This window comes from Aquisalimonas asiatica, from assembly GCF_900110585.1.
Taxonomy (GTDB): domain Bacteria; phylum Pseudomonadota; class Gammaproteobacteria; order Nitrococcales; family Aquisalimonadaceae; genus Aquisalimonas; species Aquisalimonas asiatica.
Map to the genome: position 1 here is coordinate 1 of NZ_FOEG01000013.1, position 57,671 is coordinate 57,671.

51 protein-coding genes and 1 other RNA gene (1 of these 52 running past the window's edge) are annotated in these 57,671 nt (G+C 67.4%); 29 read left to right on the plus strand and 23 right to left on the minus strand.

Annotated features, from left to right (window positions below; genetic code table 11):
* Positions 1-304: 304 nt before the first annotated feature.
* From BMZ02_RS17255 to gcvT, 5 genes are all read right to left on the minus strand, one after another.
* Positions 305-1,237 carry a carbohydrate kinase family protein gene (locus BMZ02_RS17255; protein ID WP_091646141.1) on the minus strand — a complete coding sequence of 311 codons (933 nt, stop codon included), beginning with the start codon at positions 1,235-1,237 and terminating at the stop codon, positions 305-307.
* Between the two features lie 130 nt (positions 1,238-1,367).
* On the minus strand, positions 1,368-2,834 hold the full coding sequence (gene gcvPB / locus BMZ02_RS17260; protein WP_091646142.1) for an aminomethyl-transferring glycine dehydrogenase subunit GcvPB: 1,467 nt from the start codon (positions 2,832-2,834) through the stop codon (positions 1,368-1,370).
* A gap of 18 nt (positions 2,835-2,852) precedes the next feature.
* A complete protein-coding gene (gene gcvPA / locus BMZ02_RS17265) occupies positions 2,853-4,220 on the minus strand; it encodes an aminomethyl-transferring glycine dehydrogenase subunit GcvPA (RefSeq protein WP_091646144.1) in 1,368 nt (455 codons plus the stop codon).
* A 33-nt stretch (positions 4,221-4,253) separates the two neighbouring features.
* Positions 4,254-4,652 (minus strand): glycine cleavage system protein GcvH, encoded by a 399-nt coding sequence (gcvH, locus tag BMZ02_RS17270; protein ID WP_091646146.1) that lies wholly within the window; start codon positions 4,650-4,652, stop codon positions 4,254-4,256.
* Between the two features lie 44 nt (positions 4,653-4,696).
* Positions 4,697-5,785, minus strand: coding sequence for a glycine cleavage system aminomethyltransferase GcvT (gene gcvT / locus BMZ02_RS17275; RefSeq protein WP_091646148.1), 1,089 nt, complete (start codon positions 5,783-5,785; stop codon positions 4,697-4,699).
* Positions 5,786-6,294: 509 nt separating this feature from the next.
* Here gcvT and BMZ02_RS17280 point away from each other — a divergent pair.
* Positions 6,295-7,971, plus strand: coding sequence for an ABC transporter permease (locus tag BMZ02_RS17280; protein WP_091646150.1), 1,677 nt, complete (start codon positions 6,295-6,297; stop codon positions 7,969-7,971).
* Between the two features lie 41 nt (positions 7,972-8,012).
* On the opposite strand, the gene BMZ02_RS17285 is transcribed toward BMZ02_RS17280, so the two are convergent.
* Positions 8,013-9,191, minus strand: coding sequence for an ABC transporter ATP-binding protein (locus BMZ02_RS17285; RefSeq protein WP_091646152.1), 1,179 nt, complete (start codon positions 9,189-9,191; stop codon positions 8,013-8,015).
* Positions 9,192-9,349: 158 nt separating this feature from the next.
* On the opposite strand from BMZ02_RS17285, the gene BMZ02_RS17290 reads away from it, so the two are divergent.
* The 7 genes from BMZ02_RS17290 (at position 9,350) to BMZ02_RS17320 (ending at position 18,185) form a co-directional block, all read left to right on the plus strand.
* A complete protein-coding gene (locus tag BMZ02_RS17290) occupies positions 9,350-10,381 on the plus strand; it encodes a Fe(3+) ABC transporter substrate-binding protein (protein WP_091646154.1) in 1,032 nt (343 codons plus the stop codon).
* Positions 10,382-10,510: 129 nt separating this feature from the next.
* Positions 10,511-11,983 carry a sodium/proline symporter PutP gene (gene putP, locus BMZ02_RS17295; protein WP_091646156.1) on the plus strand — a complete coding sequence of 491 codons (1,473 nt, stop codon included), beginning with the start codon at positions 10,511-10,513 and terminating at the stop codon, positions 11,981-11,983.
* Between the two features lie 92 nt (positions 11,984-12,075).
* The gene (putA, locus tag BMZ02_RS17300) at positions 12,076-15,231 is read left to right on the plus strand and encodes a bifunctional proline dehydrogenase/L-glutamate gamma-semialdehyde dehydrogenase PutA (protein WP_091646288.1); all 3,156 of its coding nucleotides are present in this window, start codon (positions 12,076-12,078) and stop codon (positions 15,229-15,231) included.
* Positions 15,232-15,599: 368 nt separating this feature from the next.
* A complete protein-coding gene (locus BMZ02_RS17305) occupies positions 15,600-16,640 on the plus strand; it encodes a hypothetical protein (protein WP_091646158.1) in 1,041 nt (346 codons plus the stop codon).
* A 63-nt stretch (positions 16,641-16,703) separates the two neighbouring features.
* Positions 16,704-17,045, plus strand: a complete 342-nt coding sequence (locus tag BMZ02_RS17310; protein ID WP_091646160.1) for a hypothetical protein — start codon at positions 16,704-16,706, stop codon at positions 17,043-17,045.
* Entirely contained in the window at positions 17,042-17,722 is a 681-nt protein-coding gene (locus tag BMZ02_RS17315) for a C39 family peptidase (protein WP_091646162.1), read from the plus strand. Before BMZ02_RS17310 ends, BMZ02_RS17315 begins: the two co-directional genes overlap by 4 nt.
* 1 nt (position 17,723) lies before the next feature.
* Complete coding sequence (locus tag BMZ02_RS17320) at positions 17,724-18,185, plus strand: hypothetical protein (RefSeq protein WP_091646164.1); 462 nt, start codon at positions 17,724-17,726, stop codon at positions 18,183-18,185.
* Positions 18,186-18,421: 236 nt separating this feature from the next.
* Here BMZ02_RS17320 and BMZ02_RS17325 read toward each other — a convergent pair whose 3' ends face one another.
* From BMZ02_RS17325 to BMZ02_RS17365, 9 genes are all read right to left on the minus strand, one after another.
* Positions 18,422-19,450: a hypothetical protein gene (locus BMZ02_RS17325; protein ID WP_139209260.1), complete on the minus strand. Its 1,029-nt coding sequence runs from the start codon at positions 19,448-19,450 to the stop codon at positions 18,422-18,424.
* Positions 19,451-19,515: 65 nt separating this feature from the next.
* Complete coding sequence (locus BMZ02_RS17330; RefSeq protein ID WP_091646168.1) at positions 19,516-20,841, minus strand: sigma-54 dependent transcriptional regulator; 1,326 nt, start codon at positions 20,839-20,841, stop codon at positions 19,516-19,518.
* A gap of 107 nt (positions 20,842-20,948) precedes the next feature.
* Entirely contained in the window at positions 20,949-21,665 is a 717-nt protein-coding gene (locus BMZ02_RS17335) for an ABC transporter ATP-binding protein (protein ID WP_245754069.1), read from the minus strand.
* Positions 21,658-22,401, minus strand: coding sequence for an ABC transporter ATP-binding protein (locus BMZ02_RS17340; RefSeq protein WP_091646172.1), 744 nt, complete (start codon positions 22,399-22,401; stop codon positions 21,658-21,660). Before BMZ02_RS17340 ends, BMZ02_RS17335 begins: the two co-directional genes overlap by 8 nt.
* 21 nt (positions 22,402-22,422) lie before the next feature.
* Positions 22,423-23,673, minus strand: a complete 1,251-nt coding sequence (locus tag BMZ02_RS17345) for an ABC transporter substrate-binding protein (RefSeq protein WP_091646174.1) — start codon at positions 23,671-23,673, stop codon at positions 22,423-22,425.
* Positions 23,674-23,701: 28 nt separating this feature from the next.
* Positions 23,702-24,652: a branched-chain amino acid ABC transporter permease gene (locus BMZ02_RS17350; protein WP_091646175.1), complete on the minus strand. Its 951-nt coding sequence runs from the start codon at positions 24,650-24,652 to the stop codon at positions 23,702-23,704.
* The gene (locus BMZ02_RS17355; protein ID WP_091646176.1) at positions 24,649-25,512 is read right to left on the minus strand and encodes a branched-chain amino acid ABC transporter permease; all 864 of its coding nucleotides are present in this window, start codon (positions 25,510-25,512) and stop codon (positions 24,649-24,651) included. Before BMZ02_RS17355 ends, BMZ02_RS17350 begins: the two co-directional genes overlap by 4 nt.
* Positions 25,513-25,529: 17 nt before the next feature.
* Positions 25,530-26,363 carry a phosphoenolpyruvate hydrolase family protein gene (locus BMZ02_RS17360; protein WP_216110923.1) on the minus strand — a complete coding sequence of 278 codons (834 nt, stop codon included), beginning with the start codon at positions 26,361-26,363 and terminating at the stop codon, positions 25,530-25,532.
* Between the two features lie 11 nt (positions 26,364-26,374).
* Positions 26,375-27,577 (minus strand): Tm-1-like ATP-binding domain-containing protein, encoded by a 1,203-nt coding sequence (locus tag BMZ02_RS17365; protein WP_091646179.1) that lies wholly within the window; start codon positions 27,575-27,577, stop codon positions 26,375-26,377.
* Positions 27,578-27,811: 234 nt separating this feature from the next.
* Between BMZ02_RS17365 and BMZ02_RS17370 the strand changes: the two genes are divergently transcribed.
* Positions 27,812-28,486, plus strand: coding sequence for a phosphoenolpyruvate hydrolase family protein (locus tag BMZ02_RS17370; protein WP_091646181.1), 675 nt, complete (start codon positions 27,812-27,814; stop codon positions 28,484-28,486).
* Here BMZ02_RS17370 and BMZ02_RS17375 read toward each other — a convergent pair.
* From BMZ02_RS17375 to BMZ02_RS17395, 5 genes are read right to left on the minus strand one after another with little or no spacing between them, the layout of a single operon-like run.
* Positions 28,471-30,282, minus strand: a complete 1,812-nt coding sequence (locus BMZ02_RS17375) for a phosphoenolpyruvate hydrolase family protein (protein ID WP_091646183.1) — start codon at positions 30,280-30,282, stop codon at positions 28,471-28,473. The genes BMZ02_RS17370 and BMZ02_RS17375 overlap by 16 nt on opposite strands.
* 46 nt (positions 30,283-30,328) lie before the next feature.
* Positions 30,329-31,537, minus strand: a complete 1,209-nt coding sequence (locus BMZ02_RS17380) for a UbiH/UbiF/VisC/COQ6 family ubiquinone biosynthesis hydroxylase (RefSeq protein WP_091646185.1) — start codon at positions 31,535-31,537, stop codon at positions 30,329-30,331.
* Positions 31,530-32,759, minus strand: coding sequence for a 2-octaprenyl-6-methoxyphenyl hydroxylase (ubiH, locus tag BMZ02_RS17385; RefSeq protein ID WP_091646290.1), 1,230 nt, complete (start codon positions 32,757-32,759; stop codon positions 31,530-31,532). Before ubiH ends, BMZ02_RS17380 begins: the two co-directional genes overlap by 8 nt.
* Before the next feature lie 5 nt (positions 32,760-32,764).
* A complete protein-coding gene (pepP, locus tag BMZ02_RS17390) occupies positions 32,765-34,072 on the minus strand; it encodes a Xaa-Pro aminopeptidase (RefSeq protein WP_091646186.1) in 1,308 nt (435 codons plus the stop codon).
* A 39-nt stretch (positions 34,073-34,111) separates the two neighbouring features.
* Positions 34,112-34,702: a UPF0149 family protein gene (locus BMZ02_RS17395; protein WP_091646187.1), complete on the minus strand. Its 591-nt coding sequence runs from the start codon at positions 34,700-34,702 to the stop codon at positions 34,112-34,114.
* 75 nt (positions 34,703-34,777) lie between these two features.
* On the opposite strand from BMZ02_RS17395, the gene BMZ02_RS17400 reads away from it, so the two are divergent.
* The 10 genes from BMZ02_RS17400 (at position 34,778) to BMZ02_RS17445 (ending at position 43,385) form a co-directional block, all read left to right on the plus strand.
* Positions 34,778-35,005 (plus strand): TIGR02449 family protein, encoded by a 228-nt coding sequence (locus BMZ02_RS17400; protein ID WP_091646189.1) that lies wholly within the window; start codon positions 34,778-34,780, stop codon positions 35,003-35,005.
* Position 35,006: 1 nt separating this feature from the next.
* Positions 35,007-35,306 carry a cell division protein ZapA gene (locus BMZ02_RS17405; protein ID WP_091646191.1) on the plus strand — a complete coding sequence of 100 codons (300 nt, stop codon included), beginning with the start codon at positions 35,007-35,009 and terminating at the stop codon, positions 35,304-35,306.
* Between the two features lie 85 nt (positions 35,307-35,391).
* Positions 35,392-35,579: non-coding RNA, 6S RNA (ssrS, locus tag BMZ02_RS17410), on the plus strand.
* Positions 35,580-35,640: 61 nt separating this feature from the next.
* Positions 35,641-36,108, plus strand: coding sequence for an EVE domain-containing protein (locus BMZ02_RS17415; RefSeq protein ID WP_091646193.1), 468 nt, complete (start codon positions 35,641-35,643; stop codon positions 36,106-36,108).
* Between the two features lie 147 nt (positions 36,109-36,255).
* Positions 36,256-37,212 carry a glucosaminidase domain-containing protein gene (locus BMZ02_RS17420; protein ID WP_171909975.1) on the plus strand — a complete coding sequence of 319 codons (957 nt, stop codon included), beginning with the start codon at positions 36,256-36,258 and terminating at the stop codon, positions 37,210-37,212.
* Between the two features lie 263 nt (positions 37,213-37,475).
* Positions 37,476-38,966 (plus strand): peptidoglycan DD-metalloendopeptidase family protein, encoded by a 1,491-nt coding sequence (locus BMZ02_RS17425; RefSeq protein WP_171909976.1) that lies wholly within the window; start codon positions 37,476-37,478, stop codon positions 38,964-38,966.
* Positions 38,963-39,904 (plus strand): DMT family transporter, encoded by a 942-nt coding sequence (locus tag BMZ02_RS17430; RefSeq protein ID WP_091646198.1) that lies wholly within the window; start codon positions 38,963-38,965, stop codon positions 39,902-39,904. Before BMZ02_RS17425 ends, BMZ02_RS17430 begins: the two co-directional genes overlap by 4 nt.
* A gap of 48 nt (positions 39,905-39,952) precedes the next feature.
* A complete protein-coding gene (locus BMZ02_RS17435) occupies positions 39,953-40,513 on the plus strand; it encodes a Slp family lipoprotein (RefSeq protein WP_091646200.1) in 561 nt (186 codons plus the stop codon).
* Positions 40,514-40,536: 23 nt separating this feature from the next.
* A complete protein-coding gene (locus BMZ02_RS17440; protein WP_245754070.1) occupies positions 40,537-41,040 on the plus strand; it encodes a Slp family lipoprotein in 504 nt (167 codons plus the stop codon).
* 50 nt (positions 41,041-41,090) lie between these two features.
* Positions 41,091-43,385: a Tex family protein gene (locus tag BMZ02_RS17445; protein ID WP_091646204.1), complete on the plus strand. Its 2,295-nt coding sequence runs from the start codon at positions 41,091-41,093 to the stop codon at positions 43,383-43,385.
* A 142-nt stretch (positions 43,386-43,527) separates the two neighbouring features.
* On the opposite strand, the gene ilvA is transcribed toward BMZ02_RS17445, so the two are convergent.
* The gene (ilvA, locus tag BMZ02_RS17450) at positions 43,528-45,273 is read right to left on the minus strand and encodes a threonine ammonia-lyase, biosynthetic (protein ID WP_342707952.1); all 1,746 of its coding nucleotides are present in this window, start codon (positions 45,271-45,273) and stop codon (positions 43,528-43,530) included.
* Between the two features lie 50 nt (positions 45,274-45,323).
* Between ilvA and rpiA the strand changes: the two genes are divergently transcribed.
* The 8 genes from rpiA to BMZ02_RS17490 all read left to right on the plus strand — a co-directional run bounded on the left by rpiA (position 45,324) and on the right by BMZ02_RS17490 (position 51,243).
* Positions 45,324-45,986, plus strand: coding sequence for a ribose-5-phosphate isomerase RpiA (gene rpiA / locus BMZ02_RS17455; protein WP_091646207.1), 663 nt, complete (start codon positions 45,324-45,326; stop codon positions 45,984-45,986).
* A gap of 210 nt (positions 45,987-46,196) precedes the next feature.
* A complete protein-coding gene (gene vapB / locus BMZ02_RS17460) occupies positions 46,197-46,427 on the plus strand; it encodes a type II toxin-antitoxin system VapB family antitoxin (protein ID WP_091646209.1) in 231 nt (76 codons plus the stop codon).
* A 29-nt stretch (positions 46,428-46,456) separates the two neighbouring features.
* Entirely contained in the window at positions 46,457-46,852 is a 396-nt protein-coding gene (gene vapC / locus BMZ02_RS17465) for a type II toxin-antitoxin system tRNA(fMet)-specific endonuclease VapC (RefSeq protein ID WP_425425096.1), read from the plus strand.
* 21 nt (positions 46,853-46,873) lie between these two features.
* Positions 46,874-47,074 (plus strand): DUF2905 domain-containing protein, encoded by a 201-nt coding sequence (locus tag BMZ02_RS17470; RefSeq protein WP_091646212.1) that lies wholly within the window; start codon positions 46,874-46,876, stop codon positions 47,072-47,074.
* Between the two features lie 580 nt (positions 47,075-47,654).
* Positions 47,655-48,923 carry a porin gene (locus tag BMZ02_RS17475; protein ID WP_091646213.1) on the plus strand — a complete coding sequence of 423 codons (1,269 nt, stop codon included), beginning with the start codon at positions 47,655-47,657 and terminating at the stop codon, positions 48,921-48,923.
* A 70-nt stretch (positions 48,924-48,993) separates the two neighbouring features.
* Entirely contained in the window at positions 48,994-49,611 is a 618-nt protein-coding gene (locus tag BMZ02_RS17480) for an outer membrane protein (protein WP_091646215.1), read from the plus strand.
* A gap of 95 nt (positions 49,612-49,706) precedes the next feature.
* Positions 49,707-50,660 (plus strand): hypothetical protein, encoded by a 954-nt coding sequence (locus BMZ02_RS17485; RefSeq protein ID WP_091646216.1) that lies wholly within the window; start codon positions 49,707-49,709, stop codon positions 50,658-50,660.
* A 112-nt stretch (positions 50,661-50,772) separates the two neighbouring features.
* Positions 50,773-51,243: an REP-associated tyrosine transposase gene (locus tag BMZ02_RS17490; protein WP_091646218.1), complete on the plus strand. Its 471-nt coding sequence runs from the start codon at positions 50,773-50,775 to the stop codon at positions 51,241-51,243.
* Positions 51,244-51,352: 109 nt separating this feature from the next.
* Here the strand turns inward: BMZ02_RS17490 and BMZ02_RS17495 are convergent, their stop codons facing one another.
* Positions 51,353-54,634, minus strand: coding sequence for an acetyl-CoA carboxylase family protein (locus tag BMZ02_RS17495; RefSeq protein ID WP_091646220.1), 3,282 nt, complete (start codon positions 54,632-54,634; stop codon positions 51,353-51,355).
* A 108-nt stretch (positions 54,635-54,742) separates the two neighbouring features.
* On the opposite strand from BMZ02_RS17495, the gene BMZ02_RS17500 reads away from it, so the two are divergent.
* On the plus strand, positions 54,743-55,390 hold the full coding sequence (locus BMZ02_RS17500) for a TetR/AcrR family transcriptional regulator (protein WP_171909977.1): 648 nt from the start codon (positions 54,743-54,745) through the stop codon (positions 55,388-55,390).
* 81 nt (positions 55,391-55,471) lie between these two features.
* On the plus strand, positions 55,472-56,482 hold the full coding sequence (locus BMZ02_RS17505; protein WP_091646222.1) for an oligopeptide/dipeptide ABC transporter ATP-binding protein: 1,011 nt from the start codon (positions 55,472-55,474) through the stop codon (positions 56,480-56,482).
* Positions 56,483-56,682: 200 nt separating this feature from the next.
* On the opposite strand, the gene rho is transcribed toward BMZ02_RS17505, so the two are convergent.
* Positions 56,683-57,671, minus strand: partial view of a transcription termination factor Rho gene (gene rho / locus BMZ02_RS17510; RefSeq protein ID WP_091646224.1) — the 3' portion only. It continues 268 nt past the right edge of the window; 989 of the gene's 1,257 nt are visible here — the last part of the coding sequence; its start codon lies beyond the right edge, outside the window; the stop codon is at positions 56,683-56,685.

Here is a 57,671-nt window from a genome sequence, read left to right on the forward strand (position 1 = left end):
CCGACGTTCCGACGTTCCGACGTTCCGACGTTCCGACGTTCCGACGTTCCGACGTTCCGACGTTCCGACGTTCCGACGTTCCGACGTTCCGGCGTTCCGGCGTTCCGGCATCCGGCATCCGGCATCCGGCATCCGGCATCCGGCATCCGGCATCCGGCATCCGGCATCCGGCATCCGGCTTCCGGGCTTCCGGGCTTCCGGGCTTCCGTAGGGTGGACCTTCAGGTCCACCGTATTCACCACTGCCTGAACCATCCACAAAAAAGCCGGCCCGGGGCCGGCTTTTTCGTGCGGGCGCGGACGCCTCAGAAGCTCGTGCCGAAGGCCTGCTTGTACCAGCCCTTGAACTGCTCCAGCGTGAAATGATGGTTCTGGGTGCCGGAGCGGGCCACCTTGATGCTGCCCATGAGCGACGCGATCTGGCCGGTGGTCTTCCAGTCCAGGTCGTTGATCAGGCCGTACAGGATGCCGGCACGGTAGGCGTCGCCACAGCCGGTGGGGTCGAGCACGTCCTCGGGCTTCACGGCATCCACGTGGATGGTCTCGCCGTTGGTGTAGATGTCCGACCCCTCGCCACCGCGGGTGACGATCAGGGCGTCCAGCTTCTTCGCCAGGTCATCCATGCTCAGGCCGGTGCGGTCCTGCACCATGCGGGACTCGTAGTCGTTCACCGCCATGTAGGTGGCCTTGTTGACGAAGTCCAGCAGCTCCTCGCCGTTGAACATGGGCAGGCCCTGGCCCGGATCGAAGATGAACGGGATGCCGGCATCGGCGAACTGCCGCGCGTGGGCGATCATGCCGTCGCGGCCGTTCGGCGCCACGATGCCGATCTTCGCGCCCTCGTTGGTGGGCACGCTCACCTCGTGGGCCATGTTCATGGCACCCGGGTGGAACGCGGTGATCTGGTTGTCGTCCAGGTCGGTGGTGATATAAGCCTGGGCGCAGTACTGGTCGTCGTAGCGGCGCACGTAGTCCTGCGGCACGCCCCAGTCCTTCATCCATTCACTGTACTTGTCGAAGTCCTTGCCCACGGTCGCCAGAGGCAGGCCACGCTCGCCCAGCAGCATCAGGTTGTAGGCGATGTTGCCGGCGCAGCCGCCGAACTCGCGGCGCAGCTCGTCCACCAGGAAGGCGACGTTGAGGATGTGTACCTGCTCGGGCAGCACGTGATTCTTGAAACGGTCCCGGAAGACCATGATGGTGTCGAACGCAACGGAACCGCTGATCAGTGCGGACATGTGTTGCTCTCCCCTTTTGCTAAAGAAATCGGTCGGCCGGACGTGCCGGACGGCTGGCACGCCACACCCGCTCCCTCCGCGGGCCGGAGGGCACCGAGCGCAGAGATGAGGGCGTGGCGGCGGGCCAGCGTCAGCTGGCCTCGCCCTGCCATTTCAGGTCCAGTTCCTTGGCCGCCTTGACTTCGTCCAGGCGCCGCACCGGCATGTTGTAGGGTGCGCCCTTGACGAAATCCTTGTCCTGACGGGCCTCTTCGCGAATGGTGACCATGGCCTGCACGAAACCGTCGAGGTCATCCACGGTCTCCGTCTCCGTGGGCTCGATCAGCAGGCACTCGGGAACCAGCAGCGGGAAATAGGCCGTCGGCGCGTGGTACCCCAGGTCCAGCAGGCGCTTGGCAAAGTCACCGGCGGTCACACCCAGCTCCTTGGCTTCGCCCTTGAGGCTGATGATGAACTCGTGACTGGCCCGCCGCTCCGGCAGCCAGACCTGGAACCCCTCGGCCTTGAGGCGTGTCATCAGGTAGTTGGCATTGAGCGTGGCGAACTCGGCCACCCGCGTCATGCCGTCGCGGCCCAGCATGCGGGCGTAGACGTAGGCACGCAGGAGCACGCCGGCGTTGCCACCGAACGCCGACAGGCGCCCGATGGTCTGCGGGATGTCCTTCTCGGTACGCCAGTAGTACTGGCCGTTGTCCCTGCCGACCTGGGGAATGGGCGTGTGCGGCAGCAGCCGCTCGCCCACGCCGATGGCCCCGGCACCCGGCCCGCCGCCGCCGTGAGGCGTCGAGAAGGTCTTGTGCAGGTTGATGTGGATGACATCAAAGCCCATGTCACCGGGGCGCACCTTGCCGAGAATGGCGTTGAGGTTGGCGCCGTCGTAGTAGAGCAGCCCGCCCGCCTCGTGGACCAGGGTGGCGATCTCCTGGATGCGCCGCTCGAACACGCCCACGGTGGACGGGTTGGTGAGCATGATGCCGGCGGTCTGGGGCCCGACGGCCTCCTTCAGCGCCGCCATGTCCACGTCACCGTCGGCGGCGGTGGGAATCTCCCGCACCTTGTAGCCGCACATGACGGCCGTCGCCGGGTTGGTGCCGTGGGCGGCGTCCGGGACGATGATCTCGGTACGGCCATCGTCGCCACGGGCGTCGTGGTAGGCCCGGATCATGGCCACCCCGGCGAACTCACCCTGGGCACCGGCCATGGGGGCCAGGGAGACGGTCTTCATGCCGGTGACTTCCGCCAGCATCTCCTGGAGATCGTACAGACACGCCAGAAACCCCTGGCCGGTGCTGTCCGGCGCATGAGGGTGGCGATCCAGGAAACCGGGCAGCATGGCCAGGCTGTTACACGCCCGCGGGTTGTACTTCATGGTGCACGAGCCTAGCGGGTAGAAGTTGGTGTCGATGGAGAAGTTCTTCTGCGACAGGCGGGTGTAGTGGCGCACCACCTGCAGCTCGGAGACTTCGGGCATCACGGCGCGCTGCTTGCGCCGGAACTCGGCCGGAATATCGGCCAGATCGGCGTGCTCCGCCGGCGCCTGGGCGCGGGCATAGCGCCCGCTGCGACCCAGGTCGAAAATCAGCGATTCCTGACTCACGGTAGAACCTCCGGTTGCTCAGGCGGCCTTGGCCAGCGCGTGGCTCAGGGCGTCCACGAAGCGATCGATGTCGGCGTCGGTCACCGTCTCGGTAGCGCAAACGAGCAGGGCATTGCCAAGCCGCTTGTCGTGACGGCCCAGCGGATAACCCGCCAGAACGCCCTGACTTGCGAGCTGCTGGAATACCGGCTCGGCCGGCCGGTCCAGCTCGATCACGCGCTCATGGAAGTAGGGGCCGTCAAACCGCAGACTGACGCCCTTGATGTCCGCCAGCCGCTCGGTGAGCTTGCGGGTATTGGCGTGGCACTGCCCGGCCACCCGCTCCAGCCCCTCGGCACCCAGCAGCGACAGGTAGATCGTCGCTGCGGTCACCATCAAACCCTGGTTGGTGCAGATGTTCGAGGTGGCCTTGTTGCGCCGGATGTGCTGCTCCCGCGCCTGCAGGGTCAGCGTGTAGCCGGTGCGGCCTTCCAGGTCCACGGTGCGGCCGACAATGCGCCCCGGCATCTGCCGCACATGCGCCTTGCGGCAGCACATGAAGCCGAAGTACGGGCCGCCGGACGACAGCGGGATCCCCAGGGGCTGCCCCTCGCCGCAGGCGATGTCGGCACCGTTCTCGCCCCACTCGCCGGGCGGTGTCAGTACGGCCATGGCGGTGGGGTTGACCACGGCAATCACCAGGGCGCCGTTGCGCTGGGCCCAGTCGGTGAGCGCCTGCGCCTCTTCCAGACGGCCGAACCAGTTGGGCTGCTGAATGACCAGCGCGGCGATGTCCTCGCCGTCCCACTGCTTCAGCGTCTCCACGTCCACCGCACCGGTGTCGGCGTTGCTGGCCACCGTCTCCAGGCTGATGCCCTGGTTGCCGACGATGGTCCGGGTGGCATCGCAGTACATCGGGTTGACCGTGTCCGGCACGAGGATGCGGCCGGATTTTGACTTCCGGTTGGCGCGCACGGCCATGAGCACGGCCTCGGCCAGCGCCGAGCCGCCGTCGTACAGGGATGCGTTGGACGCATCCATGCCCATCAGCCCGGACATCATGCTCTGGTACTCGTAGATCAGCTGCAGCGTGCCCTGGCTCGCTTCCGCCTGGTACGGCGTATAGGCGCTGTAGTACTCGCCGCGGGTGGTGATCTCCCAGACCGCCGCCGGCACGTGGTGACGGTAGGCGCCCGCGCCCAGAAAGCACGGCCCGAGCATGTCGCCGGCGGCGCGCTCGTTCATCTCCCGGGCGATCTCCATCTCGGAGACCCCCTCGGGGATGCCGGGCAGGCCGGGGTCGATCAGGTCCGAGGGGACTTCGTCGAACAGCGCGTTGATGCTGTCGACGCCCACCTCCGCCAGCATGCGGCGGATGTCTTCATCGGTATGTGGAATGAACGGCATGGTATTACCCGCCTCCGTTTTGAGAAACAGACCTCACCCGTCGTCTTCTTCCGTGATGAGCTGTTCGTATGCGTCGGCGTCCATGAGCTCGTCCAGGGCGTCCGGATCATCCAGTTTGATGCGCATGATCCAGCCTTCGCCGTAGGCATCGGTGTTCACCAGCTCCGGTGCGTCCTGGAGCTGGCTGTTGGCATCAATGATGGTGCCGGATACCGGGGCGTAGACGTCGGAGGCCGCCTTCACGGACTCCACCACGGCCACGGCCTCGCCCGCTTCCACGGTGCGGTCGATCTCGGGCGTCTCCACGAACACCAGGTCCCCCAGGGCGTCCTGGGCGTGATCGCTGATGCCGACGGTCACGGTGCCGTCATCACCCTGACGGACCCACTCGTGACTCGGTGCGTACTTCAGATCGCTGGGTACGTTGCTCATTGGTTTGCGTCCCTTAAGTTTCTGACCCTCTGTAACCGGGTCGTTCAATTAATGAAAGCTTGACCATTGCGGACGAACGGCGGCTTCACCCGACGCACGGGAAGCGCCCGTCCGCGCATGTCGACCGTCCACGGACCCTCATCACCGGCGGGAATGCGCGCCATGGCAATGGAACAGCCCAGCACCGGCGAAAAACCACCGGACGTGATCTCGCCGGCGCCGCCGGCTTCGGAATTCAGTGTCTGGCCGTGGCGCAGCACGCCCCGCCCTTCCAGGACGAAGCCCACGAGACGCCGCGACACCCCGGCCTCGCGCTGCTTCTCCAGCGCGCCGCGGCCGATGAAGTCCCGATCCTCCGGTGTCCAGGCCACGGTCCACCCCAGTGCCGACTCCAGCGGCGTGGTGGTGGTGTCCATGTCCTGGCCATAGAGGTGCAGCCCGGCCTCCAGGCGCAGGCTGTCGCGGGCACCCAGGCCGCAGGGCGCGGCGCCCGCCGCCGTGAGGTGGTCCCACAGATCCACTGCCGAACGGGCCGGCAGAACCACTTCGAAGCCGTCCTCGCCGGTGTAACCGGTCCGCGCGATCAGCCAGTCGCCGGTTTCCATGGCCCGGAACGGCTTGAGTGTGGCGAGCCGGTGCTCGAGGCGCGCGTCCACGGCATGCCCCAGGCACTGCTCCGCCTGCGGACCCTGAACGGCGATCATGGCGGCATCCGCTCGTTCCCGGATGCGCACGTCGAACTGCTCGGCGTGCCCGGTCATCCAGTCGAGATCCTCGGTCCGCCGGGCCGCGTTCACCACGATGCGGTAACGCCCCTCCGAGAGGTAGTAGACGATGAGATCGTCGATAATGCCCCCGGCGTCATTGAGCATGCAGGTGTAGAACGCCTGCCCCGGCTCTTTCAGACGCGCCGCGTCATTCGCCAGAAGACGGCGCAGGAAAGCGAGCGCGTCCGCGCCGGAGACATCCACCACGCCCATGTGCGAGACATCGAACAGGCCGGCCGCAGAACGGACCTGCTCATGTTCCTTGATCTGGGAGCCATAATTCACCGGCATTTCCCAGCCGGCGAAATCCACGAGCTTGGCACCTGCTGACTTGTGACGCTCGTACAACGGTGTGCGCTGCAACATGGTTGCGCAGAACCCTCCTGATTGCGTGGGGCGTCTGCCCGCAGCAGAAGCACGGCATCGGGGCTCTACCACGGGCTGACGGGCGGTCCGGGCTGGCCGTTGACGCGCTGTCGCAACGCTCCGAAACCGCTTCGCTGATCAAAATCTAAACCGCAAGGGTATGCCGGCTGGAGTTCAGTAGCAACCGCCGCCCGACGGCCAATGCAGCAAACGGCGCTGTGTCGAATGGGCGTTCAGCGGCTTGACAAGCGTTCCCGCAATGCGGCGAAAACAACACTCATAACAACGACTTGAAACCCATTTTTGAGCATGCGCATGGAACGACAGGATGCGGCGGGCGAAGACTCATTTCCGACAGGAAATCGATTCTTTCCGACCCGTTGACCGGCGTCGAGGCGCGCGGCGGGTGCAGACCCAAGCGTGAACCGTTATCATTTGCAACCACTGATCGGCCGGGCATCCGCCCCGGCCAGCCGAACCACACCCACAGGAGGTTGCCCTTGCCGCCCATGGCCAGTGCCCGGCTCCCATCCCTGATTCGGGGCCTGTTTCCGCGGGTGGACGTGTGGAAGGCGCTGACGCTCGCCATCGCCGCCCTCGTGGCGCTGCCCGTGATCGTGGTGCTGGCGCATGTACTCGTGCCCACCGATGGCATCTGGGCCCACCTCTCCAGTACCGTGCTCACCCGTTACGTGGGCAACACACTGTTCCTGCTGGTCACGGTGGGCTGCGGCACACTGGTGATCGGCGCGGGCACGGCATGGCTGGTGGTCATGTGCCGTTTCCCGGGCCAGCGCATCTTTGAATGGGCGCTGCTGCTGCCCCTGGCGGTTCCAACCTACGTCATCGCCTACGCCTACACCGATTTCCTGCAGTACGCCGGACCCGTGCAGATGTGGTTGCGGGAGGTGTTCGAGTGGAGCCGCCACGACTACTGGTTCCCGGAAATCCGCTCCCTTGGCGGCGCCGCCACGCTGATGACGTTCGTGCTCTACCCCTACGTCTATCTGCTCGCACGGGCGTCCTTCCTGGAGCAGTCGGTCTGCGTGCTGGACGTGGGCCGGACCCTCGGCCGGGGGCCGTGGCGCCTGTTCTCCGGCGTCGCCCTGCCCCTGGCCCGGCCCGCCCTCGCCGGCGGCGTCGCGCTGGCGTTGATGGAGACGCTCAACGATTTCGGCGCGGTGCAGTTCTTCGGCGTGGACACGTTCACCACCGGCATCTACCGGACCTGGTTCGGGCTTGGCGAGCCCGTGGCCGCCGCCCAGCTGGCCGCCTTCATGATGGTCTTCGTGCTGGTGCTGGTGGTGCTGGAGCGGTGGTCACGGGGGCGCAGCCGCTATTTCCATACGTCCAGCCGTTATCAGGCGCTGCCGGAGTACCAACTGCGGGGCTGGGGCCGGATCGGGGCCATCCTGGCCTGTGGGCTGCCGGTGCTGATCGGCTTCATCGGGCCGGCACTGCTGCTGGGCAGCATGAGTATCCAGCAGGGGGACGCGCTGCTGGGGACGCGTTTCCTGGAGTTCGCCCGCAACAGCCTGACGCTGGCGGCCGTTACCGCCGTGTTCGCGGTGGTGCTGTCAGTGATTCTCAGCTACGGCGTGCGCCTCAACCCCGGCCCGGTCACCCGCAGCGCGGCGCGCATCGCCGCCATGGGCTACGCCATCCCCGGCGCGGTCATCGCCGTCGGCATCCTCATTCCGCTGGGCTGGCTGGACAGTCAGCTCAACGTGCTGTTCCGCGACTGGTTCGGCATCAACCTCGGCCTGATCCTGTCCGGGACCATGTTCATCCTGGTCTATGCCTACGTGGCGCGCTTCCTGGCCGTATCGTTCAATACCGTGGAAGCCAGCCTCGGCAAGGTCACGCCGACCATGGACGCGGCCTCCCGCACCCTGGGCAAGACCGCGGGCGGCACGCTGCGACGCGTGCATACACCGATCATGCGCAGCAGCCTGCTGGCGGCCGGGATTCTGGTGTTCGTGGACGCCATGAAAGAGCTGCCCGCCACGATCATCCTGCGGCCATTCGACTTCGACACCCTGGCCGTACGGGCCCACAACCTGGCCTCCGACGAACGCCTCGCGCAGGCGTCCACATCGTCGCTGGCGATCGTCGTGGTGGGCATTATCCCGGTGATTCTGCTCAGCCTCGCCATGCGGCGGGCGCGACCGGGCAGCAGCGACTGAGGAAGGATGGCAGGGACCAGGCGTGGGCCACCCGGGCTGCGTCAGCCCCAGCCCTGAACACTCGCCGCAGGGCCGTCCGGTGCGGCCGGCGACGCGCCGGCGGCCTGGTCGTCCAGCGGGAAGACGAACGCCTGGGACGGGTCGAGGCGGATATCCACCGGCTGATTGCGGGCGGGCAGAAACACGCCCGGCATGCGGGCATGCAGGTGAGACTCGCGCCCGGCCTCGTCATGGGCACAGAGATGGACCAGGCTGCTCGCGCCGAGTAGCTTGGACATGACCACGTGACTACGATCGTGACGCCCGTCAGGCTCACCCTGCACGGTGACGTTCACCGCCTCGGGCCGGATCATGACACGCACCCGGGTGCCATCGGCCATGCCGGTGGCGTCCACGTGCCCCACCGGGGTCTCCACGGCTTCGCCGCGGACATCGCCGAAGAACTCGTTGACGTCACCGAAGAAGGTCACCACGAACGGGTCCCTGGGCTGGCAGTAGAGCTCCATGGGCGTGCCGATCTGCACGATGCGCCCGTCACGCATCAGCGCGATCCGGTCGGCCATGAACAACGCCTCTTCCGGATCGTGGGTGACCATGAGCGTGCCGGTGCCGCTGTCCTTGAGGAGGTGCAGCGTGTCGTCACGGATCTGGTTACGCAGCCGTGCATCAAGGCTGGAAAAGGGTTCGTCCAGCAGCATCAGGCGCGGCGCGGGCGCCAGCGCGCGGGCAAGGGCGACGCGTTGCTGCTGGCCACCGGACAGCGTGTGGGGAAAGCTGTCCGCATACTGGCCGATGCGCAGCTGCTCGAGCAGGCCCAGCACCCGCTCCTGGCGGAGGCGCCCGGAGCGCTCTTTCAGCCCGAAGGCAACGTTGTCCGCAACGGAGAGATGAGGAAACAGCGCCGAGTCCTGGAAGACCAGACCAACGCTACGCCGCTCCGGCGGCACCGGATGGCGCCCCTCGTCCGCCACGATCTGCCCGTCGAGGGCGACTCGGCCGTGGTGCAGCGACTCCAGGCCGGCGGCGATGCGCAGCAGCGTGGTCTTGCCGCAGCCCGAGGGGCCGAGCAGACAGACCACTTCGTGGGGGTGAACGGTCAGGTCCACATCGGTGACCGCAGCAAGATTCCCGAACGCGCGGGAAACGCCCTGGACCGCCAGAACCGGCGTATTCTCCGACTCGGACTGGACCGCACGCGTGGATATTGGCGTGGCAACCATGGACTCGACTCACCTGGTGGAAGATGGCTTCTCGATGGTATGTAAATGCGAATCATTTGTAAACGCGGAACAACGCCCTTGACAGCCGTGATGGCTGTGTCCAACATGCTTTTATTGCGAATACGAACCGTTCTCATTTGCGAACCAATGGAGCGTCAATGACCAGCCCCCTCCTCCGCCGCGCCGTCACCGGCGCACTGGCCGCGGCCATCACGGTCGCCCCGCTCACGGCCCTGGCAGGCGAAGTCACCGTCTACTCGGCCCGCCATTACGACGAGGACCGCACCCTTTACGACACCTTCACGGAGCGCACGGGCATCGAGGTCCGCGTGCTCGAGGCGGATTCCGACCAGCTGATCCAGCGGATCCGCCGCGAAGGCGCCGCCAGCCCGGCCGACGTGCTCATCACCGTGGATGCCGGTCGCCTGTGGCGCGCCGAGCAGGAGGGCGTGTTCCAGGCCGTGGAGTCCGAGGCGCTCACCGAGCGCCTGCCCGAAGCCATGCGCCACCCGGAGGGGCTCTGGTTCGGGTTCAGCCAGCGCATGCGCGTGGTGTTCTACAACAAGGATGCGTTCGACCCGGATGAACTGGAGACCTACGAGGATCTCGCCGACCCGCGCTTCAACGATCAGCTGTGCATCCGCTCATCGGGCAACATCTACAACCAGTCACTGCTCGCCGCGATGATCGCCGTCCATGGTGAGGAGGACGCCGAAGCCTGGGCGCAGGGCGTGGTGGACAACCTGGCCCGACCGCCCCGGGGCGGCGATACCGACCAGATCCGCGGGGTCGCCACCGGCGAGTGCGAGATCGGCGTCGCCAACCATTACTACTACGTGCGCATGGTGAACTCCGACGACAGCCGCGACCGGGAGCTGGCGGAGCGCGTCGGCATCATCTTCCCCAACCAGAACGACCGCGGGGTTCACGTGAACGTCGGCGGTGCCGGTGTCGTGGACGGCGCACCCAACCGCGAAAACGCCATCCGCTTCCTGGAGTACCTGGCATCCGACGAGGCCCAGGGACTGTTCGCCGCCGGTAATCACGAGCTGCCCGTGGTGGACGGGGTCTCCGGCGACGAAGTGGTGGAGTCGTGGGGCTCGATCAAGCGCGATGCGCTGAACATCAGCGAGCTGGGCAACAACAACCCGGCCGCCGTGCGGATGTTCGACCGCGTCGGCTGGCGCTGACGCCGACGCCGCCTCCAGTTGCACCGACGCGCCGGGAATCCCGGCGCGCGGCGTTCTCACCTCTTGTGCGCGGGCCCGGCGACTGCTACTCCTACAGGCAAACCACGACAACGACCGGAAGGGTGCCTGATGGAAGCGGAATTGAACGTCCCCACGCTGATCACCTTCGTCCTTTATCTCATCCTCATGCTCATGTTCGGGTTGTTCGCCTACCGGGTGACGAACAACCTCTCCGACTACATCCTCGGTGGCCGCAAACTCGGCCCGGGGGTAACGGCACTCAGTGCCGGCGCCTCGGACATGAGTGGCTGGCTGCTGCTCGGTCTGCCCGGCGCGGTGTATGCGTACGGTATGAACCAGGTGTGGATCGCCGTGGGGCTGGCCGCCGGCGCCTTTCTCAACTGGCTGTTCGTGGCCCGCCGGCTACGTCGGCATACCGAGATCGCCGACGACGCCATCACCCTGCCCGACTTCCTGGAGCACCGCTTCGAGGACAACACCCGCATCCTCCGCGTGGTCTCGGCGGTGGTGATTCTGGTGTTCTTCACGTTCTACACATCCGCCGGGATGGTGGCTGGCGCCACGCTGTTCGAGAACACCTTCGGCTTCGGCTACCTCACCGCCCTGCTGGTGGGCGCCGCCGTCATTATCGCCTACACCTTCCTGGGCGGCTTCCTCGCGGTAAGCTGGACAGACTTCCTGCAGGGCATTCTCATGTTCTGCGCCCTGCTGCTGGTGCCCGCCGTTGGCATTGCCGCCATGGGCGGCTGGGGCGAGGTCACCGCGGCGGTGCGCGAGGTCGAACCCGGCGGCATGAGCATCTGGCACGACATGACCTTCCTTGGCATCGTCTCCCTGCTGGCCTGGGGCCTCGGCTACTTCGGCCAGCCCCACATCCTGGCCCGGTTCATGGCCATCCGCTCCGAGGACCAGATCCCCAGGGCCATGGGCGTCGGCATGACCTGGATGATCTTCTCGCTGATCGGTGCCGTCCTCACCGGTCTGGTGGCCATGGCCTGGTTTGCGGATGCGCCGCTGGATGACCAGGAAGCCGCCTTCATCATGCTGAACCAGGTGCTGTTCAACCCCTGGGTTGCCGGCATTCTGCTGGCTGCCATCCTCGCGGCCATCATGAGCACCATCGACTCCCAGCTGCTGGTCTCCTCCAGCGCGCTCACCGCCGACTTCTACAAGGCCATGCTCCGGCGCGATGCCACCGAGGGCGAGCTGGTCTGGGTGGGTCGCGCCGCAGTGCTCGGGGTGGCGGCCATCGCCACGTTGCTGGCCATGGACGACGAGAGCCTGGTGCTGGATCTCGTGGCCTACGCCTGGGCCGGTTTCGGCGCCGCCTTCGGACCGGTTATCATCCTGTCCCTGTTCTGGCGTGACATGACTCGCAACGGTGCGCTCGCGGGCCTCGTGGTCGGTGCCGTCACGGTCATCGTCTGGGACATGCTCGGCGGCGGACCGGCGGGGATCTTCGATGTCTACGAGATCCTGCCCGGCTTCATCTTCGCGACGATCGCCATCGTCGTGTTCAGCCGGATCGGCCCGGAACCGTCGGCGGCCATGCGCGTCCAATTCGAGCGGGCGCACGACTAGTCGGACTGACACCTCTCCGACGGGCCCTCGCCCGTTACCATCCACTCTGGTGGTGGCCGTTCCCGGCCACCACCCGGTAAGGGGTCATGCACATGATCATCAAACCCGGTCCACGCCCTTCCAGCCTCAGGCAGGCCGTTCGCGAAGCCTACCACCGCGACGAGACCACCATGGTCGAGGCGCTGCTCGACGAGGCGGCACACCCGCCGGAGCGCCAGCAGCGCGTGGCGGCGGAGGCAACCCGGCTGGTACAGCATGTCCGTGACAACCGCGTCTCCCAGGGCGGTATCGACGCCCTGCTCCACGAGTACGACCTCTCCAGCAAGGAGGGCGTGGTGCTCATGTGCCTGGCCGAGGCACTGATGCGCGTCCCCGACTCCACCACCGCCGACGACCTGATCCGGGACAAGATCAGCACCGGCGACTGGGCCTCCCACATGGGCCACAGCGAGTCGGTGTTCGTGAACGCCTCCACCTGGGGGCTCATGCTCACCGGCCGGGTGGTCCGCTTCGACGAGCGTTCCACGCGGGACCTCGCCTATACGGTGCGGCGCATGGTCCAGCGCAGCGGCGAGCCGGTCATTCGCCAGGCGATTCGCCAGGCCATGCGCATCATGGGCAAGCAGTTCGTCATCGGCCGCACCATCGACGAAGCGCTCAAGCGGGCGCGGGACGACGAAAAGCACGGCTACCGCCATTCCTACGACATGCTGGGCGAGGCGGCGCGCACCATGGAGGATGCCGACCGCTACTACGCCGCCTACCAGAACGCCATCAAGGCCATTGCCAAAAACGGCAAGGGCAAGGGCGTACTGGACGGGCCGGGCATCTCGGTGAAGCTCTCGGCACTCCACCCCCGGTACGAGTTCGGCCACTTCAACCGCAGCCGCGACATCCTCGTGGAACGCCTCGGCCGGCTCTCGGAAATGGCCCGGGATGCCGACATCGGCCTGTGCGTCGATGCCGAAGAGGCGGACCGCCTGGATATCTCCCTGGACGTGATCGAGGCCGTCTCCGGCGACGGCAGCCTGGCGGGCTGGCACGGTTTCGGGCTGGCGGTGCAGGCTTACCAGAAACGCGCGGCCCCGCTGATCGACTGGCTTGCCGACCTGGCGGACCGGCATGACCGCCGGCTGATGGTGCGGCTGGTGAAGGGCGCCTACTGGGATAGCGAGGTGAAGAAGGCGCAGGAAAGCGGCTACCCGGAGTACCCGGTGTTCACGCGCAAGGCGAGCACGGATGTGTCCTACCTGGCCTGCGCGCGCCGCCTGCTGAAAGCGGGCGGCGACCGCATCTACCCGCAGTTCGCCACCCACAACGCCCACACCCTGGCGTGGGTCATGGAGGAGGCGGGGGACGCCCCCTACGAGTTCCAGCGACTGCACGGCATGGGCGAAGCCCTCTACGAGCCCATTGTCGGCCGCAAGCAGGGGCATCGCCCGGTGCGCATCTACGCCCCCGTGGGCAGTCACGAGGAGCTGTTGCCCTACCTGGTGCGCCGACTGCTGGAGAACGGCGCCAACAGCTCCTTCGTCAATCGCATTCAGGACGAGAAGCTGCCCATCGACGAGATGGTGGCCGACCCGGCCGACGCCGTCCGCGGCCTGCAGCGCAAACCACACCCGCGGATCCCCCTGCCGGCCAACATCTACGGGGAGCAGCGCCGCAACTCCAGGGGCGTCAACCTGGCCGACCACCTGGTCGTCGAGCCACTGGGCGACGCCATGGACACCGCCGCCGGGCAGCACTGGCACGCGGCGCCCATCATCGGTGGGAAATCGCTCAAGGGCGAGGGAGACCCCATTCTCAACCCCGCCGACCGGCGCCAGCAGGTGGGCCGCGTAACCTGGACAACGCCGGAACAGGCCGATGAAGCCATCACCATGGCCAGCCGCGCCGCGGCAGAGTGGTCCGCGACGACCGCCGAGGAGCGCGCCACCTGCCTGGACCGCATGGCCGACCTCATGGAAAGCCACATGGCTGAGCTCATGGCCCTGTGCGTGCGCGAGGCGGGCAAGGGCGTCCCGGATGCGGTCGCCGAGGTGCGCGAAGCGGTGGATTTCTGCCGCTACTATGCCCAGCGCGCGCGGCTCGACTTCGGCACACCGATGCCGCTGCCCGGCCCCACCGGCGAGAAGAACGAGATCGCCCTCCACGGCCGCGGCGTGTTCGTCTGCATCAGCCCGTGGAACTTCCCGCTGGCCATCTTCACGGGTCAGGTCACGGCGGCGCTGGCCGCTGGCAACACCGTGGTCGCCAAGCCCGCCGAACAGACCAGCCTCATCGGCACCCGCGCCGCGGAGCTGCTGCTGGAGGCAGGCATTCCGCCCGAGGCGCTGCAGCTTCTGCCCGGCGGCGGCGACATCGGCGGCCGGCTGGTGGCCGACGAACGCATCAACGGCGTCGCATTCACCGGCTCGGTGGCGACGGCCCGGCGCATCAACCAGACCCTGAGCCAGCGCCAGGGGCCGATCATTCCCCTGATCGCCGAGACCGGCGGCCAGAACGCCATGATCGCCGACTCCACCGCCCTGCCCGAGCAGCTGGTCCGCGACGTGCTGATTTCATCCTTCCAGAGCGCCGGTCAGCGCTGCTCCGCCCTGCGCGTGCTTTACCTGCAGGAGGACGTGGCGGATCACGTCCTGCACATGCTCAACGGCGCCATGCAGGAACTCACCGTGGGCGACCCGGCATGGCTGGCCACCGACGTGGGGCCGGTGATCGACCCGGAGGCCCGGGACGGCCTGATGCGGCACGTGGAGGCCATGAAACGCAGCGCGCGCCTGGTCGGCGAGACGCCACTGGGGCCGGATACCGAGCACGGCACCTTCGTCGCCCCGGTCGCCTTCGAGATCAACGGTATCGATGATCTGGACGACGAGCACTTCGGCCCGATCCTGCACGTGGTGCGGTACAAGGCCGGCGAGCTGGACCGGGTCGTGGACGCCATCAACAACACGCGGTACGGGCTCACCCTGGGCGTGCACAGCCGCATCGACGCCGTCGCCGAACGGGTGGCTCAGCGTGCGCGGGTGGGCAACCTGTACGTGAATCGTAACCAGATCGGCGCGGTGGTCGGCGTGCAGCCCTTCGGCGGCGAGGGACTCTCGGGCACCGGCCCGAAAGCCGGCGGGCCGCGCTACCTCCACCGCTTTGCCACGGAACGTGCGGTCACCGTGGACACCACCGCGGCGGGGGGCAACGCATCCCTGTTCGCCATGGGAGACGAGGAGGACCTGCCGCGATGACAGGGTGCGGAGTGGCGTCGCAGCGCTGAGACACCACTCCGCCACGCCACCAAGCGGCCCGATCCGGGTGTTCGGGCCGCTTGGACCGCGCCGACGTCTCGCCGGTGAAACAGGTTGCCCCTCGGGGCACGGCCAATCCACGGGGCAACCGGGGCTCCGCCACGGCGGCGCGTACTCGCGCAACGGAACGAACCCGGAAGACACACAAAAACATCCTAAATATCAACACCCTGCAGAACCATCATTGATACTCCCACGCGAACGGGGGCCATTGGCCCGCCTCTTGCTGTCCTGCACCACGCCGAGCCGAGCGGTGCGCCCGTGCCGGTACTTTTCCTCAGAGACAGACGCGTGTAAGGAGTTCAATCATGAAGAAGACCAACGCAATCATCGCGGCCTCCATTGCTGCCGTATTCGGCCTGGGGATGCACGGAATGGTGCTCGCCGAGAACGACAACAACGCCAACGCCGACAATGCGTCCGCCTCGGCGGCTGGTGAATCCACGGCCACGGCCGACAGCAGCAAGAGCTGGGCCGATTCCGCGAACGACAGCTCCAACAACAGCACGAACGATTCCGGGAACGATAGCTCTGACAACAGCACCAATGTTGCGGACTCCGGCAATGACAGTTCCGACAACAGTCAGAACATCAGCGACTCCGGCAACGACAACTCGGACAACAGTATCTCGGACTCGGGCAACGACAGTTCCGACAACAGCACCAATGTGGCCGACTCCGGCAACGACAGTTCTGACAACAGCACCACGGTCAGCGATTCCGGGAACGACAACTCCCAGAACGACAACAGCACCAACATCGCCGACTCGGGGAACGACAACTCCGACAACAGCATTGCCGATTCCGGCAATGACAGCTCTGACAACAGCACCAGCATCGCCGACTCCGGCAACACGACGGTCAGCGATTCGGGGAATGACAATTCCGACAACAGCACCAATGTTGCGGATTCGGGCAACGATAGCTCCGATAACAGCACCAACATCGCTGACTCGGGCAACGACAGCTCCGACAACAGCATCAACATCAGCGATTCCGGGAACGACAACTCGGACAATTCGGACCACTCGGACAATTCCGACAACTCCGATAACAGCATCGCTGATTCCTACAACGACAACTCCGACAACTCCGTAGCGGACTCCTACAACGACAACTCCACCACCTCCATCAACATGAGCCAGGCGGTGGCCAGCAGCGAGCTGTCGGGCGAGGTGTCCGGCAACTACGTGGATCTCAATGGCGAGAGCAACTTCTCGGCGGACAACTGGATCGGCGGCGGTGCCTTCGGCGAGATCGCGGGCATCAACCAGGCGTCGCAGAACAGCGGCTCCAACAGCCTGACCCAGCAGAACGTCACGGTGCAGTCGAACCTGAGCTTCGACTGATCCGGCGTGATCCCTGGCGGGCTTCCGTTCGCGGAAGCCCGCCACTTCCAGGAGGTGCGATCCATGAAGACCCGGGCCCTGTTGTTCTGCACTGCCGCCGTAACGGTTCTGCTGCTTCCGGTTGTCGGCGCCGCCGATGGCGACGCTCTGTTCGCCTCGCCGCTGGAGGCCGAGGAGATGGACGCCCACCGCGGCATGTCGAGCCAGTATCACGCCCAGCTCGGTCTGCTCTCGGGCCAGGCGGTTCTCACGGACAACGAGATCGGTACGGCCTACACGGGCGACAACAACGTCTCCCACGGCGCCTTCAGCGACGTCCATGGCATCACCTCGGTGATCCAGAACAGCGGCAACCATGTGATCATCCAGGACTCCACGGTCCTCAACGTCACGGTGTCGCAATGAAACAGTGGCTGTGCCTGGCCTGCCTGCTGATGGCGGCAGCCCCGGCCAGCGCCGGCACGGTGTGGCTGTCCGGCGCCGCCACCACGCTGGCCGTGGACGTGGTCAACATGCGCGACGCCCGCTTCCACGGTGTCGTCCGCCAGGCCTACGATTTCAGTTGCGGCGCCGCTTCCGTGGCGACGCTGCTCACCTACCATTACGACGACCCCATCGATGAGCGCACGGCGCTGGAAGGCATGCTGGAGAACGCCGATGCCGAGCGCGTGCAGACCGAGGGGTTCTCGATGCTCGACATGAAGCACTTCCTCGCCGAGCGTGGCCTCAACGCCGACGGTTTTCGCGCCGGGCTCGACGCCCTGGCGGGCACCGGCATCCCGGCGATCGCCCTGATCAACACCGATGGTTATCGCCATTTCGTGGTGATACAGGGGGTGTCACCGGAGGAGGTCCTGGTGGGCGACCCGGCGCTGGGGGTGCGTGTCTACAGCCGCGCGGAGTTCAAACGGATCTGGAACGGGCTGCTGTTCCTGGTGCGCGACAACGTGGAGCAGGCCAGCAAGACCTTCAACCGCACCGAGCAGTGGGCGGTGCGCACGCATATCCCCTACGGCATCGCGCTGCAACGGCCAACCCTGGATGGCTTCACCCTGTCACTGCCCCGTGCGGGGGACTACTGACATGCGTACCGTGCTTCGCACACTGGCCCTCAGCCTGTGCATCGCCACCCCTCACGCCAACGCGGCGGAGCCGTTCTTCCAGGCACTGAATCCCGTGGACGACGCCCTGCTCGCCGAGATGCGCGGCGGCTTCATGCTGCCCGGCGGCGGCATGCTGACCCTGAGCATGGACAGCGGCGTGCTCATCAACGGCGACTACGCCGCCCACGTGCAGTGGGACAACGGCCGCGTCCAGCTCAACCACACCGGCCTGGAAACAGAAGGGCTGCGGGTGGGCGCCCTGGACGCGGACGCCATGGCTGCCGGGCGCTCGATCGGCTGGGTGGTGCAGAACCAGATCGACAACATCCGCATCCAGAACTTCACCGAGTTCAACGTGGACCTGCAGGGCGTGCGCGGCGTCACCAGCATCAGCCGTGACCGCATGCTGGAAGCCCAGGCGGTCATGCAGGTCATCCGGTAATTGGTGCCCGGGTCAGGGGCGAGTGAGGGTCGAGCCTGTCGGGCTCCGGCGCTACGCCTTGATCCGTCCCTCCGGCCTGGTCGATTTACAGCACATCCCTGTGCTGTAAATCGATGGCGGCGTCCCTGCCGCCACCCTTCGGGCCGGACGGCCTGCGGGCCGGGGCTCCGCGAGTCGCCCGACAGGCTCGCCCCCCACTCGCGATACCAGCCCCGCGGTGCAGCCTCCATGAAAGTTCAGAACCGGAACGGCAGGCGCAGGGAGATCTGCACATCCGGCGCGGCTTCGGTGACACCGAACCCCAGACCGATATTGGCGGTGGTGCGCGCCCCCAGGCGCTGACTGATCCCGAGCGACGCCGTGCCCACCTGCACGCGGCGGAAATTGGGCTGGATCTCGCTCTGGCTGCGATCCTTGAGACGGGTGCGCCCGACCACCGAATGGTCGTACCCCAGGCTGAACGACGTGCGGTCATTCACGGCCAGCCCCATGCCCAGGCCGAAGCTGATGGCGTCACCGGGGTCGACCAGCCCGTATTCGCCACCCACATCGCGCTCGATGCTCCAGAGATAACTGACGTGGCCGTAAAGAACTGCCGGCTGGGTCGGGTAGATCATGCTCAGGCTCGGCTGCACGCTCCAGAACCCGGAGCCCGTGGGCTGCTCCAGGAACGCCTCGCCGATGCTGTCACCCTCGTCGGTCAGGAGTTCCTGGGTATCCACATCGAACGGCCCCCGGCCGGTGTCGGACTTGATCCGCAACCCGCCCACGAACAGCGGCCCCTCGGCGCCGGTGTTGATCTGGTACCGGATCCCCGCCTCGATGTCGCCAAGGCCGTAGCCGGTGGAGCGCTCCACGCCCGGGTAGCTGCTGTCCGCCAGAATCTCCCGCTCGCGGATGGTCTCCTCGCGGTAGATGTAGGGGATGCGCGCCTCCACCTCCAGGCGTTGCGTGAGGCCGTAACGCAGCGTCAGGGCGGTGGTGAACGTGTCCCGCTGGACCTGGCTCACGTTGATCAGGCCGATGGCAATGGCCGGGATGACGGTGAACCCCTGGATATCCACCTGGGTGGACCCCGCATGGGTGTACTGCAGGGAGGGCTCCACCACCAACGAGCCGCGCGAGCTGAGCACCGATCGCTCACCGGTGACCACGCCCACATCGCGGGCGCGGTCGCCGCTGTCCTCGCTCTGGGCCTGGGCCAGGGAATGACTGAAGGAGAGGACCACCGCCGCACCGATCGCCGACCAACGCACCACTCTCATCGCCGGACCCCCAGTTCTGAGCCCGACGGCAGCCGGGCATTGTGCTTCTTCAGGGCACCGCCCGGTCAGCGCACCTCCAGTCCGTGGCGTCTGATCATGCGGTACAGGGTGGCGCGCGATACCCCCAGGGCCTGCGCCGCCAGGGAATAGTTATGCGTGTAGCGTGCCAACGCATTGCGGATCGCCACCCGTTCCGCCTCCTGCCGTACGACTGCCAGACAGTCCACCGTCCGGTGGATCTGCCGGCGACGCTCAAGCCCCAGATCCCGTGGCGTGATCAGCGCGTGATCACTGAGAACGGCGGCGCGGCGGACCCGGTTCATGAGCTCGCGCACGTTGCCCGGCCAGTTGTGGACCTGCATGGCCTCGATGGCGTGGCGGCTGAAGCCCTTGGCGCGCCCCCGGCCCTCGCCAGCGAACTCCTGCAGAAAATGCTGGGCCAGGGAGAGCACGTCGTCGGCACGGTCCCGCAGGGGCGGGAGTTCAAGACGCAGGACATTGAGGCGGTAGTAGAGGTCTTCGCGGAAGCTGTTGCGGGCGATGGAGTCTTCCAGGTCCACGTATGTTGCAGCGATGACACGCACCCGGGGGCGCACCTGCCGGGTGGCGCCAAGCCGCTCGAACGTGCCCTCCTGGAGAAAGCGCAGCAGGTTCACCTGCAGATCCATGGGCAGGTCACCGATCTCGTCGAGAAACAGGGTGCCGCCATCGGCCGCCTCGAGCCGACCGATCCGCCGGCTCGAGGCGCCGGTGAATGCACCGCGCTCATGGCCGAAGAGTTCCGAGTGGATCAGTGACGCGGGCAGCGCACCGCAGTTTACCGCCACGAACGGCCCGTCGGCCTGCCCCGAGGCATCGTGGATCGCCTGTGCAGCAAGTTCCTTGCCCGTCCCGCTTTCGCCCTGGATCAGCACCGGCGCCCGCGACCGCGCATACCGCGGAATCAATCGGAAGAGCCGCTTCATGGCCGGGCTGCTGCCGACCATGGGCCCCGCGCAGCCATCCCCCGGCGACTCGGCGCCCAGTCCGGCAATCCCCCAGGCATGGCCGAGACAGTACACCAGGCGCTGGGGATCAAGGGGCAGCACGTGGAAGTCGTAGCAGTGGTCGCAGATGGCATCCACGACTGCGCCCACGGAGAGGCACTCCCGCGGCAGGGAGGCGATCCAACGGACATGGCGCATGGACAGCAGCAGGTCGTGCCAGTCTCTGGTCAGCCCCTGGGGCCCGAGACTGATGACACCGACCCGGAACCGCTCGCGCTGGTGAAGGGCTTCCGCCTCTTCAGGCGTATCCGCCGGGAAACACGTCCACCCGGAGGCCTGTATCGCCTCCGGCAACTGCACGGCGTCTCCCGTTGGAGTGATATGAAGCAGACTGCGAGTCAGCACGCCCGATGCCCCCGTGCGTTACCAACCAGCTTGAACGCTTGGTATAGTTGTTACGCATCGGAAGTATAGTCAGGCGCAGCGACTTTGCCATGGAGGTGCGACGCCGCTCAGGCGGAGACACCAAGATACCGGCCGAGCACCTCGTCGTCGGTCATGTCGTCCTTGTCGCTGGTCTCGTAGACGATCTGCCCTTCGGCCATGAAGTACGCGCGGTCGGCGGCCAGCGCCGCGGCCTTGACATTCTGCTCGATCAGCAGCACCGCCACGCCCTCACGGCTCAGGTCTCTCAGCCCGTTGGAAACCGTCTCCACCACCGACGGCGCCAGCCCCTCGGTGGGCTCGTCCAGGATCAGGCAGCCCGGATTGGTCACCAGCGCCCGGCCGATGGCCAGCATGGAGCGTTCACCACCGGAGATCTGGTTGCCGTAGGACTTCCGCCGCTGGGCCAGGGACGGGAACATGTCGTAGACGGCCTGGATGGTCCACTGTTCTCCGGTCGGCCCCGGGCGCCGGTTGAGCGTCAGGTGCTCCTCCACCGTCAGGGACGGAAACAGCCGTCGGCCCTGTGGCACGTAGCCAACGCCATGCCGGGCGATGCGGTGCGGCGCCCAGCCACTGACATCGGTACCGAAAATGCTGATGCGGCCTTCCACCTTGGGCGGATTGAGCCCCACCAGCGCCCGGGCCAGCGTCGTCTTGCCGACACCGTTGCGCCCCATGATGGCGACACACTCGCGGTCCACGCGCAGGTTCAGGCCCTGCAGCGTGTGGCTGAGGCCGTAGTGGGCATTCAGGTCGGCAACGGAAATCATCGATTCAGTCATGGGCACGCCCCAGGTAGATGTCACGCACACCGTCGTGGGCGGCGATCTCGTCCGGGGATCCCTCGGCGAAGACCTCGCCCTGGTGCAGCACGGAGATCCGGTCGCTCAGTGCCAGGACCATGTCCATGTCGTGCTCGATCATCAGCAATGTCACCTCCCGCGGCAGATCACGAAGCATTTCGGTGAGTACCTGCCGCTCCGAACGCGACAGCCCCGCAGCCGGCTCATCCAGCAGCAACAGCCTGGGCTCCTGGGCCAGCACCATGGCCAGTTCCAGCTGCCGCAGCGTGCCGTGGGAGAGGCTGGAGACGAGATCGTCCAGCAACGGCGTCAGCCCGAGCCGGTCGGCCGTGGCGAGCAGCACATCATCCAGGGCCTCGTCCCAGGGCTGCCAGAGCGACGGCAGACGCCCGTCGCCGCGGGCGAGCGCCAGGTTCTGCCGGACCGTGACCGTGGGCACCAGCGTGGAGACCTGGTACGTCCGCCCCAGCCCCTTCAGGGTGCGCTGGATCACCGAATCCCGGGTAATGCGGTCGCCGAAGAAGTGGATGTCTCCACGGTCCGGCCGCAACTCGCCCGCGATCATGTTGAACAGCGTGGTCTTGCCGGCGCCGTTGACGCCGATCAGGCCGTGGCGGGCTCCGGCCGCCACGGAGAGGTGGACGTCGCTGGCCACCACCAGCGATCCGAACGACTTGGCAATGCCAGCGACGCCCAATGCCTGCTCCGTACTCATGCAATCGCTCCTGCGTTGCGTTTACTGCTGGTAGAAGTCGTCACTGCAGTCGGACGGCGGGAAATCCCGGTCGTACGGGTCCGACTCCAGGTACTCGTCCGGGTCGTAAGGACCGAACTGGCTGACTTCCTCGTAGGTCTCGATGGGCACGTTCTTGAGCCGGCCGTCGACCTCCTTCACCTCGTTGATGTAGATGTTCTGCACGGGGTTACCGTACTCATCCAGGTGGAAGGGGCCGCGCGGGGCATCCTCCATCTCCGTCTCGCGCAGGGCGGAGATGATGGCGTCCCGATCCAGGCTCTCGGCCTCTTCCACGGCGCCCACCGCCATCTTCAGCGCCACGTAGCCGTGTTCGGCCGGGGCCAGGGGCATGGTGTCCTCACCGTGCATGTCCCAGAACGCGTCACGGAAGGCGATGAAGTTGTCCGTCTCCAGGCCTTCGGCATACTGCAGCGCCGAGAGACCACCCTTGGCCGACTCGCCCATCTCCGGAAGGTCGCCGACGGCATAGAAGTTGGAGCCACCCAGCAGGGTCATACGCTCGTGCATGCCGAAGTCGCGGTACTGCTCGAAGAAGGCCAGGCCGTCACTGCCGGCGCCGTTGTAGAGCACCGCATCACCGTCCGGCAGGGTCGCGAGGATGGAGCTGTAGTCGGCCGTGTCCAGCGGGTGCCAGATGCGCTCCACGGAGCCACCGCCCGCCTCACAGAATCCGCGCATGAAGCCGCCGAGCTGGTCGTAGGGGAAGGCATAGTCCTGGCCGACCATGATGATGTCGTCGTAACCCAGCTCTTCGGCCACATAGGCGCCGAAGGCGAACATGGGCTGCGCGCCGGTCCAGCCGGCGCGCACCACGTTGTCCACCCGGTCGCGCATGGTGATGTCCTCGGAGGCCGAGTAGGAGATGACCGTTGGCACACCGGAGCCGCTCGCCCACTCCAGCCCGGCCAGGCCGGTGCCACCGAGGACGGGGCCCACGACCACGTCGACATTGTCCCGGGAATCCATGGCGCGGAGCTGGTCAACCGTGACCTCGGCATCGCCCTGGGAGTCGTAGAACTCCACCTCCAGATCGTAGCCGGCCACCTCGCCGCCAAGCTCCTCGATCGCCAGTTCCACACCCATGCGCTGCTGTTCACCGAAGAACGAGAACACACCGCTGGTGGGACCGATCACGCCAACCCGCAGGGTGTCATCGGCCTGGGCGTTGACGGTGGCAGCGACGGCCAGGGCCGAAGCGCTCCCGATTGCAATGGTCTTGAGTGCTTTCATGAGACGTCCTCCTCCGGACGGATTGTCGTTATGTGGACGAAGTCGAGGCCTTGCGACCGCGAACCAGGGATTTCCACGGGAACTCGGACAGCCCCCGCGGCATGAGCAGAATGCACAGCGCCAGCACCCCGCCCACCACCATCATGTGGCGATCGGTGTACTGGGACACGCCGGTCTGCAGGGTAATCAGGATGGCCGCCCCCAGGGCCGGGCCCCAGATGGTGCGGTAGCCCCCCAGCACGGCGGCGGTGAGCACCAGCACGGCCTGGTTCAGTGACAGGGGCGACGGCGTCATGATGCCCATGTCGTAGACCAGGAACACCCCGGCCACGCCGGCGATGGCGCCGGCCAGCACGAAGGCGGTAAACCGGGCCAGATAGACCGGATGCCCGAGGGCGCGCATGCGTTGTTCGTTCTCCTGAATGCCCAGCAGCAGCAGACCGAACCGGGACTTGTAGAAGCGGTGCACGCCCAGGAAGATCAGCACGGTGCAGGTCGCCAGCAGCACATAGAACACCCGCGGGTCATTGAGATTGAACCCGAGGACCATGGGCAGGCGCACACCGGAGATGCCGTTGTAGCCGCCGGTGAGCCCCACCCACTGGAATGACAGCGCCCAGACCATCTGACCCAGCGCCAGCGTGAGCATGAGAAAGCTCACCGCCTTGGCCCGCACGGTCAGCACGCCGAAGACCACGGCGAACAGCACCGATGTGAGTATGGCCGAGGGGATGACCACCGCATAAGGCAGCCCGTGCTGGGCGCCGAGAATCGCCACCACGTAACCGCTCACCCCCGCCAGGGTCGTCTGGCACAGGGAGAACCATCCCAGCCGCCCCGCCAGAACCGAGAAACTCAGGGCCATGAGCGCATAGATCATGGCGCGGTTGGTGCGGGAGACGGCGTAGTCACCCGCGATCAGCAACCACACCAGCAGCCCGGCGACTACACCAAGAATCACTAGCGTTTCGCGTTTCATGTCGTCCGTCCAAACAGGCCCTGGGGCCGGAAAACCAGAATCAGTGTCATGGGCAGGAACAGGAAGAACAGGGCGAACTGCGGCAGATAACCGGAGGCGAAGCTGTACACCATGCCGGTGATCAGCGCACCCACGGCCGCCCCCTTGAGCGACCCCATCCCGCCGATGATGATCACCACCAGCGACAGCATCAGCACGCGCACGTCGAGCCCCTGCCCGAGGGACATGTAAGAGGTGCCGATCACGCCCGCGGCGCCGGCGAGGAAGCTGGCGGCCCCGAACACGCCGGCAAACAGCAGCGGCACGTTGATGCCCTGGGTCATGGCCGTCTCCCGGTCATCCACCCCGGCGCGGATGGCCGCGCCGATGCGGGTGCGGGTCATCACCACCCAGAGAATCACGCCCAGGGCCAGGGCACCGATCATGATGTAGACCCGGAAGGTGGGGTACATCATGACGCCGAGATCCATGGGCATGCGCAGATCGGGGGGCAGCGGCAGGCTGATGGACGAACCGCCGTAGATGGCCAGCAGACCGTCGGCGATGATCATGCCCACGGCGATGGTGAGCAGCGCCTCGGAGAGATCCAGCCCGCGCACCCGCTGGAGCAGCAGGCGCTCCATGAGCACGCCGCCGGCCATGGCCACCAGCCCGCCCACGAGAATGCCCAGCATCAACGAATCCGTCTCCTGGACGACCTGCACGCCGACGTAGCCACCCAGCAGGTAGAACGCCCCGTGGGCCAGGTTCACCACCCGCATCAGGCCGAAGGCCAGGGTCAGCCCGGTGGCCATGAGAAACAGCAGGGCCGCCAGGGTGAGACCGTTCAGGGACAGGAAAAAGAATGTATCCAGAGTCATGCTTGCACCGCTTCCCGTCAGCCTTCGGCAATCGCCTTGAAGGCGCGCGTCTGGTCGGTAAGGGCCTGCTCGGTGGGCAGCCGCTCCATGCTGGAGGCACCGTAGAAGCCGTTACAACCCGGGCAGTGCTTGAGGATGTAACGGGCATCGTCGGGCATGGCGATGGGGCCGCCGTGGCACAGTGCAATCACGTCCGGCCGGACCTCGCGGGCGGCGGCGATCCAGTCGTTGATGGGCTGGATGCAGTCGTCCAGGGTCATGGCCGTCTCCGCGCCGATGCTGCCGCCGGTGGTCAGGCCCAGGTGGCACACGATGATGTCGGCCCCGGCCCGGGTCATGGCAATGGCGTCGTCCTCGCTGAACACGTAGGGCGTGGTGAGCAGATCCATCTCCCGCGCCCTGCTCACCACCTCCACCTCCCGGGCGTAGCTCATGCCGGTCTCCTCCAGGTTGGCCCGGAAGGTGCCGTCGATGAGTCCCACGGTGGGGAAGTTCTGGATGCCGGCAAAGCCCATGGCCTTGAGCTCCGCCAGCAGGTGGTCGGTGATCATGAACGGATCCGTGCCGTTGACACCGGCCAGCACCGGCGTCTCCTTGACCACCGGCAGCACCTCGCGGGCCATCTCCTTGACCACCTCGTTGGCATTGCCGTAGGCCATCAGCCCCGCCAGGGAGCCGCGACCGGCCATGCGGTAACGGCCCGAGTTGTAGATGACGATCAGATCGATGCCGCCGGCCTCCTCGCACTTGGCCGACAGCCCCGTGCCCGCGCCGCCACCAATGATGGGCTGGCCGCGCTTGACCATCGCCTGGAAGTGGCCGACCAGTTTTTCCCTTGTCCACCTGCTCACTGTTGCCTCCTTCACCGGGCCGTCATGACGGCGCGGAAGTGGTCCACCAGAGCCTGCGAGAACTCCGGATCGTTGATGTTATGGGGATACCGGATGAGCTGACGGTCGGCCGTCTGCTGCACCGTCTCCTCCAGTGCCTGGAACAATGCCGCATCGGCTTCCGGGTCGTGGAACGGCTGCCCGGGCGCGTCGATCAGCGACACGCCGCCCTCCGGCAGCAGGAACCGCACCGGGCCGTTGCAGCGATTGAGCTTCTCGCCGATCCACCGTCCCATGCGCGCATTCTCCCCGGGGGTCGTGCGCATGAGCGTGATCTGCGGATTGTGTTCGTAGAAGGTGCGCCCGCTGTATTCGGCGGGGACGGTCTCGGGCGCGCCGAAATTGACCATGTCCAGCGCGCCGCAGGAGCCCACGTAGGGCACGCCGGTGCGCGCGATGGCGTCGAACCGGTCCTCGCCGGCGCTGAAGACACCGCCCATGAACAGGTCACAGACCTCGGTGGTGGTGATATCCAGAACCCCGGCAACCATGCCGCTGTCGGCCAGCTTCTCCATGGACTGGCCGCCGGTGCCGGTGGCGTGGAAGATCAGGCAGTCGTAGTCGGCGGCGAGCACGTCCTTGACGCGGTTCACGCAGTCGGTGGTGACACCGAACATGCTGAGGCCGATGGCCTGCTTGTCGCCGCGGTCCTCGGGAATCCGGTTACTCATCATGCCCGCCAGCGCGTTGGCGGCGTTGCCCAGCACCTGGCGGGAGATGCGATTGATGCCGGCAACATCGGTAACCGAGGGCATCATGGTGATGTCACTGGGGCCAACGTAGGGCGCCACGTTGCCCGAGGCCACCGTGGAGACCAGGACCTTGGGCACGCCCACGTCCAGCTCGCGCATGGCCGGCGCAATCATGGCAGTCCCGCCGGAGCCTCCCATGCCGAGCACACCGCCCAGGTCGGAGCGGGTGGTGATGAAACGCCGCAGCGCCTCGCCCATGGCCGCCACCGCCTGCCCCCGGTCGTTCAGGAACACGGCATCCTGGCCGTCGGGGTGATTGGCAGCCACATCGGCGGCGCGGATATCCGCCTCGCCGCCATCGCCGCGGGTGCCGATATCCACCAGCACCGCCTCCACGCCCGCGGCGCGCAGCAGGCCGCAGGCATAGCGCAGCTCGGCGCTCTTGGTGTCGCAGGTCCCGATAACGTACGCCTTGCGCGTCATGATTCTCCTCCATGCTCCGGGGTCTGGGTCGGCACCCCGCCTGACCTGTGGCAACCTTGGGGCGGCTGTCCACGCAGGCTTGTCATTCTGACCCGAGCTGTTGCACAGGCCATGCCAGTGCCGGGAAACCGGGTTATAACGCCGTTTCCTGGGGCTTCGCACCAAAACAGAACGGGTAACAACGGGTAACACCTACCCGTTGTTACCCACTCCTACTCATAACGGGAAACGACCATGGAAGCAGAACGCGATCGGGACGGATACTTGGTTGCCACACTTGCGGAGGCCGCGGACCTGCACCCGGCCCCGGCCCTGTTCAGCCCGCTCACCGCCGGCCTCGACCCGCACCTGGCCACCATGGCGTGCACCTTACCCATTGGCGACAACAACGGCGCGCTGCTGGCCGCCACCCGGGACGGCACACCACCGGGCGCCTCGACCCTGGCCGCCGTGCTGGCCCACGACCCGTTTCGCCGCCCCGCCGAGCTGCTGGAGCAACTCCGGGCCGCCGGATACCGGGGCATTGCCAACTGGCCAAGCGTCGCCCCGTTGGCCGGGGAGCTGGCCGCCGCGCTGGATCATTCCGGCTTCCGTTTCGAGGAGGAGCTTGCGATGCTCCGGCTGGCCGGGGAGGCCGGCATGGAGACGGCGATCATCGTTCACACCCGGGAACAGATGACCGCGGCACTGGACGCGCGGCCGGGGACGCTGGTGATTACGCCGGGCCTGAGCAGTCCGGATGCGGCACAGCGTGAAAAGCGCGCGGAGGCAGTGCTGGCGATGGCGGCGGAGGCCCGCAGCGCCAGCACCGGTATCGTCCGCATTCACCTGCACCCGGGCTTCGCGGCATTGCAGACGGCACCACGCCCCGAGGGCGTGGGGGCACTGCGGCATTACAACAGATCGTAGCGGCGCATCTTGTTGTAGAGCGTCTTTCGCGCCAGGCCGAGATCCCTGGCCGTTTCCCCCCGCCGGAACCGGTTGCGCTCCAGGGCAGCCAGAATCCAGGCGCGCTCGTCCCTGGGCTCCCGGACCACCGGTTCGGCCACGGTCGCCGCCGGCGCGGCCGCGGTCTCCGCCGGCACATTGCCGCCACCCGTGAACGGAACGGCATCGAGCACGGGCAGGTCCGCGGCGGTCACCGCATCGCCGTCGCACATGATCACCGCCCGCTCCAGCACGTTGCGCAGCTCCCGCACGTTGCCGGGCCAGGTGTGGCGCATCAGCGCGCGGTAGGCGGAGGCATCCATCTGCTGGACGCGCGGATTCATCTCTTCGGCGATGGTGGGCAGCAGATGGCGCACCAGCAGTGGAATATCCTCGATCCGGTCGCGCAGGGACGGCAGCGTGATCTCCACGGCATTCAACCGGTACAGCAGATCCTCGCGGAACGCGCCCTCCGCCACCATGCGCCGCAGCGGCTGATTGGTGGCACACAGGATGCGCGCGCGGGTCTTGCGCGGCGTGTTGGTGCCCAGGCGCTCGAAGGAGCCATCCTCGAGCACCCGCAACAGCTTCGCCTGCAGCGGCAGAGCCAGATCGCCGATTTCGTCCAGCAGCAGCGTGGTGTTGCTGGCCTGCTCGAAGCGACCCACGCGGGCCTTGACCGCGCCGGTGAAAGCGCCTGCCTCGTGCCCGAACAGCTCGCTCTCCAGCAGCTCCCGCGGAATGGCGGCGCAGTTCACCGCCACCATGCGCTGGTCCCGGCGACTGCTGGCGGCATGAACGGCGCGCGCCACCAGCTCCTTGCCGGTGCCGTTCTCGCCGGAGATCAGCACGGACAGTTCGCTGTCCGCGACCTTGCGGATCATCTGCACCACCGATGTGATCGCGGCGGAGCGGCCGATGAGCCCGAATTCGTGCCCCTCGCCCAGCCACTCGCTCTTGAGGCTGTGAATGCGTTTCTGCAGTGTCGCCACCGCCTTGTAGGCGGATGTGGTCTCGGCAACGGCCGTCTCCAGGGGAATGCGGTCGATGGTGGAGCCACCGATATAGCCAGCGGCGCCGGAGGCCTCCGCCACCTGCTGGGCCTCCTCCGGCGTGGTGATCGGCCCGCCCTCCACGGCGCAGCGCACCCGCGGGCGTCGGCGACGCACCGCCTCGAACACCTGGCGCGCGTGCTCGCCCGCATCCTCCAGGGTGTAGCGGCTTGGCACCCCGGCCATGCCACCGGCATTCCAGCCGTAGTTGATGCACACCACGTCCACGCCGGCATCGGCCATGAGCACGGCCTCCTCCTGCTGGCGCACGTAACCGCACGTCTGCAGCCCCTGGTTGCGGGCCACCTGCATGAGCATGACCTCACGGCCGAAGCCGCCGCCGCCATACTCCAGGTTCTCGCGCATGGCGCCGTCGAAGTGGACCGCCGTGGGGAAGTTGCAGATGCCGTCGAAGCCGGCCGCCTTCACGTCCGCCACCAGCGCCTCCAGATCAACGCGGGGATCGAAGGCGCAGGCGCCGAAGAACACCGGCAGGTCGACCCGGCCGAGAATCTCGGCGCGGGCGAACTCCAGTACCGCGCGATTGTTATCCGCAACCGGGAGCATGCAGGAGATGGACGGGGCGCCCATGACGCGCAGGCGCCCGGCGTGCAGCGCCAGGAGGAAGTCGGCACCGCCATGGGCGGCCGCCCGGGCGGTCATGCCGGCACCAATGGCCGCACCGACAAGAAAGGTCCGCTTTTCAGATGTGAGCTGCCGTGCCATGTCGGGTGATCCGTCGCCATCAGGGGTTACACCCCACCAACATGTATCACCTGCAGGCGAGACTGGGAAGGTCTCCGCGATGACCGACGGCCTGATCGACGAACAGCGCCTTGGCCGGTGAAAGCCGGTCCGTCACGCCCAGGCCGGCATTGCGCAGCAGTGAACGCCAGGGATCATCGTTGCTGAACAACCAGTGAAAACCGTCCATGGCCGACTGCATGAGCAGGTTATCGCCCCGGCGCCAGCGGGCGTAGCGGCGCAGCACGCCGTAGCCCGCGGGGTCGCGCCCCCGCTCCCGCGCCGCCGCCATCACGTCCACCAGCGCGGCGGCATCGAGAAAACCGAGGTTGACGCCCTGCCCGGCAAGGGGGTGGATGACGTGGGCGGCGTCGCCAACAAGGGCGACCCGCGGGGCCACGTAGGATTCCGCATGCAGCCGGCGCAGCGGGAACGCGGCACGGTCGACACTGGCCGTCACCTGACCCAGCACTGCCTCCGAGGCAGCGGTCATGGCGGTATTGAATTCCTTGTCGGAGAGAGCCTGGAGCTCGGTGGCACGGGCATTCTCCGCCGACCAGACAATGGAGCAGCGGCCATCCACCAGGGGCAGCAGCGCCAGCGGGCCTTCCGGGAGAAACCGCTGCCGCGCCACGGCGCCGTGATGCTGCTCGGTGGTGATGGTGGCGACAATCCCGCGCTGGCCGTAATCCCGCTCGCGCACCGGGATACCGGCGTGCTCCCGGACCATGGAGCTGGCGCCGTCCGCCCCCACCAACAGGCCGCCGCGCAGCCGGCGGCCGTCTTCAAGCCGCACGGTCACTGCGTCGTCACCCGTGTGCAGGTCGTCCACGGCGACGGGGCAATACAACGCGACCCCGGCACGCCGGCCCACGGCCTCGCGCAGCGCATCCTGAATCAGCGTGTTCTCGACGATGTGGCCGAGCCACGCCTCGCCGCGGTCCGCGGCGTGGAAGGTCACACCGGGGTGACCGGCGGCGTCCCAGGCGCGGATCGCTTCAAACGGGCTGGCACGCCGGCCGACGATAGCATCCCAGGCGCCGAGACGATCCAGAATCCGGCGCGACGTGTGGGTGATCGCCGAGACCCGGTTGCTGGTGTGCGCCTCATCCCACGGCGGCGGCTGTCTCGCCTCGACCACGGCAACGGTAAAGCCGGTGTCGGCCAGGCCGGCGGCCAGTGTCAGCCCCACCATGCCGCCGCCGATGATGATGACGTCCGTGCGCTGCTCAGCCATGCTGCGACTCCAGCGACAGCCCGCGGGCGAGCCGGGGCAGCCGGCTGCCCCGGCCCATGGCCTGACGGACCAGCCCGTCACGCGCCCCGGGCAACAACTCCATGCCCACCAGCCCGAGATTGCGGGCCAGCCGCAGCCCCGGGAGGCGGTTCGAGAACAACCGCACCAGCCCGTCGGTCATGGCGGTGACGCGGCGGTGATCGCTTTCGCGGGCGTCGGCGTAGCCCTGCAGCAACGCTGGCGCCCCGGGGTCTTCGCCGCGCCGCCCGGCGCCGTGCAACCGCTCCGCCAGTTCGGCCACATCGCGCAGGGCCAGGTTGAACCCCTGCCCGGCCACCGGATGCAGCGTGCGCGCGGCATTGCCGATGAGCACGCTGCGGCCGGCCACGCGCCGGGCACTGCGGCTCAACCCCAGGGGATAGGCCACGCGCCGGCCCACCCGCAGAAACCGCCCGAGACGGTAGCCGAACGCCTCCTGCAGGGCAGCGAGAAAGTCCGCATCGCCCAGGGCGGCCAGCGCTTCGGCCCGTTGCGGCGACACCGTCCAGACCAGCGAACAGTGCCCTCCAGCCAGCGGCAGCAGCGCCAGCGGCCCCTCCGGCGTGAACCGCTCGAACGCGCGACCGTCAGGGGACCGGGCCGGTGTCACGTTCGCCACCACGCCCACCTGGTCGTAATCGGTCTCGCGCAGGTCGATGCCCAGGCGCTCCCGCAGCGCCGAGCGCGTGCCGTCGGCCGCCACCACGACGCGTGCAGCCAGGTCCGTGCCGTCGTCCAGGGTCAGGTGCACGGCATCGGGCCCCGGTTCCGCCGACTCGACCCGGGCGGTCACGGACTGCACCGCATCCGGCTGCGCCGCCAGCCGCTCCCGCAGCACCCGGCCCAGCACACGGTTGGGCACCACGTGCCCCAGGGCGTCCAGCCCCTCCTGCTCCGCCTGCATGCGGGTAACGCCGAACCCGCCCCGGTCGGAGACGTGGATGGTGCGGATCGGCGCCGCCTCACCGCTGATGGCCGGCCACAGCTCCAGCGCCTCGAGAATCCTGCGGCTGGTGGGCGACAGGGCCGTGCTGCGGTCGTCGTAGCTGGGCTGCTCCGGGGCCGTGGCGGTTACCGGGTCGACCACGCGCACCTGCAGCCCGCTGCCGCCCAGGGCAATGGCCAGGCTGGCGCCCACCAGGCCGCCCCCGACGATCACCACATCCGCTGTTGCCGCCGCCACCGCGCTCACTCCCCCGCCATGGCGGCTTCCACGTCGGCGACGGTCTTGGGCACGCCGGCGCTGAGAATGTCGTGGCCCGTGGCCGTCACGGCCACATCGTCCTCGATGCGCACGCCGATGTTATGCCAGCACGGGTCCACCTCGGGGATGTTGTCGGCGATATACAGGCCCGGCTCCACGGTGACCACCATGCCCGGCTCCAGCAATCGCCATTCGCCATCGATGCGGTAATCGCCCACGTCGTGCGTGTCCATGCCCAGCCAGTGGCCGGTCCGGTGCATGAAGAAGGGCCGGTACGCCTCATCGGCAATGAGCTGATCCACGTCACCGTGCAGCAGCTCCAGGTCCACCAGCCCCTGCACCAGCACGTGCAGCGCCGCCTCGTGGGGCATATTCCAGTGGTTGCCGGGCTGCACGGCGGCGATGGCCGCCTCCTGGGCCGCCAGCACGATCTCGTAGACGGCCCGCTGCTCCGGGGTGAAGCGGCCGTTCACCGGGAAGGTCCGGGTGATGTCAGAGGCGTAGCAGTCCAGCTCCACGCCCGCATCGATCAGCACCAGGTCGCCGTCGCGAAGGGTGGCGTTGTTCTCGATGTAGTGCAGGATGCAGCCGTTGCGGCCACCACCGACGATGGGCGGATACGCCTGCCAGCCGTTGTTGCGGCGGAAGATGTGCTGGAACTCCGCCTCCAGGGCGTATTCCGGCATCTCCGGGCGGCACACGGCCATGGCGCGGCGATGGGCCTCGGCCGAGACCTGTGCCGCTGCACGCATCTGCTCCAGCTCCGCCGGACTCTTGATCAGCCGCATCTCGTGGAGGAGGTGCTCCAGCGCCACGAACTCGCCGGGGGTGCGCGCGCCGGCACGGGCGCGGGTGCGGACCTGATTCACCCAGCCGAGAATGGCGTGATCGAAGTCGGGATTCAGCCCCATGGTGCAGTAGAGGCGATGCTTGTCCTCGAGCATCCCCGGGAGGATCTCGTCGATGTCATCGATGGGAAAGGCGTCGTTGGCGCCATAGCGCTCGCAGGCACCGTCCTGACCGGCGCGCGGCCCGTCCCATACTTCCTTTTCCGGATCACGCTCGCGGCAGAACAGCACGAATTCACCATGCTCCCGCCCGGGGATCAGCACCAGCACCGCGTCGGGCTCCGGGAAGCCGGAGAGGTAGTGAAAGTCGCTGTCCTGACGGTAGGGATGGACCACATCCCGGTTGCGCGGCCGCTCGGGGGCTGCGGCCACCACCGCCACCGCGTTGTCACCCATGAGGTTCATGAGCTCGCGGCGCCGGCGGGCGTATTCCTGCTGATCCATGGGGCCTCCGTGATTGCGGAGCAAGTGTCGATGAGTGGGTCAGTGGGTCCGCTGGCTGCCCTGATCGGCGCCCGGCACCGGCACGGGTTTGTCGCGTTTGCGCGGCTGCAGGTGCTCCCGCACCAGCAGGGCCCCGGTGCGCACGAACTCCAGGAGCTCCTCGTAAGCCGCCTCGTCCGCCTCGCCGCCCTCGTCGCTCACGGCGTGGCTGACCTCGCCCAGGTGGCCGATGATCTCCGCCACCTCCTTCGGCAGCTTGCTCTCCTCCGGCAACCCGCCGACGCCGAGGCCGTAGATGAACCCGTGCGCCCAGCCGCCAAGGCTCTCGGCACGTCGATCCACGGGCGCGGATCCGTCGGGCAGCATCAGCTGGAACTCCAGGTTGCTGTCATCCATGCCCTGCTGGGTGGCGCCGTACAGGGTGGCAAGGCCTTCCAGGCAGCGCCGGGCCGGATCGCCCTTCGGCTCGGTGCCGGCGAGGACCTGGGCGATCCACTGGGCCGCTTCCACCTGCGCGGAGGCGCTGAGCATCCCCGCAAGCAGGCCGTGGGCCTCGGCAGCACCGATCTCGGCGTCCACCTCGGCGAGGGCTTCATTGAGGGCGTCGTAATCGGGTAGAGAGTCAGTCATGGCGCGGACATATCCAAGGCCGTACAAAATCGCTATCCTACCACGACATACAAGGCATCGCGGGCCGCTGCAGGCATGAGTGAATCGTCCCCGAAGGCACTGCGCAGGGAGCTCGACCGGCTGGAACGCCAGGTGGACTCGCTGGTGCGCTACTGTGCCCGTCTCGAAGAAGAAAACCGGGTGCTGCGCCAGTCCCAGGATTCGCTGAACGCGGAGCGTGCCAGCCTGCTCGAGAAGAACGAGATGGCCCGCTCCAAGATCGAATCCATGATCAGCCGCCTCAAGGCCATGGAGCACCACTGACATGCGCGATGACATCGAACCGGTCCGGGTCACCATTCTCGACAAGGAATACATGGTGGCCTGCCCCCCGGACGAGAAAGAGGGCCTGCTGAGTTCGGCCCACATGCTGGATCGGCGCATGCGCGAGGTGCGCGACGCCGGGCGCATCCAGGGAGCGGACCGCATCGCCGTGATGGCGGCGCTGAATCTCACCCACGAGCTGCTCCAGGCGCAGAACGACCAGCGCGAGACCGCATCCCTGGTCGAGGAGCGCGTGCGCGCCATGGAGAAGCGCATCAATCAGGTGCTGCCGGAGTCCTGAACCGGGCACCGCCCATCTGTCCTGGCGGGGATTCTGCAGTACTCCCCTTGCAGTCCCGGCGCCGAGCCCCCACCATGGCACTGGACACCCCCTGCGGCGTTCGACAGCGGTCACAGCTATTCCTTGACCCTCAATTGAATCGCCAGGGGAACTGACGTGGCGGTATCCGGTGCGCATGTCCGCCCCGTGCGGAAAGCCTAAGGCCCCGCTCGTCCTCCCCACCTGAACCTCAGGGTTCAAGGGGCGATACCGCACGGCGCCAGCGGGGGGTGTCCCTTTCCTTGCCAACCCCGGTATCCTGTGCGGCTTCCCCGAAGCCACGGCTGGAGCCCCGATGCAATACTGGCTGATGAAATCCGAACCGGATGTCTTCGGTATCGACGACCTCGCCGACTGCCCGAACCAGACCGACCACTGGGATGGCGTGCGCAACTACCAGGCGCGCAACATGATGCGCGACCAGATGCAGCAGGGCGACCAGGTCCTGTTCTACCACTCGAATACCAAGGTCCCGGGCGTCGTGGGCATCGCCGAGGTGGTACGCGAAGGCTACCCCGACCACACGGCGTTCGACCCGGAAGACCCCCACTACGACCCGAAAAGCGATCCCGACAACCCGCGCTGGTACATGGTGGACATCCGGTTCGTGCGCAAACTGGACCGCACCATCAGCCTCACCGAGCTCAAGGAACTCAAGGATCGCCCCGAAATGGCCGATATGCCTCTGGTGCGCAAGGGCAACCGCCTGTCGGTCATGCCGGTCACGCCGGAGCAGTGGCAGTTCATTCTCGGGCTCGAATGACCTTCCGCCCATCGGGTGAATACGACGGGAACGCCATTCCGTGACTCCCGTCCCGGATCACGACCTGCGGCAAACGCATACTCTCGCGGGACGCCCCGGAGTGGCCGCCGCACCGATCGTGGAGATCGGCATCAAGGGATGAACGCAGTGAGCGACACACACGCAGCAGAACACGGCCTTGCGCCGACCGATCACCGGATCGTGCTGGCAATCGCCAGCGTGATCGCCGTCACGGCTGCACTGGCGCTCGCCTGGCAGCACCTGCGTGACCTGGAGGCGCCATCCCGTGGTGCCGAGGCGTTGGCCTTCGACATGACCATGGCGCCGGTGGAGGCCGACTCCGCGGCCGGGCTGGCCGACACGCTCGACGCGATGGACTTCCCGTGGCCTCCCGAAGGGCCCGTGCCACGCATCCAGGTGGAGCACTTCCCGGATGACATGGCCGAGCTGGATGCAGACACGCGCAAGACGGTGTTCTTCCGGGCTCTGCTGCCGCTGGTGTTGTACGAGAATGCAGCGCTGAGCCACCACCGGGACAATGCCGGGACGCTGCTGCAGGGGGGCACGCCGCCGGAACCGGGCAGTGACGAGCGGGCCTACCTGGGCCAGCTCAAGGACCGCTTCCGGGTCGACGGCGACCTGGACGACGCCGCCGTTCGCCAGCAACTGCTGCGGCGGGTGGACGCGGTGCCGGCGTCCCTGGCGCTGGCGCAGGCGGCCAACGAGAGCGGCTGGGGCACCTCGCGGTTCACGCTCGAGGCCAACAACCTGTTCGGCGAGTGGACGTGGAACGAGGACCAGGGGCTGCTGCCCCAGCAGCGCGCGGAAGGCGCCACGCATTTCGTACGCATCTTCCCCGACCTGCACGGGTCGGTGCGCTCGTACATCCACAACATCAACGTCGGGCACGCCTACGGGGAGTTGCGACAGCAGCGGGCAAACCTGCGCGAGCAGGGTGAGCCGCTGGACGGGATCATTCTGGCGGAAGGGCTGATCCGCTACTCGGAGCGGGGTCAGGCCTACGTCGATGAGGTGCGCGCCATGATCCGACAGAACGGGCTGCACCAGCTGCCGGATCTGGAGCTTGCGGACGACACACCGTGAACGCGGTTGTCACCGGCAAATGACATGTCACCAAAAACCAACAATTTGAACAGCTTGGCGGACAAAGTCATTTGTGTTTATAAGGTACCTGCTATAAGGTAACAGTCATTGTGCGCGAGGGGCCTCATCGCTCATCGCGGATGCAGGGGGATAAGACGTTGGGGCATCGTCAGAATCAGTGGCTTGTGTATGAGGGCTCCTCGCCCAGACGCGGCCTGAAATGGTGGCTCCGCCCGATTCCGTTGGCCATTGGCGCGGTGGGTGTGAGCCTGATCACCACGGGCATGATCGGCTTCGGGAGTGGCGGTTCCGGTTCGGGAGCGTCCGGCGACACGGTGGCCGTGGAGCTGGGCATGCCGGGCACCCGGGTTGGCGACATGGTCGCGCAGCGGGCCCGCGGTAACGGCAGCCGCACCACCGCCGCCACCATGGACGACAGCCCGGCGGCAGTCTCCGATAACGGGGCGCCCGCGGATTCCGGCCCGTTGCGTGCCGCCAATGCCACGGCAGCCGACATGGATTCGGGCTGGGCCAACTACATCAACGCCAGCACCGGCAGCACCGACGCCAGCGACGATACCGCCGGGAGCGCGGCGGAGGCCGAAGCCGACCTGGAGGAACTGGCCGCGCCCCACGAAGGGCCGGAATGGGAGACCATCGAAGTCCGCTCCGGCGACTCCCTGGCCGCGATCTTCAGCCGCGCCGGCCTGTCCGCCGGCGAGCTTCACCGGCTCATCAACACCGACGACCGCACCGCGCAGCTCCAGCGCATCTACCCCGGTGACGAAATCCACTTCCACGTCGAAAGCGACGCCCTGCAGGGGCTGCGCTACGACATCGACGATGCCGACACGCTGGTCGTCGCCCGGGGTGACGACGGCTTTGACGTCAGCATCGAGAGCCGCGCCATCGAGACCCGGGTCAAGCACGCCAGCGGCACGGTCAACAGCTCCCTGTTCGTCGCCGGCCAGGACGCCGGGCTCAGCCACGGTCAGATCATGCGGCTGATGAACATCTTCAAGTGGCAGGTGGACTTCGGCCGGGACGTGCGCTCCGGCGACATGTTCTCGGTGGCGTACGAGTCCTACTACATCGACGACGAGCACGTGCGCGACGGCCCCATTCTCGCCGCCCGCTACGTCAACCGCGGCAACGCCATCGACGCCGTGCGCTACGAGGATCCGGACGGCAACCGCGGCTTCTACAACCCCGAAGGTGAAAACCTGCGCAAGGCGTTCATCCGCCGCCCGGTCGGCGATGCGCGCATCAGCTCCGGCTTCAACCCCAACCGCAAGCACCCGGTACTCGGGGTTCGCCGCCCGCACCTGGGCACCGACTTCGCCGCGCCGTCGGGCACGCCGATCCGCGCCGCCGGTGCCGGACGCGTGGTCCACGCCTCACGCAAGGGCGGCTACGGCCGCACGGTGATCATCGAGCACGCCGGCCGCTACCGCACGCTGTATGCGCACATGTCCGGCTACGCCAGCGGCATCAGCGTCGGCACCCGCGTGGAGCAGGGGCAGACCATCGGCTATGTCGGTGCCTCCGGGCTGGTCACCGGCGCGCATCTCCATTACGAGTTCATCAAGGACGGCGTCCACCGCAACCCCATGCGGGTGGATCTGCCCAGCGGCGACCCGGTTGCCAGCGAGCACATGGATGATTTCATCGCCCGCGCCGCCCCCCTGGTGGCACAGCTCGATGACATGCACGAGGAGCAGGAACAGCAGCTGGCGATGCGGGACGAGGAATGACCCTCTCGGGACGCGCCGCCCTGGTGCTGCTGGGGCTGGTGATCGTGCTCTGGGGGCTGAACTGGCCGGTGATGAAGGTCGGCCTCGAGTACATTCCGCCCCTGCTGTTTACCAGCATCCGCATGGTGCTCGGGTGCCTGTGCATGGTGTTCGCCGCCGCCGTCATGGGACAACTGCGCCGCCCCTACCGCGATGAGTGGACACTGGTCCTGAGCGTAGGGCTGATTCAGATGGCGCTGTTTCTCGGCCTGGTAACCATCGCCCTGCAGTACGTGCCTGCCGGCCGCTCCTCCATTCTCGCCTACACCACCTCGCTGTGGGTTCTGCCCATCGCCGCCATGACACTGGGCGAAACCCTTACCCGCCCGCGCCTGGCGGGATTCGCCCTGGGCATCGGCGGGGTCGCGGTGATGTTCAACCCGTTCGGTTTCGACTGGACCAACCCCGCGGTGGTCATCGGCAACGGCCTGCTGCTGCTCGCCGCCCTGTGCTGGGCCCTGCTGATCGTCTACGTGCGCGCCCAGCGTAACCAGGGTCCGCCGCTGACGCTGGCGCCGTGGCAGTTCGGTATCGCCGCGATCGTCCTGCTGCCCATTGCGCTGCTCGTCGAAGACGCCAGCACCGTGACGTGGTCGGATCCGGTCCTGCTGGGTGTTCTCTTCTACAACGGCCCGCTGGCCACGGCGTTCCCGTTCTGGGCGATCATCACCATCACCCGGGCACTGCCGGCGGTCACCACCTCCATCGGCAGCCTCGGCGTACCGGCGTTCGGCGTGGCGGCATCGGCCGTGCTGCTCGGTGAGGCGCTCACCGGCACCAACATCGTCGGGCTGCTGCTCATCGGTGCCGGTGTTGCAACGGTCACGCTGTCGGACCGCAACAGACGAAACGAACCCGACTCCGATTCCACGGTCTCAACAGAGAACCGGACGTTCTGACAGCGCATGGGGCGCTTCGGGTAACCGGTGTTACGAGGGCATGAGTCCATGGTCAGGATTGCTCTTCTGGGTCTGGCATGTCTGGGGCTGCTGCTGACCGCCTGCAGCACCACCCGGGACTCCATCCCGGACCCCGGTCGTGGCGCACCGACAATCAGCGATGTGCGCGCATCACCGGATCGGCACCAGGGCGAGACGATCCGCTGGGGCGGGTCCATCGCCGGCGTGGAGAACCGGCAGGACGTCACGCTGGTGGAGGTGGTGGGCCGCCCGCTGGACCGGAGCGGCCGGCCGCGCAGCGGCGACTCCAGTGAGGGGCGGTTTCTCGCGGTGATCGACGGCTTTCTCGATCCGGCGGTCTACGAGGAGGGCCGCCGCATCACCGTCAGCGGCACCGTGGACGGGGACGTGACCCGGGCCGTGGGCGAGCATGACTACCGCTACGTGCAGGTGCGTGCCACCGGGCATCACCTGTGGCCCGAGCCCCGGCCCGACCCCTACGCCCACGACCCCCGCTATTACCCGGGCCCCTACTACGGCCCCCGTTACGGGCCCTGGTACGACCCCTGGTATGATCCGTGGTACCCCCATCGCCGCGGTTTCCGATAGTGACTGTCAAGGTGAGGACGCCCATGCGCCGTACAGCGATGAAAACGCTCCCCGTGATCGCCGCCACGCTGCTGCTCACGGCCTGCGCCACCGGGCCGCAGTTCGACACCGACGGGGTCAACCGCGACCTGCAACCCAGGCAGGCAGCTTCCGATCAGGCACGTGACGAGCAGGTCCTCTGGGGCGGCACCATTCTGTCCGTGAAACCCCAGCAGGACACCACCCAGATTGAAGTCCTCGCGTACCCGCTGGACCGCGGCCACCAGCCGCGGATCGATCGCTCCTCCCAGGGGCGGTTCCTGATCATCGCCGACGGCTACCTGGAGCCCGCCGACTACGCCGAGGGGCGCCAGATCACGGTGCGCGGCCCGCTCGACGACGCCCGCACGGCCACCATCGGCGAGGCGGACTACACCTACGCGGTGGTGCGCGCCGACGACCTCCACCTGTGGCCCCGCCAGTCCAGCGGCCAGGCGCGTCAGGAGCCGCGCGTGAACTTCGGGATCGGCATCGGCATCATGCGGTGAGGGGCGTCTGCTATCATCCGGCCCCACATTCACTACCCTGACAAGACCCCATGGCCGATACCCTGACTCAACGGATTGCCGAGGAACTCGGCGTGCGCACCAACCAGGTCGACGCCGCCGTGCAACTGCTGGACGACGGCGCCACCGTGCCGTTCGTCGCCCGCTACCGCAAGGAGGCCACCGGCGGCCTGGACGACACCCAGCTGCGCCAGCTGGAAGAACGCCTGGGCTACCTGCGCGAGCTGGACGAGCGCCGCGACACCATCATCACCACCATCCGCGAGCAGGGGCAGCTCACCGACAGCCTGCACCAGGCCCTGCAGGCCGCCGACACCAAGCAGCGGCTGGAAGACCTCTACCTGCCCTACAAGAAAAAGCGCCGCACCAAGGGCCAGATCGCCCGCGAGGCCGGCCTGGAACCGTTGGCGCGGGCGCTGGTCAGCGACCCCTCCGTGGACCCGCAGGTCCGCGCCGCCGATTACGTCAACGCCGATGCCGGCGTGGCGGACGCTGACGCCGCCCTGGAGGGCGCCCGCGCCATCCTCGCCGAGGAAGCCGCCGAGGACCCGGACCTGGTCGCCGGGCTGCGCGAACACGCCTGGAACAAGGGCGTGCTGGTCTCCGAGGTCGCTCCCGGCCAGGAAGAGGTCGGCGCCAAGTTCAGCGACTACTTCGACTACCGGGAACCGCTCCGGGCCGTGCCCTCCCACCGGGCCCTGGCCCTGCTGCGCGGGCGCAAGGAGCGCATCCTGCGCCTCGCCATCGAGATCGACGGCGACCAGCCCGGCCCCTGCCACGACCGGGTCGCCGGCTATTACGGTTTCCGCCACCAGGGGCGCCCGGGGGACGACTGGCTGCAGGCACTGGTGCGCCACACCTGGCGGGTCAAGCTCTACACCCGCCTGGAGACGGACCTCATCGGCAGCCTGCGCGAGCGCGCCGAGACCGAGGCCATCCAGGTGTTCGGCCGCAACCTGCACGATCTGCTGCTGGCGCCGCCGGCGGGCAGCCGCTGCGTCATGGGCATCGACCCGGGCATCCGCACCGGCTGCAAGGTGGTGGTGGTGTCATCCACCGGCAAACTGCTGGACACCGCCACCATCTACCCCCTGCCACCGAAGAACGCCTGGGACCAGAGCATCCACACCCTGGCCCAGCTCATGGAGCGCCACGGCGTGGACATGGTGGCCGTGGGCAACGGCACCGGCTCCCGCGAGACCGAGCGGCTGGCGAAAGAGGTGGGCAAGCGTCACACCGAGCTGCGCGCCCAGGTGGTGATGGTCTCCGAGGCCGGCGCCTCGGTGTACTCCGCCTCGGAAGTGGCAGCGAAGGAGTTCCCGGAGCTGGACGTGAGCCTGCGCGGCGCCGTGTCCATCGCCCGCCGCCTGCAGGATCCGCTGGCGGAGCTGGTGAAGATCGACCCGAAGTCCATCGGCGTGGGGCAGTACCAGCACGACGTCAGCCAGACCCAGCTCGCCCGCACCCTGGATGCGGTGGTGGAAGACTGCGTCAACGCCGTGGGCGTGGACGTGAACACCGCCTCCGCACCGCTACTGGCCCGCGTCTCCGGGCTCAACACCACCCTGGCCGAGAACGTGGTGGCCCACCGGGACGCCAACGGCGCCTTCCCGGACCGCAAGGCCCTGCGCAAGGTGCCGCGCCTGGGTGACAAGACCTTCGAGCAGGCCGCCGGCTTTCTGCGCATCAACGGCGGCCCGCAACCCCTGGACCGCTCCGCCGTGCACCCGGAGGCCTACCCGCTGGTGGAGCGCATTCTCAAGGCCAACGGCCGCAGCCTGGACGACACCATCGGCGACAGCGCCTTCCTGGGCAAGCTGCGCCCGGCCGATTACGCCGACGAGCAGTTCGGCGAACCCACCGTGCGGGACATCCTCGCCGAGCTGGACAAGCCGGGCCGCGACCCGCGCCCGGAGTTCGTCACCGCCAACCTGCGCGACGACGTGGAAACCCTGGCGGACCTCAGGCCCGGCATGCAGCTGGAGGGGACCGTGAGCAACGTCACCAACTTCGGCGCCTTCGTGGACCTGGGCGTCCACCAGGACGGCCTGGTACACATCTCCGCCATGAGCACGCAGTTCATCCGCGATCCCCGCGAAGTGGTCAAGCCCGGCGACGTGGTGAAGATCAAGGTGCTCAGCGTGGACGAGCGGCGCAAGCGCATCGCACTCACCATGCGCCTGGACGACCCCCTGCCCGGTGACGAGCCGGCGGACAAGGCGCCGGCGAAGAAAGGCGGCGGCAAGGGCAAGCCACAACCGAAGGCCCAGGAGAAACCCGCCGAAGGCAGCCTCGCCGACGCGTTCCGGGCGGCGCAGAAGAAGTAGCGGCAGCGTGTCGGCGCGAAGTCGGGGCTGAAGCCCCTCCCACAAGAGCACCCTGGCAAGCCCCCGCGGTGGGGGCAACTTCAGTCGCGACGGCGACAACGTCCCGCTACTGCCCTGTGGGAGCGACTTCAGTCGCGACAGATCAACTCAGGAACAACGCATACGCCGGGTTGTCGGTCTCTTCCTCGTACCGGTAGCCGATGCCGTCCAGGAACTGATCGAACCGCTCGGCGTGCTCCGGCGGCACCTGGATGCCCACGAACACGCGCCCGTAGGCCGCGCCGTGGTTGCGGTAGTGGAACATGCTGATGTTGAACCGCCGCCCGAGCTGGTTGAGGAACTGCATCAGCGCCCCGGGCCGCTCCGGAAACTCGAACCGGAACACCCGCTCGTGCTCCACCAGATGCCCGTGGCCGCCCACCATGTGGCGCAGGTGGACCTTGGCCATCTCGTTATCGGTGAGATCCAGCACCGGATAGTCGTTCTCCTCCAGGTGGGCGACCAGGTCGTCCTTCTCGTGCAGGCCATCCTGCAGGCCCAGCCCCACGAACACGTGTGCCTGCCGGGGGTCGGAGAAACGGTAGTTGAACTCGGTGACCTGGCGCTTGCCGATGGCTTGGCAGAACTGCCGGAAACTGCCCGGCCGCTCGGGAATGGTCACCGCCAGCACCGCCTCCCGGTGCTCGCCCACCTCGGCGCGCTCGGCCACGTGACCGAGCCGGCTGAAGTTCATGTTCGCGCCGCTGTTGATGGCCACCAGGCTCTCGCCCTCGACGCCGGTGGTCTCCACGTACTTCTTCAGGCCGGCCACCGCCAGCGCCCCGGCCGGCTCGTTGATGGTGCGGGTATCATCGAAGATGTCGCGGATGCCGGCGCAGATCTCGTCGGTGGTCACCAGCACCACGTCGTCGATGTGCTTGCGCAGCACGCGGAAGGTCTCCTTGCCGATCTGGCGCACGGCCACGCCGTCGGCGAACAGCCCCACCTGTTCGAGCTGCACCCGCTTGTTGGCCTTGAGCGCCGCGTGCAGCGTGGGTGCGTCTTCCGGCTCCACGCCGATCACCTTCACGTCCGGGCGCAGCTGCTTCACATAGGTGGCAACCCCCGCCGCCAGCCCGCCGCCACCCACGGGCACGAAGATGGCGTGCAGCTTCTGCGGGTGCTGGTGCAGGATCTCCATGCCCACGGTGCCCTGACCGGCGATGATGTCCGGCGCGTCGTAGGGCGGAATCCAGGTCATGCCGCGCTCATCCATGAGTTTGGTGGCGTGGGCGGCGGCCTCGTCGTAGCTGTCGCCATGGAGGATGACCTTGCCACCCAGGCGCCGGGCCGCGTTCACCTTGATGCTCGGCGTGGTGCGCGGCATGACGATCACGCCCTTGATGCCCAGCTTCCGCGACGCCAGCGCCACGCCCTGGGCGTGGTTGCCGGCGGAGGCGCAGATCACCCCCTTGGCCTTGGCCTCGTCCGGCAGCCGGGAGATCATGTTGTAGGCCCCACGCAGCTTGAACGAGAACACCGGCTGCAGGTCCTCGCGCTTCATGAGCACGCGGTTGTTGAGCCGCCCGGAGAGCGTCGGCGCATGATCCAGCGGCGAGTTGATCGCCACGTCGTAAACGCAGGCAGTCAGAATGCGTTCCAGATAGGCCTGGGTCATCGGGTATCCATTATTGCAGCGCGTGTGTGCGTGGACGGTGGGTTGGCATTGGTCGCGGCTTGCGCCGCTCCTACACAGTCGTGTCAAGGCCTGTAGGAGCGGCGCAAGTCGCGACCAATAACAACGCCTGGCCGCATAAGCGTAGGGTGGACCTTCAGGTCCACCGAGAAAAACCGCGCTCAGTCTACCCCCCGCGCCCACCGCAGCAAAAGCCACCACCCTCCTGAACACCCCGCCGCCCGTGTCATACTATCGGTTTGACCAGATGACGGAGCCAGACCATGTCCGCAGATGCAGGCAAGCGCCAGGCCGCCGAGGCGGCGATGACGTACATCGACAACGGCAGCATCATCGGCGTGGGCACCGGCTCGACGGTCAACGTGTTCATCGAATGCCTGGCCCGCGACCCGGGTCGCATCCGCGCGGCGGTGTCCAGCTCCGAGGCATCCACCCGGCTGCTGGAGGATGCCGGCATCGAGGTCATGGACCTCAACCACGCCGGCCCGCTGGATCTCTACGTGGACGGCGCCGACGAGTCCAACCGCCACCTGTCGCTGATCAAGGGGGGTGGTGGCGCGCTCACGCGGGAGAAAATCATCGCCGGCGCCAGCCGCCGGTTCGTGTGCATCGCCGACGACAGCAAGCTGGTGGGCACCCTGGGCGCCTTCCCGCTGCCGGTGGAGGTGATCCCCATGGCGCGCAGCTTCGTGGCCCGGGAGATCGTCAAACGCATCGGCGGCCAGCCGGAGCTGCGGGAACGGTTCACCACCGACAACGGCAACGTCATCCTGGACGTGCGCAACCTGGAGATCGCCGAGCCGGTGAAGTTCGAGCGCACCCTCAACGACATCCCCGGCGTGGTCACCAACGGCCTGTTCGCCCTCCGCGGCGCGGACGTGCTCCTGCTCGGTGGAGCGGACGGGGTGCAGACGCTGGAAGCGTGACAGAGCGGTGGGAGCGCCTTCGTGTCGGACCTGAAGGTCCGACCTACGGGGGCTACGGGGGCCGGAACCCGCCCATCACGGCGCAGGCACCCATAGGGTGGACCTTCAGGTCCACCACCCCACACAGCACCTCACCGCCTGGCATCTACCATTGACATATACACCTCCTGCCGCAATACTCGAATTGCGATCAGTAGAGGCGATAGCACCATGGCCGAAGCAAGCATCTTCAAGAACAACCGCAACCAGGCTGTTCGGTTGCCGCAGGACATGGCGTTGCCGGAGCATGTCAGGCGGGTCCGGATATTCCGCATCGGCAACGCCCGGCTGATCGCGCCTGCGGGGACCGAGTGGGATGACTTCTTCGATGGCCCTGCCGTGACCAACGACTTCATGGCTGAGCGTGACCAGCCGCCCGCACAGGAACGCGACACCCTGTAACCCACCCGCAAGCGAGGGAACGCTGCGTGCTGCGTTACCTGCTCGACACCAATATCTGCATCTACGTGATCAAGCACCGACCCGCCCAGGCCCGGGAGCGATTCAACCAACACGGCCCACACCTGTGCACCTCCAGCGTCGTCGCCGCGGAGCTCTATTACGGCGCGGCGCGCTCGGGGCGACCGGAGCACAACCTCCTGCAGGTCGAGTCGTTCCTTGCGCGGCTTGATATCCTGCCCTTTGACGAGAACGCGGCCGGTCACTACGGAGAGATTCGCGCCGACCTCGCCCGGGCCGGCACGCCCATTGGCCCCTACGATCTCATGATCGCCGCCCACGCGCGCAGCCGGGGGCTCACCGTGGTGACCAACAACGAAAGCGAATTCACGCGGGTACCGGGACTTCTGGTGGAGAACTGGGTGTAACGATTCACCCCGGAGGCGACCATGCAACGCACCCTCATCACCATCGGCCTTGTCGCCCTCGCCGTCGGCCTGCTCTGGCCCTGGATCTCGAAACTCGGCCTCGGCCGCCTGCCCGGCGACATCATCATCGAACGCGACGGCGGCACCTTCTACTTCCCCATCACCACCTGCATCGTCATCAGCGTGGCGGTGAGCCTGGTGTTCTGGTTGTTCCGGCGGTGAGCGTTGTGTGCCGGGGATGCCGGACCTGAAGGTCCGGCCTACATGGATCAAGGGCGGCACCCGTAGGGTGGACCTTCAGGTCCACCACCCCGCCCGCATACTGCATCGCACCACAACCCGCACTCGACGCGGCGGCTGACGTCGCTATACTGCGACGGTAATAACAAACAACCGTGCACGGCCAACAACAATAACGGCGCGGGAGCAAAGTACCGGGGAGAAGCACCATTTTCGTTCCAGCCGCATGGCCACTGACTAACCCCTGAAGATCTCTCGCGCTGCCGATGGCGGCTCGCCGTCGTTACGTCGTGCCGAGACAGCCGGTGCTGTTGTGCGTCCACAACACACACTTAAAGTAATTTCTCAGGTTTGTTGATTACGCCGAACTATTGTAGTAAATAGATCAGTGTGTATTATGAAAGCACCACCGGGCGAAAAACGTTGCACTGATACAACATCGTCCGAAGCGGTTCCGGGTGGAGACACCCACCGGACCTAGTGGGGGGTCCGGCGGCGGCGGGATCAGCCGGCGACGAACCCACGGCAGTACCACACTAAAAATCTCAAGGGGAATGCATCCATGAAAAAGGTAACCTCAGCTCTGGCTCTCGCCGCCCTGGTCGGCAGCCCCGCTGCCTTCGCCATCGACGTAAACTTTGGCGGTGACGCTGACTTCGGCGTGTACGGCACCCGCGACGGCGCTTCCAACAACCTCGGCACTGGCGCCGAACAGCGCATCCGCCTGGCCACCTCCGTGGAAACTGACGGCGGCGTTGAAGTCCACGCCCGCCTGAACCTGTTCAACGACCGTTGGACCGGTGACAACAGCGGCGTCTCCACCCAGGACGACACCCCGTACAGCCTGCGTGATCACCGCAACGTCGAGCTGGACTACGGCTACGTCTCCATGCGCACGGCCCTCGGCCAGCTCAACATCGGCCGCCAGCAGGCCAACTGGAACAACAACTTCACCACCTCCGACGACCGGCGTGACCGCGTCTCCCTGGTGACGCCCCTGGGCGGTGGCCACACCATGATCACCGTCTACGACCGGCGGCAGGATGCCACGACCCAGTCGCTGGACAATCCACCGGTTGAGGGCTCCGACTCCGACCGCCAGCTGGACGGCCACCTTGGCTTCTTCGCCTTCATCGGGCCGCTGGCCGAGAATGTCAGCTACGGTCTGCTGCTCGCCCAGTTCGAAGCTGGCGGCAGCGGCGCGACGACGGAAGGTGAGATCGACGGCGAGGCAGCTGATCTCGGCTACGGCCCGCGCGGCGCCACCCTGATCGCTCCTTACGTCGAAGGTGAGGCGGGCGACCTGGACTACCGGATCGGCGGCCACTACTTCGGCAACGGCCACGGCCCCGCCTTCAACGAGGACTCGTTCGGGATCTACGCCCAGTCCGGCTTCCAGCTGACCCCCGAGTTCAAGATGGAAGGTCAGGTCATGTACGCCGACGGCGGCACCCTGGTTGCCGGCGGTTACGACAGCTACTCCAGCCTGATCCACAACAGCCCGGACCACGACCTGACGGCAACGCGGATCGCTGGCCTGGACATGGGCGGCCTCGGCAACACCGACCAGGAAGACGACAGTGTGACCCTGATCGCCACCCGGGGTACCTACGAGATGATGGACTGGACCTTCATGGGCGCCCTGGGCTGGGTCAACTACGACCGCCCGAGCGAGGACGTTGACGAGGACGTGGTCTTCGCCGACCTCCAGGCCCATTACCAGCTGACGGAGTCCACCACGGTCTACGGCACCTTCGGGTACGCGGACACCGAGGACTTCCTTGGCAACAACAGCCATGCGTCCAGCCTGAACGTCAGCGTCCAGTTCTGAGTTGAACCGGACAGCTTGACTATACTGAAAGGGCGCCTCCGGGCGCCCTTTTTTTCGGAGGGCCCCGCCCATGACTCGCCGTTTACCGGCCATTGCCACAGCCGTCGCGCTACTCGCCTGGGGTGCCGCCCCGGCGTTCGCGTGGGATGGCGGTTATGCCGGGCTGGGCATGGGCTACGGCAGCAGCGTGGTGGAGACGGATGGCCGCTTCGGCGGCGACAGCCTCGGGCTGGATCTCGGCGCCTCAGGCGCCCTGCTCACCGGTTACGGCGGCTACGGCTGGAGCCGCGGCGGGCTCTACCTGGGCGGCGAGGCCAACTACGGCCTGAGCGCACTCAGTGGGAGCATGCGGCTGAATGACAGCCGGCTGGATGTGGACACCCGCGAAGGCTGGGGCTTCACCGGCGTCATGGGCGGCCTGCTGAATCAGGACACCCTGCTCTACGGCCGCGCCGGCTATCAGCAACGCAAGTACGACCTCAGCCTGCCCGGCTTCCGCGAACAGGACTGGCTGGACGGGCTGCGCATCGGCGCCGGGGCGGAGTTCCGTGTCTCGGGCCACTCCAGTATCCGCTTCGAGTACAACCAGGTATGGTACGGCGAGGAGCGCGCCGGCAGCGGCGGCAACGCCGTGGATTACCAGCCCCGGGAGCGCTGGTTCGAGGCCGGTGGCGTGCTGCGCTTCTGACCCCCGCCGGCGCCTGCAACACACCGCCATTGCCAGCGGCGGCAGGGTTTCCTATGCTGCCTGCTTCCGCTGTTCAACCCTGCATGGAGCTCGCCATGACGCATCGCCCCGTCGCGCTGTTCGGTTCACTGACCCTGGCCTCGCTGCTGCTCGCCGGCTGCGCCTCCAACGGCGGCCTCAGCGACGAGGAGCGTGACCGGTACCGGGAGGCGTTCGGCATGCAGCACGAGGACTGGTCCGACCGCCCCAGCCTGTTCAGCGAGCTCTTCGGCCGCGACGAAGACTCCATGGACGAAGCGGACGAAGACCGCATCGCCGAGCTGGAGGCGGCCATCGCCCAGCTGGAAGACGAGCGCAGCCAGCGCGATGGCGACCGGGACCGGGTGGCCACCGACACCCCGCGTCAGCGCGTGGGCCTGCTGCTGGACGGCGAGACCGAGGCCGCCGCACAGGCATTCCGCGATGTGGCGCCGGATCACCCCATCGTGCTGCTGGACAACGACGCCACCCGCGACGCCATGGAAGAAGCGGGCTGCACCCCCGGGGAGCTGCCCGCCTGCGCCGGCTCCCTGGCCGTCTACCCCGGGCTGCGCACCATCGTGTACGTGGAGACCAACGGCAGTGAAGTGCGCTGGAGCACCTACGACGTGGCACTGGAGTACCGCCACAGCGTGCGCGTGAGCGAGCTGCCCGAGGTGGACGGCGGCGTGCCGGAACAGGCCTGGCGCACCTTCGCCGATCAGGCCCTGATCGCCACCGTGGACCGCCTCGACACCGCCCCCTGGCACGCCCGCGCCTTCGCCGAGGAGGCCGACGGCTGGGCCATCAACGCCGGCCGCGACTCCGGCCTGGAGGAAGGCACCCGCCTGGAAGTCCGCGGCGAGCCCGGCATCGTCCGCAACCCCAACGACCGCCCCGTGGGCTGGCGCCCCGGCAGCCGCAAGGGCGTGGTGGAAGTGGTGGATTTCGCCGGCGACGACGTGGCCATCGTGGAGCTGGTGGATGGTGATGGGCCGGGTGAGGGGGATGTTCTGGTTCTGGGGGATTGATTGATAATGGGTGGTCGCGACTGACGTCGCTCCTACATCAGCGTGACAACCGTGTGGTGCTGAATCGTAGGAGCGACGTCAGTCGCGAACATAGTCAACAAAGGACAGCAGCATGGGAAGGACCCCAGCTCGCCCCGGACAGGTCGCCCTGCGCCGCGGACGCGCGTCGTTGCCCTATCACTACTACCTCGTTACAACAGTTACCGACGGGCGTCGACCGATCTTTCTGGATACGTTCCTCGGACGTGTAGTTGTCCGGGCACTGCGCCGCATGGAACCGCTGGCCGCAACAAAGTGCTTCGTGGTGATGCCCGATCACCTACACTGGCTGTTCCAGCTCAATGATGCGACGTCACTCTCGCGGCTTATCCAGCGACTGAAGGCCGGCACCGCCCGGGAGATCTGCAGCACCACCTCCCACACCGCCCCAATCTGGCAACGCGGCTTTCACGACCACGCCATTCGCGGCGACGAGGATCTGCGGGCCCTGGCCCGCTACGTGATCGCCAATCCGTTGCGGGCGGGGTTGGTGTCGCGGATCGGGGATTATCCGTTGTGGGATGCGGTTTGGGTGGAGGGGTGACAGGCGGTGGTCGCGACTGACGTCGCTCCTACGATCCAGCACCACACGGTTGTCACGCCGATGTAGGAGCGACGTCAGTCGCGACGCTCCACCACTCCCTCCCGTACCCCTACCACGTATCAACCATCGGGCGGCGTTTGCCCTGGCGCGGCGCGGGCTGGGGGGTGGATTTGAGGCCGCGGGTGATCCACGCGCGGGTGTCGGCGGGGTCGATAACGGCATCGATCTCCAGGGAGACGGCCATGCTCAGGGCCTTGCCGCGTTCGTAGGATTCCGCCACCAGCCGGTCGAACAACGCCTGGCGGTCGGCGTCGGTGTCGCAGGCGTCCAGCTCCTTGCGGTAGGCGAGCCGCACGGCGCCCTCCAGCCCCATGCCGCCGAATTCACCCGTGGGCCAGGCGACGTTGAACACCGGTGCGTGGAATGCACCGGCGGCCATGCCCATGGCGCCGAGGCCGTAGCCCTTGCGCAGCACCACGGTGAACACCGGCACCTGCAGGCTGGCAGCGGTGACGAACATGCGGCTGGTGTGGCGCACCAGGCCGGTCTTCTCCGCCTCCGGCCCCACCATGAAGCCGGGCGTGTCGCACAGGCTGAGCAGGGGGATGTCGAAGGCGTCGCAGAGCTGCATGAACCGGGCGGCCTTGTCGGCACCGTCGGCGTCGATGGCACCGCCCAGGTGGCGCGGGTTGTTGGCGATCACGCCCAGGGGCCGGCCTTCAATGCGGATGAAGGCCGTGATCATTCCCGGGGCGAAGTCCGGCCGTAGCGCCACCACGGACCCGGTGTCCGCCAGGGTCTCCACCAGTGCGCCCACATCGTAGGAGCGCAGGCGCTCCTCGGGCACGCTGTTGCGCAGGTGGCGCTGATCGGCGCAGTCCCACTCGGCCACCGCCCCCTGGAAGTAGGCCAGCAGCTGTTTCGCCACCGCGACGGCTTCCGCCTCATCGGCCACCAGGCAGTCCACCACGCCGTTGGGCACCTGGTCGGCCATGGGCCCCACCTCCTCGGGTGTGAAGACGCCCAGGCCGCCACCTTCGATCATGGCCGGGCCGGCCATGCCGAGGCTGGCGCTGCGGGTAGCGATGATGAGGTCGCTGGAGCCGGCGAACACGGCGTTGCCCGCGAAGCAGCGCCCGGAGACGATACCGATGCGCGGCACCAGACCGCTCAGGCGGGCGTACTGCAGAAAACTGGGCTGGTCCAGCCCGGCCACCTTGGTGGCGTTGTCGGTATCACCCGGGCGGCCACCGCCGCCTTCGGTGAAAAAGATCACCGGTAGCTGCTGGTCTTCGGCCACCTGCAGCAGGCGATCGGTCTTGCGGTGGTTCATGGTGCCCTGGGTGCCCGCCAGCACGGTGTAGTCGTAGGCGAGCACGGCACAGCGGGCCTGGGCGTCGCTGAAACGGTCGCCGTTGACGGCGCCGATACCGGTCACCAGGCCGTCCGCCGGGGTGGCGCGCATGAGGTCGTCCACGCTGCGCCGCCGCCGCTGGGCGGCGAAGGTGAGCCCGCCATACTCCATGAAGCTGTCCGGGTCGCAGAGGTCGGCGATGTTCTCCCGCGCGGTACGCTGGCCCTGCCGGTGGCGTTTCGCCACGGCCTCCGGGCGGGCGTCGTCGTCGAGCAGGGCGTGACGGTCGAGGGTCTCCCGGAGATCCGGGCGGAGCGCGTCGAGATCGACGGAGTCGGCGTGGTCCGCGCCATCGGCGTCCAGCTCGGCGGGCTCGATGAAGACCAGCGGCTGGCCCGCCGTGACCGCGTCGCCCGCTTCGCCTGCGACCCGTCGCACGATACCGCTCTCCGATGCGGCCACGCCGTGCTGCATCTTCATTGCCTCCACCACGGCGATCTCCTCCCCGGCGGCAACGGCATCGCCCTCGGCCACGGTCACCGCCGCCAGCACGCCCTGCATCGGCGCAACACCCGGTACCGTCCCGGCCGGCCCGGCGGCGTGGTGGGCGGTCTGCCGCGGTGCCGGGCCCCGATCCGCCGGCTCGGCCCGGTACCGCGCCTGTTCCGCGGCAAGCGCGGCCTTGCGGTCGTCCACGAAACGGGTGTGGACCGCGTTGGACTGCACACCCGGGTCTGCCAGCAGAGCCTGCAGAAACGGCAGATTGGTATCGACGCCGTCCACCCGGAAACGCGCGAGGGCACCGGCCGCCTTGCGCAGCACACCGGCGTAAGCGCCCGAGCGGGCGTGCACGATGACCTTGGCGAGCAGGGAATCGTAGTGCGGGCTGGTGGCATAGCCGCCGTACCCGCAGGTGTCCACCCTGATGCCCGGGCCGACGGGCGGCTCGAAGACGTCCAGCGTGCCACCGGAGGGCACGGGGTCGCCATCGGCACCAATGGACTCCATGTTCACCCGCAGCTGGACGGCGTGGCCGGCCGGCTCGGGAATGGCGTCCCGGGTCAGCCCCATGGCGCCCAGCGTCTCACCGGAACAGCAACGGATCTGAGCCTGCACCAGGTCCACCCCGGTCACTTCCTCGGTGACCGTGTGCTCCACCTGCAACCGCGGGTTGGCCTCCATGAAGGCGAAACGTGCGCCGTCCCCCTCCACCAGGAACTCGAAGGTCACCAGCCCACGCACCTGGACGGCACGGGCCATGCTCAGGGCCGCGTCCAGCAGGCGCTGCCGGGCAGCGGCCGGGAGCGACGGGCAGGGCGCCACCTCCACCAGCTTCTGATGCCGGCGTTGCAGACTGCACTCACGCTCCCACAGGTGGACCACATCGCCGCTGCCGTCCCCGAGCACCTGGACTTCCACGTGACGCGCCTGCTCCACCAGCCGTTCGGCGTAGAGCGTGCCGTCCCCGAAGGCGGATTCCGCTTCGGCGGCGCAGCGGGCATACGCCTCGGCCACGTCGTCGCCGGGCCGGATGACCCGCATCCCGCGGCCACCACCGCCGGCCGCGGCCTTGAGCATCACGGCGCCATCCACACCGTCGCAGAACGCCCGCAGGGCGTCCGGCGAGATGGCGTCGGCGCCTTCCACCACCGGCACATCGCACTGGTGCGCCAGCCCCCGGGCGCGGGTCTTGTCGCCCAGCAGGGCGAGCTGCTCGGCCGGGGGGCCGACGAAAATCAGCCCCTGCCGGCCGACGCTGCGGGCGAAGGCGACGTTCTCGCTGAGAAACCCGTACCCGGGGTGGACCCCGTCGCAGCCGGCATCGCGGGCCGCCGCCAGCAGCGCTTCGGCATCCAGATAGGCGGCACTGCCGGTGCCCGGGATCAGCCGCGCCTGCGTGGCTTCGCGCACGTGCAGGCAGGCGGCATCGTCCTGCGGGTAGACGGCCACCGTGGGAATGTCCAGCTCCGCCGCGGCCCGGGCGATGCGCACCGCCACCTCCCCCCGGTTGGCGATCAGCAGTCGCTGTATGGTCATAAGCTGCTCGTCCGTTGCGCCTTGACACTGACTTGCAAGTCAGCCAGTTTCTTTCGATAGTGAGACTGACTTGCGCGCCAGTCAATGCCGAATCAGGAGGTGGCCGTCATGGCAACAGCGCCAGGCCAGGGCACCCGCGCCGCGGCGTCAAAGTCCACATCCACGCGAGCGCGGATCCGTGACGAAGCCCGGAAACTGTTCGTCAGCTACGGGATCGAGACGGTGACCTACGGCGACATCGCCTCCCGCGTGGGCACCACGCGCGCCAACGTCCATTACCACTACGGCAACAAGTCAGCCCTGGTGAAGGCGGTGTTCGAGGACACCTTCGAGCGGGTCGACGCCACACTGCGCGCCATCTGGACAACACCGGGGCTGACGCTGGACCAGCGCCTGGAGCGCGCGCTGGAAGACGCCCGCACCCGCTTCCAGGAGTTCAACGACGACGCCGACGGGCGCCGGCCGTGGAGCCTTTCGGGGCGTGCGCGGCTGGAGAATCAGCAAGTGGACACGGCGGTGATCGACGGCATCGTCACCATGTCGCGCCAGTTCGAGGCGTACGTGGGCCAGGCGATCGAGGAGGCCAAGGCGTCCGGCGAACTGCGCCCCGACGCCCCCGTCCGCGAGATCATGCTACTGATTACGCCCCTTTGGTATTACGGCTCACCGATCACCCAGTTCTCGGGCATGAACAAACTGGAAGAACACTACACCGCCACACGCAACGTGATCGCAAGGGCGTACGGCGCCCGCTGACCACGACGGCCCGGCGTGACAACAACGAAACAGCCGGCACGGCACGCGCTGTTCACGAAGGCCCCGGCCCCCGGAGGAGACATGGCAGGTACCACAGCACCGGAGCGCACTGGCCGGCATCAAGGCAGGGACAGCCGGGGCATCGGACACGGGACCTGGGCCGGCCCCCGACTGCGGGTTGAGAACCTTGGCATCGCCTTCGCCACGGAAAGCGCCGGGCGCCCTCCCTTGCGGGACGTCTCGTTCGACGTCAAACACCGGCAGTGTGTCGGCCTCATCGGTGAGGCGGGCGCCGGCAAGACCCTGACCGCACGCGCGCTCCGCCCCCACCTGTTGCCCGCCGACGCACGCCTGGACGGGCGCGTGCTGCTGGACGGCAACGACATCGCGATGCAGCCGCCGGCGCCGGCGGACATCCACGTGCTGACGCGTAACCCCATGGACGCGCTGAACCCGGTCCGCACCGTCGGCCAGCAACTCACCGACGCCGTGCGCCGCCGCCACGACACCTCCGACCGGCTCGCCCGCCAGCTCGCCGTGGAGGCGATGGAGCAGGTGGGCATACCGAAACCACGAAGCAGCCTGCACCAGTACCCCCACCACTTCAGGGCTGCCATGCGCCACCGCCTCATGGCGGCGGCAGCCGTCATTGACGCGCCGCGCGTGCTGGTGATGGATCAGCCCGCCGGCGTGGATGACGCGACACAGATGACGCTCACGGATCTCGTCTGCCGCATTGCCGAGCAGGCCGGCTCAGCGGTGCTTCTCCTGAGCCGTAACCCGGCTCTGATCGCCGGACACTGCCACCACCTTGTCAGCCTGCATGCGGGGGAGGTGGTGGAGAGCGCGCGCACCGACGATCTGCTGCAGCGTCCGGCGCACCCGTATACCGCGGCACTGTTTGGTGGCCAGGAGGATGTGGGCGCCGATGGGCCCGCCCCGGCGCCGGCGGAGGGCTGCCTGTTCCGGGGCCGCTGCGCCCACGCCATGGCGGGCTGCGAACGCACCCAGCCAATGGTGGTGGACCAGCGGGGCCGGCGGGCCCGGTGCTGGCGGCACGGGGAGTTGAACCTGCGCGCGGTCGGGTGGTGACCGGGGGAGTGGTCAGGGGATGGTGGACCTGAAGGTCCACCCTACGGGGGATGCGTGGGCTTGCCGGCCTGGTCCGGGATGGTGGACCTGAAGGTCCACCCTACGGGAATGCGCGGGCTTGCCGGCCTGGTCCACCATCTCAAAAAAAACGGCGCCCCACGGGGCGCCGCACTCCTCCTCCAGGTATTACTCCCGGTTGATCAGCGTTTCATGGCTTCGAAGAATTCGCTGTTGACCTTGGTGTCCTTGAGCTTGTCGAGGACGAACTCGATGGCGGCCAGTTCATCCATGGAATGCAGCACTTTGCGCAAGATCCAGATCTTCTGCAACTCGTCCTGCGGCATCAGCAGCTCTTCACGGCGGGTGCCGGAGCGGTTGATGTTGATGGCGGGGAAGATGCGCTTCTCGGCGATGCGCCGGTCCATGTGCACTTCCATGTTGCCGGTGCCCTTGAACTCCTCGTAGATGACGTCATCCATGCGCGAGCCGGTCTCCACCAGGGCGGTGGCAAGAATGGTCAGGCTGCCCCCCTCTTCCACGTTGCGCGCGGCACCGAAGAAGCGCTTCGGCCGGTGCAGGGCGTTGGCATCGACGCCGCCCGTGAGCACCTTGCCGGAGGACGGCACCACGGTGTTGTAGGCGCGGGCGAGACGGGTGATGGAGTCGAGCAGGATCACCACGTCGTGCTTGTGCTCGACCATGCGCTTGGCCTTCTCGATGACCATCTCGGCCACCTGCACGTGCCGGCTGGCGGGCTCGTCGAAGGTACTGGAGACCACCTCGCCGCGCACCGAACGGGCCATCTCCGTGACCTCCTCGGGGCGCTCGTCGATGAGCAGCACGATGACGTAGCACTCGGGGTTGTTGGTGGTGATGCTCTGGGCGATGTTCTGCAGCATCATGGTCTTGCCCGCCTTGGGGGGCGAGACGATCAGGCCGCGCTGGCCCTTGCCGATGGGCGCGCACATGTCGATGACACGGGCGGTGAGATCCTCGGTGCTGCCGTTGCCGCGCTCCAGCCGGAAGCGCTCGCGGGAGAACAGCGGCGTGAGGTTCTCGAACAGCACCTTGTGCTTGGCGTTCTCCGGCGGCTCGAAGTTGATCTCGCTCACCTTGAGCAGCGCGAAGTAGCGCTCGCCCTCCTTCGGCGGGCGGATCTTGCCGGCGACCGTGTCGCCGGTACGCAGGC

What these genes read in the sequence shown, in the direction of transcription:
- BMZ02_RS17255 (WP_091646141.1), bottom strand. Translation starts at nt 1,237, where the DNA reads ATGTCCGCACTGATCAGCGGTTCCGTTGCGTTCGACACCATCATGGTC.
- gcvPA (WP_091646144.1), bottom strand. Translation starts at nt 4,220, where the DNA reads ATGCCGTTCATTCCACATACCGATGAAGACATCCGCCGCATGCTGGCG.
- gcvH (WP_091646146.1), bottom strand. Translation starts at nt 4,652, where the DNA reads ATGAGCAACGTACCCAGCGATCTGAAGTACGCACCGAGTCACGAGTGG.
- gcvT (WP_091646148.1), bottom strand. Translation starts at nt 5,785, where the DNA reads ATGTTGCAGCGCACACCGTTGTACGAGCGTCACAAGTCAGCAGGTGCC.
- BMZ02_RS17280 (WP_091646150.1), top strand. Translation starts at nt 6,295, where the DNA reads ATGGCCAGTGCCCGGCTCCCATCCCTGATTCGGGGCCTGTTTCCGCGG.
- BMZ02_RS17285 (WP_091646152.1), bottom strand. Translation starts at nt 9,191, where the DNA reads ATGGTTGCCACGCCAATATCCACGCGTGCGGTCCAGTCCGAGTCGGAG.
- BMZ02_RS17290 (WP_091646154.1), top strand. Translation starts at nt 9,350, where the DNA reads ATGACCAGCCCCCTCCTCCGCCGCGCCGTCACCGGCGCACTGGCCGCG.
- putP (WP_091646156.1), top strand. Translation starts at nt 10,511, where the DNA reads ATGGAAGCGGAATTGAACGTCCCCACGCTGATCACCTTCGTCCTTTAT.
- putA (WP_091646288.1), top strand. Translation starts at nt 12,076, where the DNA reads ATGATCATCAAACCCGGTCCACGCCCTTCCAGCCTCAGGCAGGCCGTT.
- BMZ02_RS17305 (WP_091646158.1), top strand. Translation starts at nt 15,600, where the DNA reads ATGAAGAAGACCAACGCAATCATCGCGGCCTCCATTGCTGCCGTATTC.
- BMZ02_RS17310 (WP_091646160.1), top strand. Translation starts at nt 16,704, where the DNA reads ATGAAGACCCGGGCCCTGTTGTTCTGCACTGCCGCCGTAACGGTTCTG.
- BMZ02_RS17315 (WP_091646162.1), top strand. Translation starts at nt 17,042, where the DNA reads ATGAAACAGTGGCTGTGCCTGGCCTGCCTGCTGATGGCGGCAGCCCCG.
- BMZ02_RS17320 (WP_091646164.1), top strand. Translation starts at nt 17,724, where the DNA reads ATGCGTACCGTGCTTCGCACACTGGCCCTCAGCCTGTGCATCGCCACC.
- BMZ02_RS17325 (WP_139209260.1), bottom strand. Translation starts at nt 19,450, where the DNA reads ATGAGAGTGGTGCGTTGGTCGGCGATCGGTGCGGCGGTGGTCCTCTCC.
- BMZ02_RS17335 (WP_245754069.1), bottom strand. Translation starts at nt 21,665, where the DNA reads ATGACTGAATCGATGATTTCCGTTGCCGACCTGAATGCCCACTACGGC.
- BMZ02_RS17340 (WP_091646172.1), bottom strand. Translation starts at nt 22,401, where the DNA reads ATGAGTACGGAGCAGGCATTGGGCGTCGCTGGCATTGCCAAGTCGTTC.
- BMZ02_RS17345 (WP_091646174.1), bottom strand. Translation starts at nt 23,673, where the DNA reads ATGAAAGCACTCAAGACCATTGCAATCGGGAGCGCTTCGGCCCTGGCC.
- BMZ02_RS17350 (WP_091646175.1), bottom strand. Translation starts at nt 24,652, where the DNA reads ATGAAACGCGAAACGCTAGTGATTCTTGGTGTAGTCGCCGGGCTGCTG.
- BMZ02_RS17355 (WP_091646176.1), bottom strand. Translation starts at nt 25,512, where the DNA reads ATGACTCTGGATACATTCTTTTTCCTGTCCCTGAACGGTCTCACCCTG.
- BMZ02_RS17365 (WP_091646179.1), bottom strand. Translation starts at nt 27,577, where the DNA reads ATGACGCGCAAGGCGTACGTTATCGGGACCTGCGACACCAAGAGCGCC.
- BMZ02_RS17370 (WP_091646181.1), top strand. Translation starts at nt 27,812, where the DNA reads ATGGAAGCAGAACGCGATCGGGACGGATACTTGGTTGCCACACTTGCG.
- BMZ02_RS17375 (WP_091646183.1), bottom strand. Translation starts at nt 30,282, where the DNA reads ATGGCACGGCAGCTCACATCTGAAAAGCGGACCTTTCTTGTCGGTGCG.
- BMZ02_RS17380 (WP_091646185.1), bottom strand. Translation starts at nt 31,537, where the DNA reads ATGGCTGAGCAGCGCACGGACGTCATCATCATCGGCGGCGGCATGGTG.
- pepP (WP_091646186.1), bottom strand. Translation starts at nt 34,072, where the DNA reads ATGGATCAGCAGGAATACGCCCGCCGGCGCCGCGAGCTCATGAACCTC.
- BMZ02_RS17395 (WP_091646187.1), bottom strand. Translation starts at nt 34,702, where the DNA reads ATGACTGACTCTCTACCCGATTACGACGCCCTCAATGAAGCCCTCGCC.
- BMZ02_RS17400 (WP_091646189.1), top strand. Translation starts at nt 34,778, where the DNA reads ATGAGTGAATCGTCCCCGAAGGCACTGCGCAGGGAGCTCGACCGGCTG.
- BMZ02_RS17405 (WP_091646191.1), top strand. Translation starts at nt 35,007, where the DNA reads ATGCGCGATGACATCGAACCGGTCCGGGTCACCATTCTCGACAAGGAA.
- BMZ02_RS17415 (WP_091646193.1), top strand. Translation starts at nt 35,641, where the DNA reads ATGCAATACTGGCTGATGAAATCCGAACCGGATGTCTTCGGTATCGAC.
- BMZ02_RS17430 (WP_091646198.1), top strand. Translation starts at nt 38,963, where the DNA reads ATGACCCTCTCGGGACGCGCCGCCCTGGTGCTGCTGGGGCTGGTGATC.
- BMZ02_RS17435 (WP_091646200.1), top strand. Translation starts at nt 39,953, where the DNA reads ATGGTCAGGATTGCTCTTCTGGGTCTGGCATGTCTGGGGCTGCTGCTG.
- BMZ02_RS17440 (WP_245754070.1), top strand. Translation starts at nt 40,537, where the DNA reads ATGCGCCGTACAGCGATGAAAACGCTCCCCGTGATCGCCGCCACGCTG.
- BMZ02_RS17445 (WP_091646204.1), top strand. Translation starts at nt 41,091, where the DNA reads ATGGCCGATACCCTGACTCAACGGATTGCCGAGGAACTCGGCGTGCGC.
- rpiA (WP_091646207.1), top strand. Translation starts at nt 45,324, where the DNA reads ATGTCCGCAGATGCAGGCAAGCGCCAGGCCGCCGAGGCGGCGATGACG.
- vapB (WP_091646209.1), top strand. Translation starts at nt 46,197, where the DNA reads ATGGCCGAAGCAAGCATCTTCAAGAACAACCGCAACCAGGCTGTTCGG.
- BMZ02_RS17470 (WP_091646212.1), top strand. Translation starts at nt 46,874, where the DNA reads ATGCAACGCACCCTCATCACCATCGGCCTTGTCGCCCTCGCCGTCGGC.
- BMZ02_RS17475 (WP_091646213.1), top strand. Translation starts at nt 47,655, where the DNA reads ATGAAAAAGGTAACCTCAGCTCTGGCTCTCGCCGCCCTGGTCGGCAGC.
- BMZ02_RS17480 (WP_091646215.1), top strand. Translation starts at nt 48,994, where the DNA reads ATGACTCGCCGTTTACCGGCCATTGCCACAGCCGTCGCGCTACTCGCC.
- BMZ02_RS17485 (WP_091646216.1), top strand. Translation starts at nt 49,707, where the DNA reads ATGACGCATCGCCCCGTCGCGCTGTTCGGTTCACTGACCCTGGCCTCG.
- BMZ02_RS17490 (WP_091646218.1), top strand. Translation starts at nt 50,773, where the DNA reads ATGGGAAGGACCCCAGCTCGCCCCGGACAGGTCGCCCTGCGCCGCGGA.
- BMZ02_RS17495 (WP_091646220.1), bottom strand. Translation starts at nt 54,634, where the DNA reads ATGACCATACAGCGACTGCTGATCGCCAACCGGGGGGAGGTGGCGGTG.
- BMZ02_RS17500 (WP_171909977.1), top strand. Translation starts at nt 54,743, where the DNA reads ATGGCAACAGCGCCAGGCCAGGGCACCCGCGCCGCGGCGTCAAAGTCC.
- BMZ02_RS17505 (WP_091646222.1), top strand. Translation starts at nt 55,472, where the DNA reads ATGGCAGGTACCACAGCACCGGAGCGCACTGGCCGGCATCAAGGCAGG.